At 67.5% G+C, this 57,671-nt stretch carries 41 protein-coding genes and 4 pseudogenes; 24 read left to right on the top strand and 21 right to left on the bottom strand.

Annotated elements, in window-relative coordinates; all coding sequences use genetic code 11:
- Nucleotides 1-132: 132 nt before the first annotated feature.
- From ACFWDI_RS26435 to ACFWDI_RS26400, 8 genes and pseudogenes are all read left to right on the top strand, one after another.
- On the top strand, nucleotides 133-1,251 hold the full coding sequence (locus tag ACFWDI_RS26435; RefSeq protein ID WP_385307409.1) for a helix-turn-helix domain-containing protein: 1,119 nt from the start codon (nucleotides 133-135) through the stop codon (nucleotides 1,249-1,251).
- A gap of 140 nt (nucleotides 1,252-1,391) precedes the next feature.
- A complete protein-coding gene (locus ACFWDI_RS26430; RefSeq protein WP_385307408.1) occupies nucleotides 1,392-1,796 on the top strand; it encodes a hypothetical protein in 405 nt (134 codons plus the stop codon).
- Between the two features lie 291 nt (nucleotides 1,797-2,087).
- Nucleotides 2,088-2,711, top strand: a complete 624-nt coding sequence (locus ACFWDI_RS26425; protein WP_385307407.1) for a hypothetical protein — start codon at nucleotides 2,088-2,090, stop codon at nucleotides 2,709-2,711.
- A 555-nt stretch (nucleotides 2,712-3,266) separates the two neighbouring features.
- The gene (locus tag ACFWDI_RS26420) at nucleotides 3,267-3,635 is read left to right on the top strand and encodes a hypothetical protein (protein WP_385307406.1); all 369 of its coding nucleotides are present in this window, start codon (nucleotides 3,267-3,269) and stop codon (nucleotides 3,633-3,635) included.
- 191 nt (nucleotides 3,636-3,826) lie between these two features.
- The gene (locus ACFWDI_RS26415; RefSeq protein ID WP_385307530.1) at nucleotides 3,827-4,381 is read left to right on the top strand and encodes a DUF4231 domain-containing protein; all 555 of its coding nucleotides are present in this window, start codon (nucleotides 3,827-3,829) and stop codon (nucleotides 4,379-4,381) included.
- Nucleotides 4,382-4,778: 397 nt separating this feature from the next.
- Nucleotides 4,779-7,917: pseudogene (locus ACFWDI_RS26410) on the top strand (Tn3 family transposase).
- A gap of 182 nt (nucleotides 7,918-8,099) precedes the next feature.
- Nucleotides 8,100-9,548 (top strand): sensor histidine kinase, encoded by a 1,449-nt coding sequence (locus ACFWDI_RS26405; RefSeq protein ID WP_385307404.1) that lies wholly within the window; start codon nucleotides 8,100-8,102, stop codon nucleotides 9,546-9,548.
- A gap of 7 nt (nucleotides 9,549-9,555) precedes the next feature.
- Nucleotides 9,556-10,236 (top strand): response regulator, encoded by a 681-nt coding sequence (locus ACFWDI_RS26400; protein ID WP_385307402.1) that lies wholly within the window; start codon nucleotides 9,556-9,558, stop codon nucleotides 10,234-10,236.
- A 39-nt stretch (nucleotides 10,237-10,275) separates the two neighbouring features.
- Here the strand turns inward: ACFWDI_RS26400 and ACFWDI_RS26395 are convergent.
- Nucleotides 10,276-10,668 (bottom strand): annotated as a pseudogene (locus tag ACFWDI_RS26395) (phosphatase PAP2 family protein); the annotation flags it as partial.
- 507 nt (nucleotides 10,669-11,175) lie between these two features.
- Here ACFWDI_RS26395 and ACFWDI_RS26390 point away from each other — a divergent pair.
- The gene (locus ACFWDI_RS26390; RefSeq protein WP_385307400.1) at nucleotides 11,176-11,844 is read left to right on the top strand and encodes a recombinase family protein; all 669 of its coding nucleotides are present in this window, start codon (nucleotides 11,176-11,178) and stop codon (nucleotides 11,842-11,844) included.
- A gap of 46 nt (nucleotides 11,845-11,890) precedes the next feature.
- Here ACFWDI_RS26390 and ACFWDI_RS26385 read toward each other — a convergent pair whose 3' ends face one another.
- Nucleotides 11,891-12,904, bottom strand: a complete 1,014-nt coding sequence (locus ACFWDI_RS26385) for a recombinase family protein (protein WP_385307398.1) — start codon at nucleotides 12,902-12,904, stop codon at nucleotides 11,891-11,893.
- A 386-nt stretch (nucleotides 12,905-13,290) separates the two neighbouring features.
- Nucleotides 13,291-14,271 carry an ArsR/SmtB family transcription factor gene (locus ACFWDI_RS26380; RefSeq protein ID WP_385307396.1) on the bottom strand — a complete coding sequence of 327 codons (981 nt, stop codon included), beginning with the start codon at nucleotides 14,269-14,271 and terminating at the stop codon, nucleotides 13,291-13,293.
- 89 nt (nucleotides 14,272-14,360) lie between these two features.
- Here ACFWDI_RS26380 and ACFWDI_RS26375 point away from each other — a divergent pair, with 89 nt between their 5' ends.
- Both ACFWDI_RS26375 and ACFWDI_RS26370 read left to right on the top strand, forming a co-directional pair.
- Complete coding sequence (locus tag ACFWDI_RS26375; protein WP_385307394.1) at nucleotides 14,361-15,677, top strand: MFS transporter; 1,317 nt, start codon at nucleotides 14,361-14,363, stop codon at nucleotides 15,675-15,677.
- Between the two features lie 182 nt (nucleotides 15,678-15,859).
- Nucleotides 15,860-16,516, top strand: a complete 657-nt coding sequence (locus ACFWDI_RS26370; protein WP_385307393.1) for a DinB family protein — start codon at nucleotides 15,860-15,862, stop codon at nucleotides 16,514-16,516.
- Nucleotides 16,517-16,543: 27 nt separating this feature from the next.
- Here ACFWDI_RS26370 and ACFWDI_RS26365 read toward each other — a convergent pair.
- Both ACFWDI_RS26365 and ACFWDI_RS26360 read right to left on the bottom strand, forming a co-directional pair.
- Nucleotides 16,544-19,679 (bottom strand): annotated as a pseudogene (locus ACFWDI_RS26365) (Tn3 family transposase).
- 215 nt (nucleotides 19,680-19,894) lie between these two features.
- Nucleotides 19,895-21,145 carry an RICIN domain-containing protein gene (locus ACFWDI_RS26360; RefSeq protein ID WP_385307392.1) on the bottom strand — a complete coding sequence of 417 codons (1,251 nt, stop codon included), beginning with the start codon at nucleotides 21,143-21,145 and terminating at the stop codon, nucleotides 19,895-19,897.
- A gap of 152 nt (nucleotides 21,146-21,297) precedes the next feature.
- Between ACFWDI_RS26360 and ACFWDI_RS26355 the strand changes: the two genes are divergently transcribed.
- Both ACFWDI_RS26355 and ACFWDI_RS26350 read left to right on the top strand, forming a co-directional pair.
- Nucleotides 21,298-23,133, top strand: coding sequence for a hypothetical protein (locus ACFWDI_RS26355; protein WP_385307390.1), 1,836 nt, complete (start codon nucleotides 21,298-21,300; stop codon nucleotides 23,131-23,133).
- A gap of 430 nt (nucleotides 23,134-23,563) precedes the next feature.
- Nucleotides 23,564-25,432 (top strand): protein kinase, encoded by a 1,869-nt coding sequence (locus ACFWDI_RS26350; protein WP_385307389.1) that lies wholly within the window; start codon nucleotides 23,564-23,566, stop codon nucleotides 25,430-25,432.
- A gap of 331 nt (nucleotides 25,433-25,763) precedes the next feature.
- Here the strand turns inward: ACFWDI_RS26350 and ACFWDI_RS26345 are convergent, their stop codons facing one another.
- Together ACFWDI_RS26345 and ACFWDI_RS26340 are read right to left on the bottom strand one after the other, a co-directional pair.
- Nucleotides 25,764-26,153 (bottom strand): DUF2267 domain-containing protein, encoded by a 390-nt coding sequence (locus ACFWDI_RS26345; RefSeq protein WP_385307387.1) that lies wholly within the window; start codon nucleotides 26,151-26,153, stop codon nucleotides 25,764-25,766.
- A gap of 112 nt (nucleotides 26,154-26,265) precedes the next feature.
- Complete coding sequence (locus ACFWDI_RS26340) at nucleotides 26,266-26,700, bottom strand: Hsp20/alpha crystallin family protein (RefSeq protein ID WP_385307386.1); 435 nt, start codon at nucleotides 26,698-26,700, stop codon at nucleotides 26,266-26,268.
- A 128-nt stretch (nucleotides 26,701-26,828) separates the two neighbouring features.
- Here ACFWDI_RS26340 and ACFWDI_RS26335 point away from each other — a divergent pair, with 128 nt between their 5' ends.
- The gene (locus tag ACFWDI_RS26335; RefSeq protein WP_385307384.1) at nucleotides 26,829-27,491 is read left to right on the top strand and encodes a type III effector protein; all 663 of its coding nucleotides are present in this window, start codon (nucleotides 26,829-26,831) and stop codon (nucleotides 27,489-27,491) included.
- Between the two features lie 1,439 nt (nucleotides 27,492-28,930).
- Nucleotides 28,931-29,134, top strand: coding sequence for a hypothetical protein (locus tag ACFWDI_RS26330; RefSeq protein WP_385307382.1), 204 nt, complete (start codon nucleotides 28,931-28,933; stop codon nucleotides 29,132-29,134).
- 27 nt (nucleotides 29,135-29,161) lie between these two features.
- On the opposite strand, the gene ACFWDI_RS26325 is transcribed toward ACFWDI_RS26330, so the two are convergent.
- Nucleotides 29,162-30,124: a helix-turn-helix transcriptional regulator gene (locus ACFWDI_RS26325; protein WP_385307380.1), complete on the bottom strand. Its 963-nt coding sequence runs from the start codon at nucleotides 30,122-30,124 to the stop codon at nucleotides 29,162-29,164.
- A gap of 62 nt (nucleotides 30,125-30,186) precedes the next feature.
- On the opposite strand from ACFWDI_RS26325, the gene ACFWDI_RS26320 reads away from it, so the two are divergent.
- Together ACFWDI_RS26320 and ACFWDI_RS26315 are read left to right on the top strand one after the other, a co-directional pair.
- On the top strand, nucleotides 30,187-31,422 hold the full coding sequence (locus tag ACFWDI_RS26320) for an epoxide hydrolase family protein (RefSeq protein ID WP_385307378.1): 1,236 nt from the start codon (nucleotides 30,187-30,189) through the stop codon (nucleotides 31,420-31,422).
- 158 nt (nucleotides 31,423-31,580) lie between these two features.
- A complete protein-coding gene (locus ACFWDI_RS26315) occupies nucleotides 31,581-32,294 on the top strand; it encodes a transposase family protein (RefSeq protein WP_385307376.1) in 714 nt (237 codons plus the stop codon).
- On the opposite strand, the gene ACFWDI_RS26310 is transcribed toward ACFWDI_RS26315, so the two are convergent.
- Nucleotides 32,181-34,547, bottom strand: a complete 2,367-nt coding sequence (locus ACFWDI_RS26310) for an NACHT domain-containing protein (RefSeq protein WP_385307374.1) — start codon at nucleotides 34,545-34,547, stop codon at nucleotides 32,181-32,183. The genes ACFWDI_RS26315 and ACFWDI_RS26310 overlap by 114 nt on opposite strands.
- Nucleotides 34,548-35,207: 660 nt before the next feature.
- Here ACFWDI_RS26310 and ACFWDI_RS26305 point away from each other — a divergent pair.
- Nucleotides 35,208-35,867, top strand: coding sequence for a hypothetical protein (locus ACFWDI_RS26305; protein WP_385307372.1), 660 nt, complete (start codon nucleotides 35,208-35,210; stop codon nucleotides 35,865-35,867).
- 5 nt (nucleotides 35,868-35,872) lie between these two features.
- Here the strand turns inward: ACFWDI_RS26305 and ACFWDI_RS26300 are convergent, their stop codons facing one another.
- The 3 genes from ACFWDI_RS26300 to ACFWDI_RS26290 form a co-directional block, all read right to left on the bottom strand.
- Nucleotides 35,873-36,550 carry an isochorismatase family protein gene (locus ACFWDI_RS26300; RefSeq protein WP_385307370.1) on the bottom strand — a complete coding sequence of 226 codons (678 nt, stop codon included), beginning with the start codon at nucleotides 36,548-36,550 and terminating at the stop codon, nucleotides 35,873-35,875.
- Nucleotides 36,551-36,562: 12 nt separating this feature from the next.
- On the bottom strand, nucleotides 36,563-37,141 hold the full coding sequence (locus tag ACFWDI_RS26295; RefSeq protein WP_385307368.1) for a restriction endonuclease: 579 nt from the start codon (nucleotides 37,139-37,141) through the stop codon (nucleotides 36,563-36,565).
- A 340-nt stretch (nucleotides 37,142-37,481) separates the two neighbouring features.
- Nucleotides 37,482-37,646: a hypothetical protein gene (locus tag ACFWDI_RS26290; protein WP_385307366.1), complete on the bottom strand. Its 165-nt coding sequence runs from the start codon at nucleotides 37,644-37,646 to the stop codon at nucleotides 37,482-37,484.
- 486 nt (nucleotides 37,647-38,132) lie between these two features.
- Here ACFWDI_RS26290 and ACFWDI_RS26285 point away from each other — a divergent pair, with 486 nt between their 5' ends.
- Nucleotides 38,133-39,170, top strand: a complete 1,038-nt coding sequence (locus ACFWDI_RS26285) for a pentapeptide repeat-containing protein (protein ID WP_385307364.1) — start codon at nucleotides 38,133-38,135, stop codon at nucleotides 39,168-39,170.
- Nucleotides 39,171-39,332: 162 nt separating this feature from the next.
- On the opposite strand, the gene ACFWDI_RS26280 is transcribed toward ACFWDI_RS26285, so the two are convergent.
- Both ACFWDI_RS26280 and ACFWDI_RS26275 read right to left on the bottom strand, forming a co-directional pair.
- Nucleotides 39,333-42,530, bottom strand: a complete 3,198-nt coding sequence (locus tag ACFWDI_RS26280) for a tetratricopeptide repeat protein (RefSeq protein ID WP_385307362.1) — start codon at nucleotides 42,528-42,530, stop codon at nucleotides 39,333-39,335.
- A 44-nt stretch (nucleotides 42,531-42,574) separates the two neighbouring features.
- Nucleotides 42,575-43,048: a hypothetical protein gene (locus ACFWDI_RS26275; RefSeq protein WP_385307360.1), complete on the bottom strand. Its 474-nt coding sequence runs from the start codon at nucleotides 43,046-43,048 to the stop codon at nucleotides 42,575-42,577.
- 957 nt (nucleotides 43,049-44,005) lie between these two features.
- On the opposite strand from ACFWDI_RS26275, the gene ACFWDI_RS26270 reads away from it, so the two are divergent.
- Nucleotides 44,006-44,413, top strand: coding sequence for a nuclear transport factor 2 family protein (locus tag ACFWDI_RS26270; protein ID WP_385307358.1), 408 nt, complete (start codon nucleotides 44,006-44,008; stop codon nucleotides 44,411-44,413).
- 733 nt (nucleotides 44,414-45,146) lie between these two features.
- Here the strand turns inward: ACFWDI_RS26270 and ACFWDI_RS26265 are convergent.
- The 6 genes from ACFWDI_RS26265 to ACFWDI_RS26240 form a co-directional block, all read right to left on the bottom strand.
- Nucleotides 45,147-46,280 carry an alpha/beta hydrolase family protein gene (locus tag ACFWDI_RS26265; RefSeq protein WP_385307528.1) on the bottom strand — a complete coding sequence of 378 codons (1,134 nt, stop codon included), beginning with the start codon at nucleotides 46,278-46,280 and terminating at the stop codon, nucleotides 45,147-45,149.
- Nucleotides 46,281-47,000: 720 nt separating this feature from the next.
- Complete coding sequence (locus ACFWDI_RS26260) at nucleotides 47,001-47,990, bottom strand: hypothetical protein (protein ID WP_385307357.1); 990 nt, start codon at nucleotides 47,988-47,990, stop codon at nucleotides 47,001-47,003.
- Between the two features lie 370 nt (nucleotides 47,991-48,360).
- On the bottom strand, nucleotides 48,361-48,732 hold the full coding sequence (locus ACFWDI_RS26255; RefSeq protein WP_385307355.1) for a TnsA endonuclease N-terminal domain-containing protein: 372 nt from the start codon (nucleotides 48,730-48,732) through the stop codon (nucleotides 48,361-48,363).
- Nucleotides 48,733-48,786: 54 nt separating this feature from the next.
- Complete coding sequence (locus tag ACFWDI_RS26250) at nucleotides 48,787-49,203, bottom strand: transposase family protein (RefSeq protein ID WP_385307353.1); 417 nt, start codon at nucleotides 49,201-49,203, stop codon at nucleotides 48,787-48,789.
- 365 nt (nucleotides 49,204-49,568) lie between these two features.
- Complete coding sequence (locus ACFWDI_RS26245) at nucleotides 49,569-50,777, bottom strand: glycosyltransferase (RefSeq protein ID WP_385307351.1); 1,209 nt, start codon at nucleotides 50,775-50,777, stop codon at nucleotides 49,569-49,571.
- Between the two features lie 343 nt (nucleotides 50,778-51,120).
- Nucleotides 51,121-51,351: a hypothetical protein gene (locus ACFWDI_RS26240; RefSeq protein ID WP_385307349.1), complete on the bottom strand. Its 231-nt coding sequence runs from the start codon at nucleotides 51,349-51,351 to the stop codon at nucleotides 51,121-51,123.
- Between the two features lie 1,188 nt (nucleotides 51,352-52,539).
- Here ACFWDI_RS26240 and ACFWDI_RS26235 point away from each other — a divergent pair.
- Entirely contained in the window at nucleotides 52,540-55,128 is a 2,589-nt protein-coding gene (locus ACFWDI_RS26235; protein WP_385307347.1) for a hypothetical protein, read from the top strand.
- 15 nt (nucleotides 55,129-55,143) lie between these two features.
- On the opposite strand, the pseudogene ACFWDI_RS26230 reads toward ACFWDI_RS26235, so the two are convergent.
- Nucleotides 55,144-55,280 (bottom strand): annotated as a pseudogene (locus ACFWDI_RS26230) (IS5/IS1182 family transposase); the annotation flags it as partial.
- A 436-nt stretch (nucleotides 55,281-55,716) separates the two neighbouring features.
- Between ACFWDI_RS26230 and ACFWDI_RS26225 the strand changes: the two are divergent.
- The 3 genes from ACFWDI_RS26225 (at nucleotide 55,717) to ACFWDI_RS26215 (ending at nucleotide 57,616) form a co-directional block, all read left to right on the top strand.
- Nucleotides 55,717-55,911, top strand: coding sequence for a hypothetical protein (locus ACFWDI_RS26225; RefSeq protein ID WP_385307345.1), 195 nt, complete (start codon nucleotides 55,717-55,719; stop codon nucleotides 55,909-55,911).
- Between the two features lie 440 nt (nucleotides 55,912-56,351).
- Nucleotides 56,352-56,939 (top strand): hypothetical protein, encoded by a 588-nt coding sequence (locus tag ACFWDI_RS26220; RefSeq protein ID WP_385307344.1) that lies wholly within the window; start codon nucleotides 56,352-56,354, stop codon nucleotides 56,937-56,939.
- A gap of 65 nt (nucleotides 56,940-57,004) precedes the next feature.
- Nucleotides 57,005-57,616 carry a hypothetical protein gene (locus ACFWDI_RS26215; RefSeq protein ID WP_385307342.1) on the top strand — a complete coding sequence of 204 codons (612 nt, stop codon included), beginning with the start codon at nucleotides 57,005-57,007 and terminating at the stop codon, nucleotides 57,614-57,616.
- Nucleotides 57,617-57,671: the final 55 nt, after the last annotated feature.

Genomic DNA, 57,671 nt, shown 5'->3' with positions numbered 1-57,671 from the left:
CCCGACTCTCGCTGTGACGCCGCGCGCACAAGATCGCGGCACTGAGCGCCTGCGCACACGGCCCCTGGACCGGAAAGTTGCTGTTTTCCGCGTCAAATTCCCAATAGCAATCCCCGAAAGGGACCGGATCGCATGACCCCGAAGGGCCATGACAGGCTTGAGTGCCTAGCCCCCGGCTGCCGCAACATCATCGAGCAGACCCGGTCCGGCCGACGGCGCAAGTACTGCTCCGACGCGTGCGGAGTGCGGTACCGCAAGTTCCGCAGCGCCCACCCGGAAGCCATCGACAACGACGCCTACGCGATCGCCGTCGCGGAACAGTACGCACAGCACGCCGGGCAGCTGACTCGGACGATCCGTGACGGCCAGCCGGTGGCCGCCCTCCAGTTACTCGTCACATGCGAACAGGACTCGAGGGATCTGCGCGCCGCCGTAGTGCAGCAGGCCCGCGACCGGAAGATCAAGTCAGCAGACATCGCCACCGCACTCCACATCAGCGCGGACACACTCAGCCGCCTGATGACGGCCGAACACATCTCCAGCCGCCGCGAACACCGCACCACACCTACAACTCCCCCACCCGCACCAGCCCCACCGCCCCAGTCCGGGCCGAGCGCGGGCACGAGCGGGCCGCACCAGCGCTATCCCCGGCCGGCCCCCATCTCGCCACCACGCCCGGCCGGCGGCTTCCCGGACACCGACAACGGCCCCCCGGCCGACGGACCGGCCGCCACCTTCGCCCGGGCCCTGTCCCACCTCCAGCGCACCAGCGACAAAACCCTCCGCGCGCTCGGTCAAGAAGCCCGCGTCGACCCGTCATACGTCTCACGGGTCCTCAGCGGCGAACGCCTGCCGTCATGGAAAGTGACCCGGAAGGTCGCCTCCGCCTGCGGAGGCGACCCGGAAGAACAGCGCCCACTGTGGGACGCCGCACGCGGCTACCGCGTCGTCCAGCCCGCCAGCCTCCACGCCGCGCTGCGCGGTCTGCATCTCTCAGCGGCCTGCCCCGACGCCACCCTCATACGCCAACGCACCCACAACACCGTGTCCGTGGAGGACATCACCGGCATGCTCAACGGCACTCGCGTCCCGGACTGGGACCTGGTCGACCACCTCGTGGGCGCCCGGCACGGCCAGGCCGACACCATCCGGCCCCTGTGGGACGCAGCCCGCACCACCGCCGGCCCAAACGCCGCACAACCGGGGCCACCAGCCTTCGAATCCACCCTGCCGGCGGGTGCGTTCGGATGACCGCCCCTGCCGTGACCACGCTGCTCAACCTCCCGACAGGGAGCTGCCCCGTGCCGAAACCCAAACCACCCAGCCACAGCCCCAGACGGCATCACCCCAGCGGACCCGCCCCCCGCGGATCCGATGGGACGATCCTGGACGTGGCACTCCCCCCAGCCTTCGAAGGCTTCTACGCCCTTCACCACGACCACTACCTTGCCTACGCCCTGGCCCACCTGGACCGCCACACCGCCGAAACCACCGTCCGCGAGGCCTTCGGCATCCTGGCCACACACTGGCCGCACGCCGTCAGCCGACACAGCCCCGCCGCATACGGATGGCGCCAACTCGTCGACAGCGTGCACGCCCGCACCCCACCGTTACCCATCCCCGCGGAAACCCCCGAGCAGTACCACGCGATCGTCCTGCACCACATCGCCGGCTACGAACTCCAGGACATCGCCGCCACCACCGGGCACGTACTCAGCAAAATCCAGTACCTCCTGCGCTCATGGAAGCCAGACGCGCCCCCGGCCAGGCCACCCGCAGCGCGTCGGCTGCTGTGATCAGGGGGTGAGGTCCATTACGCGGACCGGCTCCCCCTGCCCACCGTTGCCTGCTTGTACGTACCGACGCGAAGTCCGTGTGCGACGTATCCGCACTGTGCCGCCGCGCGGCAGCAGCCAGTGTCGCTGAGCTGTCGGCCCATCAGGCGGCCCATCGGCGCAGCCCGTTGGTACGGCGGAACCTGCCTTCCTAAGTAGGTGGCCGAGGCAGCTTTGCCGCCACCGGCGAACTAGAGGATAGGCCGCGGTCCAGCGGCTCACCCCGAGATGAAATGCGCCTGGAGGCCATTGGTGACCGAGATCCCTGCCCAGCGAGGAGGGCCGCCGCGCAACGAGATCTTTCTCGAAGCGTTCACGGCCGTCCGTCCGGAGGCGCTCACCAGCTTGGACTTCCAGGGCTTGAAGGAGGACGACAAGAAGTACGTCATACAGGAGGCCGCCGTGTACGTGCTCGACAGCCTGGACGAGGCCAGCGACGTCGCGGAGGTCGCGAAGCTCCTCACCGAACAGATCGAGGTGCAGGCCAAGAACCTGCGCCGAGAGGAGAAGCGACGCCGGCGGAAGGAGTACAGAACGACAGACTTCGACCGCTACCTACAACGTGATGACCGCGGCGATGAGTTGCCGGATGACGGCATTCCCGAATCGGTCCGCAAGTTCGCGCCGGCGGACACGAAGGCGTTGTGGACCGTGCTGCGCAAGCACTTCAAGGGGCGTCAGCTCTCCATCTTGGAGATGCAGTACGCCGGCCCGGACGGGCCGGTCAGCGAGGCGGAGATGGCCAAGACGCTCGGAGTGTCACGGCGAACGATCCGTACTGCTCTGGTGAGAGCGGTGAAGAAGTTCGACCGCCTCAAGGACGACCTCCGCCATCTCGGCGAGAAGGCGGACCACCTCGACGACCAGCAGCAGTAGTCCAGCGGGTGGGGCCGCACGGCTGCCAACCACAGACGGCCCCACCCGCTCCCCGGCCCGAAGACAAGGAAGACAGGAACGATATGAACGAATTCGACTCAAGGGCGGAGAGCGTTGCCGCCTTGTTCGCCCGGTGCCTCCGGGAACTGCGTGCCCGGAGCGTCGCGCACTACCGCGCGACCTCCGCGCGGGAGATCGAGGAGGAGGTGAGCGAGTTGTACGCCGAGCTCTACCGGCGACGCGCCCAGCAGGCAGCCGAGAAGTCCCGCGGCCGCTTTTGGTCGGGTGCTGCCGATCACCGGCCGCCCCAGCGGCGGCGTTCAGACGGATTCCGAGGTCGACGGCTCGTCCCGGCTGGTGAAGCGTGGACGACGGCCCTCTTGCGGTGGCCCCTAGCGGGTGTCGCCGTGCCAGTCGTAGGGCTGGCGATCGCCGCCGCGGCCTTGACCTCGTTCTTGAACCTGTAGCCCGACGAGATGACGAAAGCCCGCTGCTCACTAGGCCTAGGAACCGCGAGCAGCGGGCCGGAGAACACCCCCTGTGAGAGGACATCCCATGAGCAGCATGCCCGATGGGCGCGAGCCGCAACAGCCGAACGCCCCCGCGCTCCTAGGCCAAACGCTGGACGATCTCATCGTCGCTGCCGAGCACGACCTGAACTGTCAGCAGATCAAGGTCGCCCAGAGTAAGACCGAGGTGCGCCGGCTGAAGCGTCGGCGTCGTCGCGCCCGGAACCGCATCATCCGGCGGAAGATGATGCGGATCGCCCGCCCCGCGCTGTGCGTCGCGCTCGGCGTGTGCGGGCTGATCGCGTTCGTCCTCGGGCTGGTCGCTTTTCTCGGTGGCTCCGACACGATGGACGACTGGTTCACGATCGGCGTGACGGCCTGGGGCGCGGCGGCGGTCTTCCGGTCCGGACGCTGATCCCCGAGCAGTACCACGCGATCGTCCTGCACCACATCGCCGGCTGCGAACTCCAGGAGATCGCCGCCACCACCGGGCAGGAACCCAGCAAGATCCGGTACCTCCTGCGCTCATGGAAGCACTCCGCCGTCCAGGCCCCCGCATCCACCAGCCGGCCCTGCTCCGCAGCTGGCCGATCATCTCGCTGACACATCGACGGCCCGCGTGGCAGGGTCGTCGATTCGGCACAGGAGTCTCTGTGGAAGAAGAAGGCAGAAGGCCGCCCGCGGCTGCACGCACGACGCGAGCTCTACCGCGAGGAAGCCGTCGGCGCTATCGAGCAGTACCCGTCCGACAGCCGGAAGTACCGGCGCATCCACAACAGCCTGCAGTCCCTCATCATGATCGGCTCAGCAGCCACGACGACCATCGCCGCCCTGGACACCGGCAAGGAACTGACCTGGCAGAGCGTCCTGCTCACGGCGATCAGCTTCGCCATCACGCTGGCCGCGATGTTCACCGGCTATTACAAGTTCCGCGAGCGCAGCTACTTCCTCCAGCAGACCGCCGACGCCATCGAGGAAGAGGCCAACGCCGTCACGCTCGGCATTGGCCACTACCGCGAGTTCGGGCACGACCGGGAACACGAGGTCTTGAAGCTGTTCACCCAGCGCGTTGAGGACCACCGCAACGAACAGCGGCGCCGCCAGCAGCAACTGGACCAGCCCGCCGACCAGGCCGCCCCCACCGCCGCCCCTCCCGCCTGACCCTGGGGAACGACGACAGCCCCGACGCCGGGCGCGGAGTCGGGGCTGTAATCCACACGAGTCCGCCGTGAGGGAGGACGGACCAAGTACGCGTGTCGAAGAATCAACGCAACCGGACACCGTCTGGTTACGGGCTTGGGGAACATCGGTACAGTGGTTGGCGCTGAGAACGATCACGGTTCCTGGGTGGCGGTCTCCGAGTTCGGGTGAGGTTGGGTCTGGAGTCGCTGGCGGAGATCGGCTTCCTCCGGCGTGAGCGGATCCGGGTGTGAGTAGTTGAGGTACAGGAAATCCCGGCGAGAACGATCATGGTCGTCTAGCACACCTGATCGGTCTGGTGCCGGGGGTTCGGAGGAAGATTCTCGATGGCTGCCAGGGCATGGCTACCGTCCGCCGCATGCCGGTGGAATTTTTAACTGATGAGCAGGCCGAGGCGTACGGAACATTCACCGAGGTGCCCACGCGCCCGGAGCTGGAGCGGTTCTTCTTCCTCGACGATGACGACCGTGACCTGATCGCCCAGCGCCGTACGGACGCGCATCGCCTGGGCATGGCCTTGCAGATCTGCACGGTCCGCTACATCGGCCGGTTCCTGGGTGAGGACCCTCTCGCGGTGCCGTGGGAGGCCGTGGAGTACCTGGGCGGGCAGCTCGGCATCGCCGACGCGTCGTGCGTGAAGCGGTACCCGGAGCGCCGGTCGACGGTGTACGAGCACGCGGCGGAGATCCAGCAGCGGTTCAAGTACCGGGACTTCACCGACCGGAAGTGAGGCCGGGAGTTCCGCGGCTTCCTGTACGGGCGGGCGTGGACGCATGCGGAGGGGCCGGTGGCGCTGTTCAACCACGCGGTGACGTGGCTGCGGAAGAACCGGGTGCTGCTGCCCGGCGTTTCGGTGCTGGCCCGGCAGGTGTCGGAGGCCCGGACGGTTGCCGAGCGGCGCCTGTACGAGGCGGTGGCCCGCGCCGCGTCCCGGGCCGATCCCGCGCTCGCGCCGGCGCTGGCTGAGCTGCTGGTGGTGCCGGAGGGCAAGCGGGTCTCGGAGCTAGAGCGGCTGCGTACTCCGCCGACGAAGTCGACGGAGTACGGCGATGGTGCGGGCCATGGAGCGGGTGGAAGAGATCTCGGCGTTCGCGCTGGGGCGGGTGAACCTGTCCCGGGTGCCGGTGAACCGGCTGTCCACGCTGGCCCGGTACTGGCAGCTGAGCAAGGCGCAGACGATCGAGCGGGCGCCGGAGCCGCGGCGCACCGCGCTGCTGACGGCGGTGGTGCGCCAGCTGGAGGCGCAGGCGGTCGACGACGCGCTTGACCTGTTCGCGGTGCTGATGGCGAACCGGCTGATCAGCCCCGCCCGCAGGGCGTCGGACCGCGACCGACTGGCGATGCTGCCGCAGCTGGAGAAGGCGGCACGCATCCTGGCGAAGGCCTCGAAGATCCTGACCCAGGAGCTGGACCTGGCCGCCGAGGCGGGCACGGATCTGGACGCGGCCGCGCTGTGGGCGGCAGTGGAGGAGGCCGTGCCGCGTACGGCGGTGTCCGGGGCGGTCGCGACCGTGGAGGCCCTGGTGCCGGAGGACGACGGGTCGGCCGAGGCAGCGATGCGCGAGAAGCTGGCCCTGCGCTACAACACGGTGCGCCCCTTCCTGTCGCTGCTGGGCGAGTCGGACGCGCTGAGCGCCGCCCCTGCCGGACGGCGCGTCCTCAAGGCGGTGCGCCGCCTACCCGCGCTGTCGCGCCGACGGGTCAAGGACCGGCCGCTGCTGCCCCGCGAGATCGACGCCGAGCTGGTGCCCGCGATGTGGAAGCGCGCGGTGTTCTCCAACGCCAAGCTGCCGCAGGCCGCGGTCGACCGGGACGCGGACGTGGTGTGCGTGCTGGAGCAGCTGCACCGCGCGCTGAACCGGCGCGACGTGTTCGCCTCGCCGTCGAACCGGTGGGCGGACCCGCGCGCGAGGCTGCTGGACGGTCCGCGGTGGGAGGCGATGCGTGCCGACGTGCTGGCGGGCCTGTCTCTGACCGAGGACGCCGGCGAGCACCTGGCCCGGCTCGCGCGGGGGTTGGATGCGGCCTGGCGGCAGATGGCCGACCGCCTTCAGGAGGCCGGCGACGACGCGAAGGTAGAGATCGTCGTCCCCGAGGGCGGTGGCAGGGCCAAGTTGTCGGTGGACAAGCTCGGAGCGGTGGGCGAGCCGGAGTCGCTGACCTGGCTGAAGAACACCACAGAGGCCATGCTCCCCAGGATCGAGCTGCCGGACCTGCTGTTCGAGGTCCACTCCTGGACTGGGTTCCTCGACGCCTTCGGCCACGTCTCCGAGCGGCGCACCCGCATGGAGGGCCTGCTCGTTTCCCTGGTCGCGCTGCTGGTCTCGCAGAGCTGCAACATCAGCCTGACCCCGGTCATCGACCCGGAGAACAAGGCGCTGACCCGCTCGCGCCTGTCCCACGTCGACCAAAACTATGTGCGCGCCGACACCATCGCCGCGGCGAACGCCGCGCTCATCACCGCCCAGTCCCGCATCGAGCTGGCCCAGATGTGGGGCGGCGGGCTGCTCGCCTCCGTCGACGGGCTGCGGTTCGTCGTCCCCGTCAAGAGCATCAACACCGGCCCCTCGCCCAAGTACTACGGCTACAAACGCGGCGTGACCTGGCTGAACGCCGTCAACGACCAAGTCGCGGGGATCGGCGCGATGGTCGTGCGCGGCACCCCGCGCGACAGCCTGTACACGCTGGACACCCTGCTGAACCTTGACGGCGGGGTGAAGCCGGAGATGGTCGCGACCGACAACGCCTCGTACTCCGACATGGCCTTCGGCCTGTACAAGATGCTCGGCTTCCGCTTCGCCCCACGCTTCCGCGACCTGGACGACCAGCGGTTCTGGCGGGCTGACCTCTGCCCGACGGTGAGGCGCCGGCCGCCGGGTACGGGCCGCTGGAGGCCGTGGCCTGCAACAAGGTGAACCTCAAGAGGATCGCCACGCACTGGCCGGACATGCTCCGGGTGGCCGGATCGCTCATCACCAACCAGGTCCGTGCCTACGACCTGCTGCGGATGTTCGGGCGCGAGGGCCACCCCACCCCGCTGGGGGCGGCGTTCGCCGAGTATGGCCGCATCGACAAGACCATGCACCTGCTTGCCCTGGTCGACCCCGTCGACGACACCTACCGCCGGCTGATGAAACCGGCAGCTGACCGTTCAGGAGTCCCGCCACCGCCTGGCCCGCGCGATCTGCCACGGCGGTCGGGGCCAGATCCGCCAGGCGTATCGCGAGGGCCAGGAGGACCAGCTCGCAGCTCTCGGTCTGGTACTCAACGCCGTGGTCCTGTGGAACACCCGCTACCTGGACGCCGCTGTCGCACGGCTCCGCGCTGAGGGCCACGATCTCAAGGCTGAGGACGTGGCTCGGCTCTCTCCGCTCAAGGACCGGCACATCAACTTCCTGGGCCGCTATCAGTTCAACATCGTGGCCAGCGGGCCGGGCAGTGGCCTGCGCCCATTGCGTGACCCGGGCGCGGCCGATGACGTGGACGACGAGGAGTAAGACCAGCGCGGGAGCACGGTCCCGCGCGTGCACCCGCCACATCCGCGTGCCTGGGCGGTCGTTGAGCTGGTAAGTCCTGCGCGAAGTGGGGACGCTTCGGCGTTCAGTGGTTGCCGGTCACCGGTGCAGATTGGACTTTCGGCAGTGGTCGGACGGCGCCCGATGTCCGTACCGTCATCTCCGTGGACAGCACAATGATCAACGGTGAGACTGGGACCGGAACCGCTGTGTTACGGCGGGCCCTTGATCCTGGGGCCATTCTCACGGCGGCTACCGCGGTGGCTGCTGGTCTGAGCGTGATGAACCTGTGGTGGGCTGTCCCGACTGCCATCGCCGCGTTCCTGGCAGGACGGCGGCCTGGACGGACGGCGGCGACAGTGCTCGCCCTGGTCGCGATTCTCGCGGCCAGTGTGGTGGCGTTGTCCGTCGTTCCTGGTTGGCTCCCTCTGGCTGGCCGGTTTGTGACAGTGGTGGTTGCCGCCATGATGTTGCCCTGGTTCGCGGGCCGGTTCTGGTGCCAGTATCAGCAGCTTGTCCGGGCCGGGTGGGAGCGTGCCGATCAGTTGCAACGCGAGCAGCAACTGATCGCTGATCAAGCCCGGCTGCGCGAGCGGGCGCGTATCGCCCAGGACATGCATGACGTACTCGGCCATGACCTCAGCCTGATCGCCCTGTCGGCCGGCGCACTCAAACTGGCGCCGGACCTTGAAGAACACCACCAAAGGGCCGCGGGGGACATCCGAGCCAGAGCCGCGGCCGCGGTGGAGCGTCTCGGGGAGGTGATCGGTGTTCTGCGTGAGGAGACCGACACAACGCCGATGGGCCCCAACAACTCCAGCCTCGCGAGTCTGATTTCCGAGGCTTCTGCGGCCGGTCTCACGGTGGAGTTGCGCATCGACGGCGAGGCGGACGACCTGCCGCCCGTGGTCAAAGCGGCGGCTCACCGGGTCGTTCAGGAAGCTCTGACCAACGTTGCCAAGCACGCGTCCGGCGCGACCGCGACTGTCCACGTGACGCATACGGCAGCAGAAACAAAGGTCGTGGTAGAGAACGGCCCGCCATCGTCTGCGGCCAATCATCGGCCCCGGCCTCGGAGTGCAAGGCGTGGCCTTATCGGTCTCGAAGAACGTGTGCGGTTGACCGGCGGTTCGTTCGACCACGGCCCGCGCGACGGAGGCTACGCAGTCGTCGCGCGTATCCCGCACACACCCTCGCCGCCACTGCCGCCCGCGCCCTCAGCCTCTCGCGGTGACGAGTTGCCGCAGGAACATCTCAGTGCTCGGCGCCGGGTCGGCCGGGCCCTGGTCGCAGCGGTCATGGTGCCCCTCGTGACGGGAGCTTTGCTGAGCGGAGCTCTCACGGGCTGGGAGATGCTGTCGGCGTCACAGTCGGTCCTGGACCCACGCGACTATGCCCGCCTGCATGTGGGGCAAGATCGTTCCGAGGTGGAGCGTTTCCTGCCGGACCGGCAGACGAACTATCGACCGCTGACTGCCAAGCCGACGGGAGACGGCATAACGTGCGAGTACTACGCGATGACGGCCGACCGGTTCGACGACCGGTCCGGCGACGCCTACCAGCTCTGCTTCCGGAAGGACACCCTGGTGTCCCTGGACACGATCACCCCGTGAGCGCTCGATGATCCGGGTGCTGATCGCCGACGACGAGCCGATTATCCGCGCAGGGGTACGCGCCGTCCTGGCCACGGATCCGGACATCGAAGTCGTCGCCGAGGCCGTCGACGGACACGCCGCCGTTGAATTGGTCCAACGCCATCGTCCCACGGTGGCCGTTCTCGATATCCGCATGCCGGGAATCAATGGCATCGACGCCGCCGCGGAAATCCGCAACACCGTGCCGACCACGAGCATCGTCATGCTGACGACCTTCGGTGAGGACGACTACATCCTCAAGGCGCTCGGCGGTGGTGCAGCAGGCTTCCTGATCAAGTCGGGCGAGCCCGAGGAACTGATCACCGGAGTCCGTGCGGTGGCCGAAGGCGCCGCCTACCTGTCACCGAAAGTCGCGGCCCGGGTCATCGCGCACCTCGCCGCGACGGGCGCGGGCACCCTGGCCGGTCGGCGCTCCGCCGCCCGCCAGCGGGTCGCCGCCCTCACCGCCCGGGAAAGAGAGGTACTGGCCTTCCTCGGAAGCGGCCTGTCCAACGGGCAGATCGCCCGGCGACTCCATGTGGTCGAGGGAACGGTCAAAGCCCACGTGAGTTCCATCCTGGCGAGGCTGGGCGTCGACAACCGGGCCGCTGCCGCGGTCGTGGCCCACGAAGCCGGGATCATTCCGCCTCAGCCTTCCCAGCCGTGATGCCACCGACTGAGCAAGGGGCATGAACGCGAGCAGCACCGCCGCCACGACAGCGCCGCCAAGCGTCGCGCCGGCCAGCACATCGTGCGGGTAATGAACCCCCACCAGCACACGCAGCAGCGCAGCGGCCCCCGCCAGCGGCAGCGTGATCGCGGCGAGGCGGGGCCGCAGCACGGCGAGACCGACGGCCAGGCCGGCGGCCAGGGTGGAGTGGTTGCTCGGAAACGACCAGTCCCCTGCTCCGGGGCATTCCGCGACAGATTCGGCGCCTGCGCGTAACGCACGGCAAGGACGCTCCTCGTCCACCACGAGCTTCACCGCTTCGCTCACTACGTAGGCCACGACGGTGCCGAGACCGGTCAGAACGGATCCGGCAACCCCCCGTGTGTCGTTGCGGCGGATTGCCGTCCACCACGTCCAGACCAGCAACATTCCGAGGATCACAAGAGTGCCCTCGGTGGCCACTTCCAGGAGAGGTCCCAGCCACGACGGCGCATCCGCCACCGCCCAGGTCACCGACCGATACGCGGACGCCGAAGCTCCACCCGTGACCTCGACAGCACCAACCTCACCCAGCCCACCGGGGGACAGCCAAGTGACAACTCCTGCTCCCAAGCCCAGGACGGCCAACGCGCCGAGCAGCCGACCGGCTCGGACTTTCTTTCGCGGTTCTCGTTCCATGAGGCCCGAACGTAGAAGCGGGAACAGCCGGGAACCCGAGCCGAACGGCAACACCGGACCTCGACGATCGTCAGGGTTGACAGCTACGGACGCCTTCGTTCACGTCACCGGACGCACACCCCGGCCTTCAACAAACCTTCGTTTTCTGAAGATCGTTCCACAGGGTTGCCCGGGCCCCCCAGGGCCTTCAAAAACCCCTTCAAAAACCTGAGTCGTTCAACAACTCCAGACCACCGTTTTCTGACATGATCCGGAGCCATGACCGCCCCAGAACCGGCCGACGGGCCGGACCTCCTCGTCGCCGAGCCGCTCGTCCGCACCGAAATCAAGATCGGATACGCCCGGGTCTCGACTGGCGGGCAGAAGCTCGAACGGCAGCTCGATGCCCTCACCGCCGCCGGATGCCGGAAGATCTTCGCGGACAAGAAGTCCGGCAAGAACGCCCTCCGCCCCGAGTTGAAGGCGTGCCACGCCTTTCTCGACGCGGGCGACACCCTCGTCGTCCCCTCGCTCGACCGCTACGGCCGCAGCCTCCAGGACCTCATCAACATGGTCGCCGAACTCCGCGAGCGCGGTATCGGCTTCACTTCGCTGCACGAGAACCTGGACACCACCACCCCCGGCGGACGGCTCATCTTCCACGTCTTCGCCGCCCTGGCGGAGTTCATCCGCGAACTCATCGTCATCGGCACCAACGAGGGCCTGGCCGCCGCCCGCGCCCACGGCAGGGTCGGCGGACGCCCCACCGTCGCCACCGAGGAAGTCATCCGCGCCGCCCGCGACCTGCTGCCCGATCCTGGCCGCTCGATCACCTCGATCGCCAAACTGCTCGGCGTCTCACCCGGCACCCTCTACAACCACATTCCCGACCTGCGCGAACTGCGGGCCGGAGCCGTACCCCGGCAGCTCGAAGCTCCTGCGAAGTAGCCCAGCCTCAACAAGATCAATCTCAGCGGCACTTTCTGTACCGCAACTACTCGCACCCGGGATCGTCCGGGCGCCGGATGCGGACTCGGCGGGGACGTGGGGTGTCGTCGACGTCCTGGAGATCGGCGAAGTCGGCGTGCGCCGCCTCGACGGCCTCGGGGTACGCCTCCTTCTTCTCGTGCTCGGTGAGCGCGCGGTAGATGCTCGCGACGCTGGGGGCCTGGCCCTTGCGTTTGCCGGTGGGGATGATCAAGTCGGGCTGGATCTGCTCGACCGACTCGCCGTTCGCGCGGCGCCGGAGCACGGTGTGCAGCATGTCGTCGGTGATGACGGGCGGTCGGCCGCCGTGCTTGCCCTTGCGGGCCGCCGCGTCGAGTCCTTCGAGGGTCGACTCCCGGATGTTCTCCCGCTCGGTCTCCGCCATCGCCGCGAAGAACGCGAACAGGAGACGGCCCGGCCCGCTGGGGTCGTACATCCCTGGCAGGGGCCCGGCGAGCATCTCCAAGACCAGGCCGTGGGCAGTGAGGTGGTCGGCGAGCGCGGTGAGTCCGGCGGCGTCGCGGCCCAGGCGCTTCATCTCGTACACGGTGAAGATGACCCGGCACTGCGGGGCGTGGGCCTTGATCTGGCGGGCGAGCGCGAGCGCGGCCTCGAACTGGGGCCGGACCCGCACGCGGGTGCTGATCTTCTCGGAGAACACCTTGTCGCGCTCGATGCCGTGCTTGGCGAGGGCGTCGAGCTGGGACTGGAGTTCCTGGGTGAGCGTCGAGCACCTTGCGTACCCGATGCGGATGTCTGCGCTCGGGGTGTCCGGCGCCAGGGCGAGCGGGACCGAAGTGCCGGGGCGCCACGGCTGGCCCGGCCCGCGGTCGGCGGGGGTGGGCACGCGCAGGAGCTTGGCGAGTCGGGGCACCTTGGTGAAGCGGCCGGTGTGGTAGGTGCCGGCGACCGCGCCGGAGCGCGAGCGGCACGGCGAGCCGGGTTCGGCCCGGCAGCGCGGGCAGGGGTGACGCTCGACCTCGTCCGCGTCGCTCGGGGAGGCTTCTTGAGGGACCGTCATGCCCCGGACGTTGTCACAAACAATTCTCAGAAGTGCCCCGAACCCACCTTTGAGTGAGAACGAGTTCGCGAACCGAACCGGCGGTTCGCGATCACCGGGATGCCGCCTTGGATCTTGCTCGGGCAAAGGACCCGTTTGTGAGAATCACTCGGCATCGGGGTCGGTGTCGCTCGGGTGGGTTCCGGTGAGCTCCGGCCTCGGAGAACATCGGTACGGCGGCTATCGGTGAGATTGATCATGGTCCGGGCGGCCTTCGCACTTCTGCGCTGGTTGCGCCGACTGCGTATCCGCTGGGATATCCGCGTCGGCATCCACCAGGCCTTCCTCACCCTCGGCCGCGCAATCGTCTGCTGGCGGCGCCTCAAAAGCAGTGCTGATCTGATCCCTCAGCCCGTACCGCCTACCAGTGCCTCGCCGAGCGGGGTGCGCCGGTAGAGCACCGACCGTCCGGACCGGGCGCGGACGAGCAGTCCCGCGCCTCGCAGGATGGCGAGGTGGTCTCCTACCGCGCCGGGTGCCATGGCAAGGCTTCGGGCGAGGTGGCTGGTACTGGCCGGGGCGTCCAGCGCCAACAGCAGCCGGGCTCGGGACCGGCCGACCAGAGCGGTCAGGGCGTCCGGTCGGGGGACGATCTCCTGTTCGCCCCACAGGGCGGCGGTGCCGCGGGCACGATAGATCAAGGTCCTGGGCCAGGGGTCTTCCAGGTGGGCGGCGATATTCGCGACGAAGACCGAAGGGATCAGCAGGAGCCCGTCGCCGGCGAGGCGGACTGTTCCGACTTGGGGGAAGTGGCCGATCTCGATACCGCCGGCTTGCCAGGCGATGCTCGGGTGCAGGCTCTCGATGGTCGTGACCCATCCGTGTTCGCCGATCACACCCACCCGGTGCACGACGTCGCGCTCACAGATCGCGCGCAGTTGCGGCCAGTCCGTGGCGAGCAGCTCGTGCCACGCCTGGTCCATCGCCTCGGCGATCCTGGAGGCGGCGTCCGTCGAGTCCAGCACTGCGCGTACGCGGGGATCGCGGGCGGGCGGGCCGGTCGCGTTGGTGGCGAATTCGTGGCGGGCCGCTTCCAGCGGTGTGGCCCGGATCATGGCCAGGTCGTCTGCCCAGGTCTGGTTGAGGCCGCGCGGGGGCGGGGCGACGAAGTTCGGTCCGGATTGGGGGCTGTGCAGGGCGAGGACGGCGTTCAGTTCGGTCTCGCGGCGAAGCCGTTCGAAGGCCGGCAGGAGCCGGGTGGCCCAGGCTCGCGGCAGTGGCCGGTCTTGGCCGGCGAGCGAGCGCAGCAGGAAGCAGAGGTCCATCGCGGGGGAGAGTGCGAAGCGGCTGCGCAGCAGGGCCTCGACGGAGACTTCGAAGCGGAGCACCCTGCGACGTTACCGCAGGACATCCGTTCCGATTCGTCGAGCGACGAATCATTGTTGGGTGGGGTGGGCGCACGGCGAGGCTGGGCGTCATGACCCCAACCGCCGAACCCGCGCAGGGCAACCACCGTGCCACCTACCGGGAGGTGCTGGCCGAGCCGCGATTCCGGCTGCTCTTCTCAACCCGCGCCGTCTCGATCACTGCGGATGCGCTGCGGATCACCACATTCTCGGTTCTGGTCTTCTCGGCCACCGGCTCCGCGCTGCTGAGCGCAGTGGCCTTCGGCATCGGCTTCATCCCGCAGCTGTTCGGCTCGCTGTTGCTGGGCTCACTGGCCGACCGACTGCCGCCCCGCGCGCTCATTACCGGCGGCTACGCCTTGACGTGCGCCGCCGCCCTGCTGCTCGCCCTGGTGCGGATGCCGATCGCGGCAAGCCTCGGTGTCGTGGCGCTGGTCTCCCTCGCCACACCGGTGTTTCACGGCGCGTCGAGTCGGCTGGTCGCGCAGTCGCTGGAGGGCGACGCCTATGTACTGGGCCGGTCACTGAACAACATCGCTGGCTCCGGCGCGCAATTGTTCGGTCTGGCGCTGGGAGGTGCGGCCGTCGCGGTACTCGGCCCGCACCGGGCGCTCGCGGTCAGCGCCGTCCTTTACCTCGGCTGCGCGCTTGCTATCCGCATCCGGCTACCCCGGCTGCAGCCGGGAGAGTTCGGCGGCACACCCGGCAGCGCTGGGGGCGATGGCGGGGCCGTCCGGGCAAGCCTGCATGGTGCAGGCCTGCTGCTGCGAGGACGCACGGTGCGACGACTGATGCTGGCCCAGTGGCTACCGACCGCTTTCGTAGCGGGCGCGGAAGGCCTGATCGTCGCCTACGCCGGAGGACGCCACTTCGCGCCCGGCTGGTACGCGGTGCTGATGGGCTGTACGCCGGTTGGCATGCTTGTCGGTGACCTGCTGGTGGGTCGACTGCTACGGCCACGCGCCCGGGAGCGACTGGTAGTCCCGTTGATCGCGCTGATGGGACTGCCGCTGGTCGGCTTTGCTGCCGAGCCCGGAGTGGGCGTCTCGTCCTGTCTGCTGCTGTTCTGCGGCTTCGGATTCGCCTACGGTCTCGGCCTGCAACGGCCGTTCCTGGACGCCCTGCCGCAGGATGGCCAGGGCCAGGCCTTCGGTCTGCTCGGCTCCGGCAGCATGACGCTGCAGGGCGTCGGGCCGGCCTGCTTCGGCGCGGTGGCCGCAGTCATCGGAACAGGCGGCGCAATCGCCCTGGCAGGCGGCGCGGCGGCGCTTACCGCCGGCTGGATTCTCACCTGGCACCCGCCCACCTCCCCGGTCCCCGTCCCGAACTACTCAACGGGATCAGAGAACGGCACCGAACAGCATGCGTGTAGTTCTCCTGCGCAGTAACCGCCGCAGGTCGAGTCGGCTGCGAGCCGTCACGCACCCCACCCCCACCCCACGTCTCTCTGACAGACAGTCATTCCCGGTAGTTCATTGTGTAAGGAGTCCTAAGCCTCGGCTATGCCAGCCGTTGCGGACCACGTACGGGATTTTGAGACCACGAACAGCCCATGGAAGGTTCATGCCGCATGATCGATAAATTCGCGAAGGACAACCTGCACGGGAGACTGCGGCGGGACCGCAAGGCGCTGCTCTGGAAACTCGACGGCTTGTCCGAATACGACGCCCGCCGACCTTTGACAGCGACCGGGACCAACCTCCTCGGCCTGGTCAAACACGTGGCCACCGTCGAGGCCAGGTACTTCGGCGAGGTCTTCGACCGCCCTTCCCCGGAAGCGCTGCCCCGGTGGCAGGACTACAACGGCAGCGATCTGTGGGCGACCGAGGACGAGACCCGCGAACAGATCATCGAGTTCTACCGGCGCACGTGGGAACACTCGGACGCGACGATCAACGAGCTTCCCCTCGACGCCCCCGGCCACGTGCCATGGTGGCCGGAGCCCCATCCCAACACGAACCTGTTCGCCGTCATGGTCCATGTCCTCGGCGAGTCCATCCGGCATGCCGGGCACGCCGATATCCTGCGCGAGGGCCTCGACGGCCGGACCGGGTTGCGCGCCGAACTCGAGAAGCAGATCGACGAGGAAGCCCGTGCCGCCTACTGCGCGAAGATCGAGCAGGCCGCCAGGTCGGACGCATCAATCAAGGCTTGGTCGGATATATCGGGCAGCCTGACATCAGCTCCCCTACCGGCGCTTGCGATTTCCGAGCACCCGGCCACCTGATATGCCCGCGTCACCCGATGTGGGCGTTCAGTCCGCGCCTTCGTCGTCCTCGTCCAGCTCGGGCGCGTCCGGGTCGCGCAGCGGGCGCAGGCCCTGGGGCGGGGTGGAGGGGGTGAAGCTGTAGCGGCCCAGGACGTTGAGGTTCTTGAACTTCAGCGGGGACAGGCGGGCGACATCCTCATCGCTGATCTCGTGGCCCTCGGCACGCAGCTGGGCGACCGCGGCGTCGATGTACTTCGTCGTCCAGAGCACGACAGCGTTCAGCACCAGTCCCAGCGAGCCGAGTTGGTCCTCCATGCCGTCTCGGTATGCCTGGTGGATGGTGCCCCGCTTGCCGTGGCAGATGTCCCGGGCGAGGGTGTGGCGGGACTCCTGGACGCTGAGCTGCTTGCCCATCTGCCGTCGGTAGGTGTCATCGACCGGGTCGACGACCTGGAGCAGGTGCAGGGTCTTGGCAATGCGCCCGTACTCGGCGAACGCCTGCCCCAGCGGCGTCGGTCGTCCATGGTTGCCGAACATCCGCAGCAGGTCATAGGCCCGCACCTGGTTGGTGACCAGCGAGCCGGCCACCTTCAGCATGTCCTCCCACTGGGTGGTCACCTTCTTCAGGTTCACCTTGTTCGTGCGGGCCAGGTCCGTCAGCGGCCCGTAGCCGCCGGTCTCGATCCCGTCCATCTCCGCCCGCCAGAACCTCTGGTCGTCCAGGTCCTTGAACCGCGGGGAGAAGTTGTAGCCCAGGATCTTGAACAGGCCGAACACCATGTCCGAGTACGAGGCGTTGTCGGTGGCGACCATCTCCGGCTTCACCCCGCCGTCGAGGTTCAGCAGGGCGTCCAGGATGTGCAGGGAGTCGCGCGGGGTGCCCGGGGCCACCATCTGCCCGATCCCGAAGACCTGGTCGTTGACGGCGTTCAGCCAGGTGATGCCGCGCTTGAATCCGAAGTACTTCGGATTCGGGGCGGTGCTGATGGACCTCACCGGGACGACGAAGCGCAGTCCGTCGACGGAGGCGAGCAGCCCGTTGCCCCAGTGCGCCACGATCGGGACCTTCGCCTGGGCCTCGATCAGGGCGGCGTTGGCCGCGGCGATGGTGTCGCTACGCAGGTAGTACTGGTCGACATGGACCAGCCGGGAGCGGGTCAGCGCCTCGTGGCCGGGGTTGGTCACCGGGGTCATGCCGATGTTGCACGCCTCGCTCACCAGGAGCGCGACGACCGAGGTGGTGAGGTCCTTCATGCGGGTCTTGCCGTCGCCCAGGTGCACGAAGGCGTCCAGGAACCCGGTCCAGGAGTGCACTTCGAACAGCAGGTCCGGAAGGTCGATCTTCGGGAGCATCTTCTCCACCCGGCGCCGCAGCCAGGCCAGCGACTTGGGCACCCCGAGTGCCCCGAGCGCGTCCACGTTCAGCTTGGCCCGCCCGTTGGGCTGCACCTCGATGCTGACCTTCGCATCCGCGCCGGCCTCTTCGAGGCGTTCGGCCATCTGCTTCCACGCCGCGTCCAGTACCCGCACCAGCTCCGCCAGATGCTCCTCGACGGGCGCCTCCAGGCTCAGGCCCGCCAGTACGTCCATGCGCACCGCCAGCCACGGCTTGCCGTCCAGCAGACGGGCGCGCGGGTTGGAGAAGCGGTGCGAGGGGGAAGCGAAGATGGCGCGGCTGACCAGCGCCCGGGTACAGCTGCTCCAGCACGCACACCACATAGGCGTCGCGGTCCACCGCGCCCTGCGGCAGGTCCTTGTTCGCGGACACCGCCCTGCGCCAGTACGGCGGCACCACCTTGTCGTCGACCTCCCGCTTCAGCAGCGGCTTCTTCGTCACCTGACGCCGGCTGAGCGCGGGCAGGCCCTTGACCGCGGCCAGCACCCGCTCCCCGGCCGGGGCCGCGCCGAGCATCTTGGTGTCGCCGAGCAGCGACAGGAACGGGCGCACCGTGTTGTAGCGGTTGGCCAGCGCCTCGCGGATCGCGATCTCCGCCGAGTCGTCGTCCTCCGGGACCAGGCTCGCCACCGTGGTGGCCGCGCTCCACAGCTGGGCCCTCGGCGCGATCTCCTCCAGGGCCTTCCACATCGCGGCCGCGTCCACCGCCTTGCCGCTCTCCTCGATGTGCTCCAGCTCCTCCATGAACACCTTCGACATGCGGGTGGTGATGCGGGACGCCTTCTCCAGCTGCGGCAGCGTGGAGAGGCGGTCCTTGTTCGTGAGCCGCTTCGCGGTGCTGAGCAGCTTGGTCGACATCAGCACCGTGAACAGCTCCAGCGCGTCGTCGATGGCCTTGGCCTCCAGGTGCCGCATCACCGCGGTCAGCATCGCGGTGCGCTTCGGCTCGCTCGCCCGCTCCAGGCTCGTCGCCTTCGACCCCAGGCCGTAACGGGCCAGCGCGGCGAGCCGGTTCGGCGGGAGCTTGTCCAGCTTCACCCGCCCCAGCCGGTACACGGCGATCTCGTCCACCCGCTCCGGCGCCCGCTTCATCGCCGTACCGGTGGTCTTTGTCGGCGGCCGGCGGAAGGTCTCCAGGTACGAGTACCGCCTGCCCTCCGGCGTCTCCAGCAGCGCCACCAGGTCGGCGGGCAGCGACCGGTCCGCCCGCCAGGCCGCCCTGGCGACCGTGGTGTGCAGGCGCTTGTCCGCGATCTCGCGGACCTCGGACACCTGTCGCGCCAGCACCGACACCCCGGGCAGCAGCACCCGGTGCTTCCGCAGCCAGCCCACCGCATAGTCGAACAGGGCCTTCGGCCCCTCCGAATGCGCGGTCCACGCCCGCCCGTGCAGGAACGTCCGGAACTTCCGCCCCCACTCCGGGTCGTCGTACTCGTGGTACTCGTACGCGTCCCGGATCTCCCACGCGTGCTCGTACGCGGTCTTCGGTCGCTCGGTGTACCGCTTCACGTCCGAGACGTCCTCGATGCCGAGCTGCTCGGCCAGGTGCTCCACCACCGGCCACGGCACGCCCAGCGGATCGTCCGGCAGGAACCTGCCGATGTAGCGCACCGTGCACATCTGCAGAGCGAAGCCCAGTTGGTGGTACCGCGTACGCCGCAGCGCGATCAGGTCGCAGTCCACGTCGTCCAGGAAGAAGAAGCGCTCCAACTCCGGGCGCGTCGGCTCCTCGACGAACTTTCCGTACGCCTCGGCTTGGTCATCCGTCAGAAATTCCACCGGCATGCGGCGGAGCCAACCACCCGCCGCTACAGACCGTGGATCTTTGGCCGAAGGGCCCCAGGAAGCAGACCACCCGTGCTAGAAGTTCACCGCTCACTGCTCAAGATCGTTCTCAGCGCCAACCGCTGTACCGATGTTCCCCAAGCCCGGGTTACGCGGCCGAACGGCGGACCGCCTATGGCACGTGGGCTGGAGCCCCGGTGACCCTCCCCGGACCTCTACAGGGATCCGGGGCGCAGACGGAACATCTGGTGCCGAGTTCCATCTGCGCAGTCCCATTCGCCGATGTCGGCGCGCCTCGCATGGGAGGCCTGGCTGAGGGTGAGGCACTTCTCGTAGCGGGAGTTGATCACGTACCCGGAGATCCATTCCCCGCCATACATGGAGGTGTTGGCGGTCTTGAACCGCCACTGCTGGGCGGGGCCGGCCGTGCAGGGTTGCTGGACCACATCGAGACGCTCGGGCGTCTCGACGATGCCCAGGCACTTTCCGGAGTAGGCGTCCCTGACGTGGTAGATCGAGTCCCGGGTCCGGCCGAGCTGCCACTGCTGGTTCCGAGCGCCTTCTGCACAGTCCCACTGGTAGATCTCGGAGTCGTTGCCGTCGACCCCGCCGTCGACGCACATCCCGCTCTCCACCGAGACCAACGCAGTGGCGGTCCCGAAGGCTGGCAGTGAGGCGGGCCTGGCCTCATGGGGGGCCGCGGTTGAACGGCTGGGCGCGGGGGCTGTCGGGGACACCGCGGGCCGGGCGGGTGACGCGCTGGTGGGCTGGCTGGAGACGGGCGGCGTGGGCCGGCCCGAGGGAGCAGATGACGTCCGGGGGCTGGAGGAGTCCTGGTCGGCTCCGATGCCATTGTCACCAGAAACCGTGGAAGGCCGGTCCGTCTCATCGTGCAGCGAGACCGCGGCGGCCGCGAGGGACAGGACAACGGCTGCCGCACCGGCAGCGATCCACACGGCCTTCCTGCTCTTGAGGCCAACCTTGCGAGACGGCGGGCTCGCACGGGTATCGGCCGAGGTCTTGATGGGGCCGGGTGCCGGCTGCGGTATGTCCTCCATCTGCACGGAGGGGACGACTGGGCCAGGCTCTTCCTGGAGATCTGGCTCGTTGAGCTGTTTGGCGTTTTCCTTGCGTGCAGCAGCGCGCCGGTCGTCGACGCGCCAGAAGGCATGCTCGAAAGCAGTGATCTCTTCCGCGCTGGCACGAAGCTTCTCGAGGACCCTCTTCAGCGGCTCCCAGCTGCGCGGAGCGTTCTCGCCAGTGAACCAGGCACGGACGGTGGGTCCGTTGTTGTGCGCCTCTGTCTTCTCAGGGAAGGCCGCTGTAGCGAGCGTCCCCCACGTTGGTCTGCTCTTCTTCTCCGTCCGGTCAAGCAACTGCATCAGATGACGGGCGAGCGCGGGCTTGTCGTTCACCTCGCGAAGACTGTGCGCGAGGTTGTGGTCCTTGCCGGACGAGAGGGTCACGTCATCTGACGATATCGGTCGTGCCAGGTCACACGTCACCTGAAGATCTGCCAGCGCAGGGGGATTTCATCTGAACCGATGCCTGAGCGCGGGGCGCGCCAGCGTGTACATGCGGGCGGTCGATGGGGCCGTCCGCTCCCCTTGGAGGTTCGATGCGAACCCTTGTTTCCCGGCTTCTGGCGGTGATCGGTGCGATCGCCGTCGGGGCTGGACTGATCTATGCGCTGCATGGCAGCGCCGCGGCCGATGCCCAGCCGCCGACCCGTGCCGAGGTGCTGGAGCGAGCACGTGGCTGGCTCGGCCGCAGCGATATCCCGTACTCCATGAGCACCTGCTACACCGTCGACGGCAGCCGTACAGGATGCGGGCAGCCGGACGTTTTCCGAGCCGACTGCAGCGGGTTCGTGAGTCTCTCCTGGGGTGTCGGCAACCTGACCGTCGGCAGCTCCCGGCCGGCACTTACCCCGCTGGCGGGCAACTCCAGTACGTCGCACGAGATCGACAAGGCTGACCTTCTGCCGGGTGATGCCCTCGCCGTCTATGAGCGGCTCGGTTCTGGCGCGCACATCGCTCTGTTCGTCCGCTGGCAGAACGAAGCCGGAGGCCCGGCTGTGGTCTGGGAACAGGCTGGTGGCTCGGCCGGGCCGCGGAAGAACGTGTGGAGCGCGGACACACACGCCAAGTACCGGGCGTTCCGCTACACCGGGATCCGAGAGGACAACGGCGGCGGCGCAGGCACGGCGACTGAAACCACGGCCCTCCCGCACGGGGCGAAGCGGGTAACCACGTTCAAGGACGCTCCCGGCCGCGCCGAGCCTTCCCGGGATGCTGCACGGGTCGGCACTCTGCGGGCCGGCCGTAACTACGTATGGTGCGCCGCTACAGGCGCAACGGTCACCGGCCCAGAAGGGGTGAACGACCGGTGGTTCTTCGTCGATCTGGACGAGGGGGCCGAGCGGGGCTGGGTGTCGGCGTACTACGCGAAGACCGGTGGCGACAACGAGGCCACGGCAGACGATGGCACAGACGTACCCACCTGCCCGGAGTCGGGGAACGGCAGCAAGTCACAGGCTCCCCCGCCGGCGCCATCGGAGCACGGCCACAACCACTACACGTACCGGGACGCCTCGCCGGGCGGCAAGGCACTGGCCCCCGCGATCTGGCAGGCCTCACATGACGACGGCGCACGCGTGATCTCGTGGAGGTACAGCGACACGGCTTCCAGCACAAACAACTCCCTCTTTTGGTGGGGCAAGCGCCACCCCGGTGAGCACGCGTACAAGCGGCTTCACGTGGAGCACTCCGGACAGTGCATCGGCGTTCGGGGCTACCAGGTGATCCAGTCCCCCTGCGGTGAGGGCAACGACGGCTACTGGGCTGTCGTTGACGAAGAAGGCGGTCTGGGCAAGCTGATGAATCTCGCGACTCGCACCTGCATGCATGTGGGCTGGAGCCCCGGCGACCCGGTCGTCCTCGGCTCCTGCGAAGGCGACCGCTCCAAGCTCGCCATCGCAACCGTCGGCCCGGTCGAGGCGAAGAAGCCCGCTCCCGCAGATGAGGCGGCGTGTGCCCCGAGCGTCAAGAAGTACTACCCCGGCAACGCATCCGTCGATGTCCGCTACGGCGAGGTCGACATCAACATCACCGCCTGCCCCGGCGACGACCCCAGCACCTGGTCCGTCACCACCCAGCAGCACACCAACACCATGGGAAACCAGATCTCACTTGACCTGTCGACCGAGGCGAACAACAAGGGGCGGATCACCACCACCAGTCGCACCTTCGAGGTCACGATCATTGCCAAGAACTGCGCTGACCTCCCCCTGGCCGGCCAGAAGTGCTGGACCGCCTCAGAATGGAACGTCGACATCGCCCTCACGAAGGCGGGCAACGACGTCACGGCAGAGCCGAACATGGACCACCCGATCAACCGGAGCATCAACCCGGTGAGCCCCAGCACGAAGCTGAAGCTGTTCGAAAGCAAGTAGCCTCACGCCGTACGCCCCAGGTGCTGGGACGCCCTGCTCATCCGGCCCACGCGCTCCGAGGGTCATGACGCCACGTCATCACGCAGCGGCCGGTCAGCGAACGGTGCCAGGTGCGAGGAACCGACGAAATGCGCCGACCAGGCATGCGACCAAGCCGTTGAAGATCATTTCCCGGGCACCTCAAGATCGTCTCCCGCCGCCCAGCTAGGCGGATGTGACAGGGGGACGCGCTGGCTCACGGCAGATTCGGGCCGGTCCGGTTCAAGCTGACTCGGCAGGCTCACGGCCGGCGCTGCGGGCAAGCCCCTCAGCGCCGCTGTTCCGGCTGGTGAGGCAGCGTAGTTGGTTTTCGCCCGTTTGAGCTCGGCCTATTTGTCGTTTGCGCCCCGAACTCATACGGTTTTGAAGTCAGGCGTTGTGGAGGGCTGCCATGACGGAGGGCAAGGATGCCGAACGCCTGGTAGCGGGGCGGTACCGACTGCTACGCAGGCTCGGGGGCGGCGGGATGGGGCGAGTATGGCTCGCCCACGACCAGAAGCTCGAGTGCGAGGTGGCCCTCAAGGAGCTCGCTCTTCCGGTGGAGATCCCGGAGGAGGAGTTGGACGCCCGGATCGCCCGCGCTCGAGTCGAGGCTCGTCATGCTGCCCGGCTGCGCAGCCACCCGCACGTGGCCACCGTGCTCGATGTTTTCGAGGAGAGCGGCCTGCCCTGGATCGTGATGGAGTTCGTGCCCGGGGCAAGGGATCTCGCCGAGGTGGTACGTGCGCACGGGCCGCTGCCAGCAGCGGAGACTGCGCGCATTGGTCTGGCCGTGCTCGACGCATTGATGGCAGGCCATCGGGCGGGCATCCTGCATCGGGACGTCAAGCCGGCCAACATCCTGCTCGCTGGGGAACCTGACCCGGAGACTCAGGTCCGGGGGCAAGGCGGGCAGGTGATGCTGGCCGACTACGGCATCTCGCTGCAGCCGGACTCGGGCGAGACGCGGCTGACCGGGACGTCGGGGATTATCGGCACCCCAGGATTCCTGGCACCGGAGCGCGCCCGCGGAATGCCACCGAGCCCGGCCTCTGACCTCTTTTCACTCGGTGCCACCTTGTATTACGCGGTAGAGGGAAGCGGGCCGTTCGACCGCCCCACCCCCTACGGGACGCTGACGGCGGTGCTCTTCGAGGAGCCCCCGCCGCCGACCCGGGCTGGAGACCTGGGGCCTGTCCTGGCCGGACTACTGGCCAAGGACCCCGAACAGCGGATGGGGGGCGACGAGGCGATGCGTAAACTCGCCGAGCTCGCCGACACGCCACGTGCGGCACCTCGGATGCGAGAGCCGGCGGCCCCGACAGCCGAGACAAGGCAGTTGCAGCCGGCCAAGCCCTCCGTCGTGGGGCCGCCGCCTGGCGCACCGCCGACCGAGGAAGGCTCCGCGGCCGAGGGCGGAGCCGCGCCGCAGCCGCGGCATCCCCGGCGGTCCAAGCTCCCTTCAGCCCGGCTTCTGGGCGGCATCGCCGCCGTACTGGTGCTCATTGTCGGTGGCATCTGGGCGGGCGCTGCATTGCTCAACGACTCGAACAACAAGACCGCTGAGACCGGTCAGGCCCTGCCGTATGGGAACGAGGTCGGACTGACCAGCGAGCTGAAACCCGGAGACTGCGTCCACGCCTCCTGGCCCGCGGGAAGGTTCAAAGACCTGCCCAAACTGAAAGTCGTGGACTGCAAAAGCAACCCAGACGGCCAGGTCCTGGACATGAACGCATCCACATCCCTGGACGATGCGAGGACCAACGGACAGGGCGTCTGTACGGGCCTCTTGCGTGACACGACGAGCAAGATGGCCGACGTCCAGTCCTTCGCGCTGGTAGCTGGTGAGGCCGGCTGGGAGAACGGTGTACGGAAAACCGCCTGCCTGCTCTTCGGCAAGACCGTCAGCCTCTACGGCCCGGTGGGCGACCACCGGAAGTACGGCGAACAGATCTTCGTCGAGAACAGCTCAATCGGCGACTGCTACAACACCAGGAAACTAGAAGAACACAACTACGCCCATATCCTGATGGACTGCAAAGAACCACATGAACTGCAGGGCCTGGGCTACGTCAAGGCGCCCCAGGGGCAGTTCGGATCTTGGGACGCGAATTACGACCTGTGTGTCAAGCGGTATGGGTCCTACAAGAGTTCCACCCGCGACCTGTATGCCTGGGTTCACGCCAAACAAACCTGGAACCAAGGCTTCCGGTTCGTGATGTGCCTACTTAAGATGCCTGAACCGGGCCAGAAACTTCCGCCCGGCTCACTCCTCCGCTGAACTCAGAGTGCTGGGTGTAGGTGATCGCGTCACGCCGTGACCAGGGCACGCCACCGTTCGCGGGTTGGCTGTTCTCCGTCGAGCCACCGCACGTGACGCACGCGTGACGTCCTCGGCCCGCTCCCTGGTGGATACGCGCCTTCGTACCGGATTCTTTCCAGCATCTGGTGAAACGTCATGCCGGGCCCGCCAGCAGCCGGTTCACGCAGCGGAAGCATCGGGAAGCGGGTGCCTTTCTCGTGTAAAGGGGTTGTCGCTGGTAAGAGGGTCGGCTGGGATGAGCGCCGGTCGTCCCTGCTGATGTTGGTGAGCGCATCCCGCTTGTCTGGGCTCAGGCGTGCCGGGGGCGGCCGAAGAGGAGGTCGTAGCCCGGGGGAAGCTGGAGCAGGATGCGGCGTGTGAGTTCCTCGCCCGCCGCATCGGCGGTCACACTCAGCACGGCGCTGACGTCCCAGGCCACGGTGTGTTCGGTGGCTCCCTCGATCCACGCCGCAGCAGCCCGCAGGAACCGCTCCGGCGGGAGCGGTTCGGTGGCCTGCAGCGGGCTGAGAAGAACTAGGGCGAAGGTCTCCGGGAGCCGGGCGGCCAGCTCGGCCCGGATCTCACCCACCAGATGCGCGCCCAGCAGTGCCAGAACGGTACGCGCAGCCCGCTCGGCTTCCTGAGGTGTGGCGTACTCCCCGCGTTCCTGCACGTGGTCGAGGAATGCTTCCCATCGCATGACCACCACTGCCCCTTTACGTCGTGTGCGAAGGACGTAGTGCGGAGGACGGGACCAGAGGGGGAGATCGATGCCCGTCCTCCGCCGTCGGCGCGGTCGAGAAACCGGCTCCTCAGCCGCTGATCTGCGTGTGCTCGGACCCCCCGCCGATCGCGATCTTGCGGGGCTTGGCGCGCTCGGCGATCGGGATCCGCAGGGTCAGCACCCCTGCTTCGTAGTCGGCCCTGATGCGCTCGGTGTCCAGGGTGTCGGCCAGCACCAGCTGGCGGGAGAAGACGCCCAGGGGCCGCTCGGAGAGCTCCATCTGCACATCGTCGGCCTTCACGACCGGGCGGCGCTCGGCCTTGACAGTGAGCATGTTCCGCTCGACATCGATGTCGATCGCGTCCTTCGCGACACCGGGCAGGTCGAGGGCGATCACGTACTCCTCGCCCTCCCGGTAGGCATCCATCGGCATCGCCGAGGGCCTGGACCAGGTACCGGTCACACCCGTCAGCTGCTGAGCGAGCCGGTCGAGTTCGCGGAACGGGTCAGTGCGCATCAACATCGCGAAAACACCTCCACAGGTCTGGCAGGAACTGCCAATGCGCTTCCTCTGACACCGTTGTAGCATGTCATCCAAACGATGACAAGCGAACTGTCATCCAAAGGGTGACAATCCCGAGAGGACCCTTCATGAACGCCTCCCCCGAGCCCCGTGACCCCACCTCGTTCTTCGCCGCTGCGGCAGCGCTGAACACGATCAACGAAGCCGTCCGCACCGCCCAGACCCCGCAGACCGGAAGGCACCCGGAGGACGGACAAGCCAGTGCGCCACAGGCCCTGGCCGCACTCCTGCTGTTGCGTGAACTGCGCGACCAACTCGCAGGATGGGAACCGGGACTGATCGAGGCAGCCCGGGCAGCAGGCTCCAGCTGGGCAGACCTCGCCCACCCCCTGGGCGTCGCCAGCCGCCAAGCCGCCGAGCGGCGCTACCTGCGCGTACGCCCCGGAACACCCGGCACCACCGGCGAACAGCGCGTACAAGCCACCCGCAGCCGCCGCGCCGCCGACCGCACTATCACCGCCTGGGCCCGGACCAACGCCGCCGACCTGCGGCAACTCGCCGGCCAGATCACCGCCCTCACCGACCTCCCCATCCAGGCCCACACACCCCTGGCCCGTCTCGCCGAAGCCCTCGCCGACAACGACGCCGCCAACCTCATCGATCCACTCGCCGACACCCACACACACCTCAAAGCCAACCACCCCGACCTAGCAGTCCGCATCGATGCCATCACCCACAACGCCGACCGACTCCGCCAAGCCGGCAGCGACGACCGCGGAGCCACCACCTGACGTCCGGAGTCGACGCGCACGCCCCACGGACAGCGCGAGGATCCCGAAGAGGCCCCGGAACAGGTACCTCTCACTCGGGACCTTTCACTGTCCGGCTGTCGAGCCGCACCGTGGGGGAACTGCTGGGTCCGTGATCATCCGCGCCGTCCGGCTGCCGTCCCGGCAGGCGTCATCAAGGCGTGCCCGGGTCTCGCCAGGCGCCCGCGCTCATGCTTCCCACTCCTCCGCCTCCGCCATTGATCTGTCAGTTCTCGGTGAACCCACCAACCGCCCTCCCACGAATCGGGCATCTGGGAGCGTGACCTCACCAGCGGATGGAAAATGCAAGATCGAACTGCACAGTCCTTCGTCGCCCAGCTAGCCATCGCCTGCACATGCAGGGTCGGGGAAGAAAGGACACCTGGCGGCGGCCCTTGGGCAGCCTCAGGCCCTGGCCGGCTTCGTCCTCGAATGCCGATGCCAGAGACAGCAGCCGGATACGGCGCCTTGCTCCCTTGGTGCGTGTCGTGCGGAAGCCCCGGGCCAGCGACACGACGGCGGTCGCGGCGGCCAGGCCACGGCCCGCAGCGCACGCTGCGGTGACGGCCGCCGCGGCGACGCTCGAGCCGGCTGACCTCAGCCGGCCAGGGGAGCGCCGCCGCGGGAGGGGAGGATGACTGCGCCCGCAGGCGCGAGGAGTAGCCGTCTTGCCACGACGGTACGTCGGGATTGTCGGGACCATCCCCGGAGGCGCGGGGAGCAGATCGACGGCCACCACTCCATCCATTTCGGCCCGGGGACCATCCCCGCACCCGCCGGGATGGTCCCAGCACGGACTTCGGCCCGTAGTTGGAGAAGAGCTGCTCCCCGCACCCGCGGGGATGGTCCCGCGAACAGGAACGCGATGAGCGGGGTCACCCACTGCTCCCCGCATTCGCGGGGATGGTCCCCGTGTGGAGATGGAAGCGCCCTGCCCGGTCACGAGACCAGGTCTTCACTGATGCGACGGGCAGCAAGCGGGGCCAGGCGCTCCATCCAATCGCCCGCCCGGACCGGCTGCGTCGCGGCGGGGGTGGCCGCACCGGTGCGGCCACCCAGCTCGGTGAGCTCGGTACGGCAGGGCTTGCACAGCCCGTCCTCGAGCGCGGGGCCGATCAGGAAGATACGGAGCGGAGTTGAACCGCGGCCGGGCGTAAATTGCCCTGTTGCTGGCGGCCCACCCCCCGCGGGCAGCCTGTACGCAGGTGCGGGAGGGGAGGGACGGCGTGGACTTCCTGTTCACATGCGGGTGGTGCGGCGAAGAGAACGTCCTGTACGGGGAGCGGACCGGATTCTGGGGGACTAGGTTCGAGGTGCCGGAGGAGTTCGACTGCTGGTCGTGCAGCGGCACCTCCACTACCCCGGACGGACCCTGGACTCCCGCTGACTAGGGCTTGTCCCGAGGAAACTGCCGCTCGCGCGTGAACATCGAGAGCGGTGAAGGCGAGCGCGGACGCCGCCGCGACCGGATCCGCGTCCAGCTCGCCCGGCTCCACCAGCTCCAGGAACTCGCGCCGGGCGGTGGCGATTTTGGCCTCCAGCGACGGACGCTGGCCAGCAGTGAAGCGTTGCTCATCCGGATTCGCCCGAGGGTTGTTCGGTACCTGGGCGGACGGGGTTCTTGAACCGGGCTCCGCATGAAACGGGGGGACCTATACCTCTCGTACGGCATTCAGGCAGCGGGTGCCTTGGGTGCGCAGAGCGTCGGCAAGTTCGGGTGGGGCGTGGGTGAGGGTGAAGTCGGCGTCGACCGAGGTGATCATCCACGCGAGGTCGCGGGGGGTGCCGGCGCCCAGGTGCAGCAGACAGCTGTGGTCGTCGACGGGTTCGATGACGCCCATGCCGGGCCAGACGCGGTCGGCGACCGCTGCGGCGCGCTCGTGCAGGGTGATGATGGCCTGGAAGGGCCACGTCTGCGACGACAGCTGGTGGGCCAGATAGGCGGCCACGTCGCCGTCGGGGAGTTCACGGGGGGTGAACTGCGGGCCGGTCGGAGTGCGTGGGGTGAGCCGGTCGACGCGGAAGGTGCGCCAGTCGGTGCGTTCGGTGTCCCAGGCGACCAGGTACCAGTGGCGCCCGAAGCTGACCAGGCTGTGCGGCTCGACCGAGCGGATGCTTGGGCCGTGGCGGGGGCTGGTGTAGTCGAAGCGCAGCCGCTCACGTCGGCGGCACGCCTCGGCGATGGCCATGAGGGTGTCCGTGGAGACCTCGGGGGCCGGGACGGCGCCGGCCCGGACGGTAGTGGTGTGCAGGGTGTGCACCCGGTGCCGCAGCCGGGATGGCAACACCTGCTCCAGCTTGGTGAGTGCGCGCAGGGAGGACTCCTCGATCCCGGTGACCGAGCCGTCGGCCGCGGTGCGCAGGCCGATCGCGACGGCGATGGCCTCATCGTCGTCGAGCAGCAGCGGGGGCAGCTCGGCGCCGGCGCCGAGCCGGTAGCCGGCGGCGCCCTGGGTGGCGTTCACCGGGTAGCCGAGCTCGCGCAGCCGCTCCACATCGCGGCGCAGGGTGCGCCGGCTGACTGCGAGGCGTTCGGCGAGCTCGGCGCCGGACCAGTCGCGGTGGGTCTGCAGCAGGGAGAGCAGCTTCAGCAGCCGCCCGGAGGTCTCGAGCATGCTTCCAGACTGCCCGAAGGTTAGGACCGGAAGTGACCTAAGCGAGCCGTAGCGTCACAGCCATGGCAAACACGACACCCGGCATCCGATCTTTCCGCATCGACATTCCGCAGACCCACCTCGACGAGCTGCACGCCCGTCTGGCCGCCAGCCGTTGGCCGGACGAGCTGCCCGGTGTCGGCTGGAGCCGCGGCGTTCCGTTGGCTTACCTCAAGGATCTCGCCGAACACTGGCGCACCGCCTACGACTGGCGGGTGCACGAGGCGGCGCTCAACAAGCACCCCCAGTACATGACCACCATCGTTGGACAGAACATTCACTTCCTGCACGTGCGCTCCCCCGAGCCCGACGCCACGCCGCTGATGCTGCTGCACGGCTGGCCGGGCTCAGTGGTGGATTTCCTCGATGTCATCGGGCCCTTGTCCGATCCCCGCGCGCACGGCGGCGATCCGGCAGGTGCCTTCCACCTGGTCGTCCCCTCGCTGCCGGGGTTCGCGTTCTCCACACCGCTGGCCGGGCCGGGCATGGGCGCGGCCACGATGGCCGGGGCGCTCACCCAGCTGATGTCCCGCCTCGGCTACACGCGCTACGGAGTCCAGGGCTACGACACCGGCTCGTGGGTCGCCCCGGAGATGGGCAAGCAGGCCCCGGACCACGTCATCGGCATTCACGTCAACGCGATGATCACGTTCCCGGTCGGCGCGGAAGGCGAGATGGACGGCCTCACCGAAGGCGATCAACGACGCTGGCAGGCGATGCAGAACTTCAACGACGGCTACTTGCAGTGCAACTCCAAAAGGCCGCAGACGGTGGCCTACGCCCTCACCGACTCCCCTGTGGGCCAGCTGGCCTGGATCGTGGAGAAATTCAAGGAGCTCACCGACCCGGAAGATGGGCTGCCCGAAGACAGCATCGACCGGGACCGCATCCTGACCGGGGTCTCGCTGTACTGGCTGACCGGCACCGCCGCTTCAGCCGCCCAGGTCTACTACGAGGAGATCTCCGCCAACGCCTGGAGCGAGGCCGCAGCCGACGACTGGAGCACGGACTCCAGCGTCGACACCGCGCAAGACACCAGCTGGGGCAACGGCCAGGACAACTGGGCAGCCGACCGGCGCGGGACGGTGCCCACCGCCGTACTGGTCTCCACCCACGACGTGACCATCCGCCGCTGGGCCGAACGCGACCATAACGTCGTGCGGTGGACCGAACTCGACCGCGGCGGCCACTTCCTCGCGATGGAAGCCCCGGACCTGCTCGTCAGCGACGTCCGCGAGTTCTTCGGCAATGCACGCTGAGGGGGGAGATCCGAACCCTCAACTGGCGGACGAATCAGCCTCATCACTGAGCATGCAACCAAGTGGGGACAGGAGCAGGGGCGGGTATTTTCAGGGCTCTGTCCGCAGTTTCGTGAATTCCCAGGTCAGCGGCGGGAACGGCGGATCGTTTCGGCAAGGTGTTTCCCACCGTGGCGAGCAAGGCGGTCGAGGATGTGCTGTTTCCCGGGATCGATGTGCGGGTGGAGCGGGTGAGCGACTCCTCCGACGTCCTGGTGGTGGAGGCGGTGTCGACGGCTCGTCCGGGCCGGTGCCCGGACTGCCGGAAGCAGGCGAGACGCGTACACAGCACGTACCAACGTGCCTTGGACGAGCGGCCGTTGGGTCCTCGCCGGGTCATAGTCCGGTTGCGGGTGCGCCGGTACTTCTGCGACCGGAAGAGCTGTTCCCGAAAGACGTTCGTCGAGCAGGTGCCGGGCCTGTCCGAGCGGCACCGCCGCTCCAGCACCGGGCTGACGGGCTGGCTGCGGTCGATCGCGATCGAGCTCGGTGGCCGTCCTGCCGCCCGGCTGTGCCGCCGACTGCGGCTGCCCGCGGGCCGGACCCGGCTGCTCAGGCTCCTGACGGCAGGGCCGGGGCTTTCGCGCAGTGGCGGGCGCCGCTCCCCCACCGGATTTCCGCGACTGCGTCCTCCAGCCAAGCGAACGTCGCCGCGATCGCCCGGGCGTGTGCCTCTAAGGGCTTCAAGATCAACGCGTTGCCCCTCTGGCGTATCTCGGTTACACCCCTGGCTGGGGGTCCTCGTTGTCTATGTCCGGGGAGATCTGGCGGGCATCGTGGGCCGGTTCACCGGCCAAGCGCCGCTGGAGGTCGACGTGGCGGAATTGGTATAGGCCAGCGACTTGCCGCAGCACCCCCCGCCGCTCATGGGCGTCGGAGAGAAAGCCCATCAGGTCACGGGGCAATCCGCATCTGAGCGTCAGATACCAGCGCGTCGCCGTGAAGGGCAGCCATGCAGATCGATATGGCATGCCTGCGGCGACGTACATAATGGCCACCACAAGTCCCACTGTTGCCCCACTGATCGACCCCTTCACCGCAGCCTGGGCGAAGTCTCCTGAGAGCCTGTTCCAGACCGCCTGTCCGGCACCTACCGTGATCGTGCCCGCCGCCACGGCTGCGAAGACGCCCTGCAAGAAGGATCGACGATCGCGGGCCAAAAGGCTGGCCGGACCTCCCGTTTTCGTCACGTCGGCTGCAGCCGGTCGCACGCCCCCGAGAATTACGCCCCCGATCGCGATCGGAAAACCGACAGCGATCCCAACTGAGACGCCGACAACGGTGGCAACAGCAATGCCAACGGCGAACCCAACCGCGGCGCCGAGAAGAGCCGTCCTGCTGGCCACGGACCATCCCACGGCGGTCAACGGGGCGGGTTCCCGAGACCAGATCCGGGATGTGCCCGGCAGGAGGCCCCGGGCGGCGATCACGCCAGCAGAGCCAATGGCGAACACCACGGCCAGGGTGAATCCTGCGGATCCCATGGCGACAGCGCCCGCGGCCATGTCTGTCCATGAGCCGCCGGTGGTCAAACTGACCAGTCCGTACACGACGCCGCCGACGCACGCACCAACCACGCTGACCGGGATCAAGACAGTCATGGCAGCGATGGCCCACACGAACAGGGCGGTCGGTCCTCGGGGCACGGTAAGCGGTAATCGCCACCAGGCCAGGTCGGGTGTCCCGCGTAGATCGTGATCTAGATGGCGGGCAAGGAACGTCAGCGCCCGCTTGGCCTGATCGACCGGGAAAGGCAAGGCCGCGCCTGGGACAATCGGCCGATACGCGGCTGGAACGAAGCCGTCGAACAAATGGCGCTCCAGCGCCGCCCGATCGGGAAAGAGGGCGGGATCGCAGAGATCGGCGGGATCGGGCACCACCACGTCGGGATCGGTGCCCGGACGAGGGTTGTAGATAGTCCGGGCCAGAAACAGCATGAGCGGCGTGCGCAGGGTCAGCCCCACCGGCGAATCAGCACCCAACTGTTGGGCAACCGGCTCCCAGCGGCTGAGCGCGGAGGCATCACCGCCGGCATCCCGCACGAGATAGGAGTCGACAGCATCAGCATCAAGAGGCTGCAGTTCGATACCCGCCGCCCCGGCGAGCTTGATTGAAATACGCCCGTCGGCGGCCGCGGCTTCCCGGTACTCGCGCGTGCGGCTCGAGACGATCACGCCCTGCCCGGGCGTCAGCGAACCGTTGATGGCATCGAGCGCGGCCGACCGCGATGCGGAGGACAGCTCGTCAAGCCCGTCAAGAATCGGCAGGATCATGCGCTGATCCAATAGCGCACGAGCACGAGTCACCGAGCCGCGGCGCCCTGGCGCGGATACCGGCTGCTCCAGCCCCGGATAGTCACGGACCAGGCAGGCGGCCATCCACTCGTACAGCCCCTGGCCGAACGGATTCCACGAAGCCAGGGAAAAGATGACCGGCACCGGCCAACCGGCCTGACCGGCGCGCAAGTCGATCAGCCCCTCGGCCAACTGGACCAGCAGCATGGTCTTGCCGGCGCCCGGCTCGCCCAGCACCACCAATCGCCGGGTCGGCACGCGTGTGGTGAAGACCTCAAGGATCTGCGACCAGTCACCACTCAGACCATCCGACCCGTGCGTCCACCCGGCCGAGTCGGCAGCCGGTCCCTCGGGCCACGCCCGCGCGATGGACGCGAGCAGCGGCCAAGCCTCAACCAGGTCATCGGGGGCAGGCCGCCACGAAACAGCGAGCGCATAGGGATCATTGAGCCGCCGCAAGCGCACCTCGTCCTGCCACTGCGCCCTCACCGCGCGGGCGAGGTCATCCGCGATGCGCGCGAGATCCTGTCCGCTGCCCGCATCCAAGTGATCCGCGCGGAACGTGGCCCAGGCCAGATACAGGCCAGGCGCCGCAGTCAGCACGGTCGCAGCAGTCGCGGCCACGCCCAGGTGGAAGTGGTGCGCAAGAAACACGGCCCCGCCAGCGCCGAAGACCGTCAACGCCAAATAGACCAGGCCGACATAGCCGCGCGCGTCCCGACCCCCAGTCGCCATGCCGATCATCATCGCGCGCACCAAAGCCCTGTCGCACCGGAACTGCCGATCGTTCATTAAAACCGTCCACAATCTCCCAGAAGTCCCTCATCACCTCAGACAAGAACAAGGGCAACACCCTTTCGCCGTCACTGCGTACCACGCCCTCGCCGACGTCCCATTCGTGCTCCAGGGCCAACCCGGAGCGCAGGCGGCCGCCATGCTCCAACCACGCGCGGGTTCCGCCCCGTTCGCGTCCAGGAATCCGCCAACCAGCCCGCTTCCCGCCGCCAGGAGCTCGCGGTCGATCGGACCGCATCCGGGTGCTGGCCCTCGCCGAACAGCAGCTCCGCCTGCCACTCCGTCACCACCGCACCCGGCACCAGGGCCAGCGCGGGCAGCCCCCGCCCCAGCCACACCCGGCCTCTTCCTGGGCGACCTCAACCGGCTTCGAGGCGGGCGAAGGCCGTCGCCGGACTGCCGTGAAAATACTGCGCAGCAGCGGCGCCGCTGCTGCTGCGTGTGTCTGATCCCAGCTCCCCGGTGGCCGGGTCCTACGTTGAGTAACAGATTGGCGTCTGGCATTTGAGAGGTCTGCCGTCTTCGTTACGTTGACGCACAAAAGTACTGGCGGGGGCGTGCCCCGATCGCAGCGATCTCTCGGGGAGACACGTGTCCACACCACCGCCACTGACAGATGTGCCGATACCGAGCTACGCACGCCGCTGTGTTGGCCGGGTGCTTGTGCCGCTGGTGTCCCTAGGGATCTCCTCCTGGGCGCCTTTTGCCTGGTCGGCGGTGCGTCAGCGTACATTCGCTGACGTCGTCCTCGCGGCGGTTTCCTTCGTAGCGGTGATCTGCACGATGGCATACAGCTACAACGGAGGAAACGGCGTTGCCATCTGGATGGTGCTGCTGACGTTGATGCTGGGTGGCGGTGCGCTGGCAGGTGTCCGTACTCCGCGCACGGAGAATGTCCGCTCCGGTAGCAAGTCAGCGGCGGTCTGGCTGGTCACCGCATTGACGGTGGTCTACTTCGTCGTGGCCGGGGCTTTCGGGGAGAGCGAGCCCTCGAACCAGGATGAGACCACGCCGCCTGTTGCATCGCCTGCACCTTCGTTGCCATCTGCGTCAGAGCCCTCACCAAGACCCGCCGTAACGGTGACCAGGACCGTGACTCCACCCGACCTGTCAGAGACAGAAGAAGAGGAAGAAGCAGAGGTAGACGCCACAGGCGGAACTGGCGGCCAGGACTTCGACGGGCAGGTGGGCATCCAGTTTGGATACGCCTGCTCCCCCGTCGGCGCGCCCGGCATTGCCGAGGATGGACGTCCAGCCAAGTGCTACATGGGCAAAGACGGCCGGGCTCGGTGGGGCTATGACTCGAACCGTGGTTAACACCGTCATGCACCATCAATCAGAGCGAGCACTTCCACCGTCGGCCGGACGTCGCCGAAGGATCGGTAGACGGTGCGGAGGGTGGCGTTGTGGTCCTGGTCGCGGCCGGTGGCATTGGCATCCGCGACCATGATGACACGGTAGCCGAGGGTGAAGGCGTCGCGAGCCGAGGACTCGCAGCACACGTTGGTGACCGTGCCGGTGATCAGGACTGTGTCGATCGTGCGCTCCTGAAGGAGCTCGGGGAGTGGGCAGCGGCCGGGGAAGAAAGCGCTGGGCGCCGACTTCTCCCCCAGAAGGTCGTCGGTGCCGGGGGTGAAGCCGTGCCACAGCCGCTTGGGGAGCGGTCCGCTGCCGCCGCAGTTGCGGAACATCTCGGCGGCTTCGGGACCGTGGAATTCGTCGCCGACCAGAGTGCGTTCGGTGCGACCAGGCAGGACCCAGGCGACGGTTCCGCCAGCGGTACGCAGCCCGTCGGCGAGGTGCTGGATGTTCGGAGCGATGCCGCGGGCGTAGGGGTTGGCGTCGACGAAGAACGGCACCATGTCGACCACCACCAGCGCCGTGCGGGCGGGCTCAAGGCTCGTGTACGCGAACCGGCGGCCGCGGCGCTCCTCCTGACGCCGGTACTCCCGGTTATCGATGCGCCAGGCGCGGATGAGAGTCTCGGTGTTGTCCTGCACGGCAGACTCCTGTCAGTCGTGGTCGGGGTGGAGCCCGCGATTGGTACCGGATCGGCCGATGTCCAGGTCCAGGAAGGACGTCAGTGGGGTGCCGCTGTTCCAGAAGCCGAGCAGGTTGATGTCGATAAGGCACAGGTTCTGCCGGGCGGCGAAGTCACGGGCTGGTTTGGTGAAGACGCAGGAGGCGACGAAGACGGGAACGTCGGCCCCGTGCTCGGCGCGGGCGGTGCCGTTGAACGTCTGGATGTCGCGGCTGCCGACTGTGCGGTGCTTCGCGTACCGCTTGCACTGGATGACGATCTTCCTGCCGTCGGGCAGGTAGCCGGTCACATCGGCTCCCAGGTCGCCGGCACCACCGACTCGCTTCACGTCGGTACAGCCGTCCCGGCGGCATAACTCCGCGACGTACTCCTCGAACTCACGGTCGTCCATCGCCCAGACCGCGTCCAGCGACCGACGGGCCTGCCGCCTCGCCTCTTCAGCAAGCCGTGCCCTCTCAGCCTGTGCTTCGCGTCGCCCGGCGCGTACCAGGACCGTGACCACGACCGCAGCCACAACGGCGGCTAACGCCGCCAGCAGCACCGTCCCCATGAGTTCCTGCCCCTCCCGTTGTTCGGCTGTGTGCAGCCTTGTTGCTCCCCATCCGGAGTCAGGTCTATCCGGTGTGGTCAAGGCCCGAGCCGGTGTGGTCGCTGCTGTGACAGGCAGCGCAGCCCAGTGTCATTGCTCTGTCTGGGCAGCTCAGCTGGTGCTCAGCATCGCCAGGTCGGGGTAGCGCGGCAGGAGGCGGCGCTCTATTACGACGTAATAATCCGGGCCCCGGCTGCAATCACTGCGGAGCTGGCGTCTTCACTGTGGCGCCCGTTCGGTAACGAAAGCGGCCCCGCTCCTCCACCGGCGAGTGGAAGAGCTCGGCCCGGGTGCTCTGGCGCTACAGGTCCTTCAGGAGAAGTTCGGCGACCTGCTGGCGGTACTCGGGGCTGCTGGCGGCTGCAAGGTCGGCCACGAACGCCTCCGGTCCTCCGAGCAGTTCCAGGTAGCGGCCGATCATCGGGTGCCGTTCGGGTGCGAGCACCTTCGAGAAGATGATGTCCATGCTGGCCACGCCGTCTGCCCATGGCATCTTGATCTGAGGCGGCTTGCTCGCGGGCTCCGCACGGGGATCGGGAACAGCCACCGTCGGTTGACCCTGCAAGTCGGATGCGTGACGGCCGGGTTCATTACGTCGTAGTAGTCATCACCAGTCTCTGATGCACCGCCAGCGGGATATGTCCATTCCGGAATGGCTGCGCCTGGAGGTGCAAGCGGGGTCAAATGCTGCATGCCCTACAGACGCAGGCAGCAGTTACACCGGATGGCTAGTCGAACAGCACGAGCCGGGGCTGTGCCGACGCCCCCTACCGGCCGTGGCACTGTCAGCTCGCCAATACCTGGGCAGCGGGATGCGGAGTCCGTAGCGGTAGCGATCACTCGCGAGCCGCGCGGCGCGTCGTCGCCTCAAGCCGAGGACGCGCCAGAGCGGTCCGCAGGACGTGGTTGGACACGTTGGATCGAGCTCGCCTCGGTTCTGACCGCCTCCGTCGTGACAGTCGCCACCCTGCTGTACTCCAACGCCCAGGTGCGCGACGAGCTGAAAGTCAACCGTGACATGTTGAAAGTCAGCCGCGACGAGTTGCGGGTGAGTCAGGAGGGCCAGATCACGGACCGGTACACCGCGGCCGTGGAGAACCTTGGCAACGAGGCTATGGACGTGCGTTTGGGCGGCGTATACGCCCTGCAGCGCATCATGCAGGACTCCCGCCGTGACCAGCCCACCATCGCCAACGTCCTGGCCTCCTATGTGCGGGCTCATGCGATCAGGCCGCCGAGCGAGAGCAGCAGGGAAGTGCCGGCTGATGCGCTTGCGGCGCTCAAGGTGCTGGTGAACCGTAACCCGCGCCTGGACGGCGACTTCACGCTTGATCTGCGCCAGACCCATCTTGCTGGTGTAGATCTCAACACGAGTCTGCTGGGCAAGCCAGGCCGGTGCGCCAACCTTGAGCTCGTGAACTTCCGCGGAGCAGACCTGACCAGCGCCGACCTCACCGGCGTGTTGATGCATGAGGCGACGCTCCAGGGCACAAACCTGAGCAAGGCAAACATGCGGGGCGCAGACCTGACCGAAGCGACTCTGATCGGTACGAAACTCAAGGACGCCCGCCTATTCGATGCTGACTTGACCGGTGTCTTCATCTCCGGAGCGACGTTGGCGAATGCGGATCTCGGCCTCGCTGCCTTGAGATCCGCCCGGGTCTTCGCCGTAGATCTGACCCACGCACGGCTCCGCGGGGCGGATCTGCGCGGGACAAGCTTCCATTTGTCGGACCTCAGGGGGGCCAATCTCGAGTCAGCGAACCTGATGGGGGCGAACTTGATGACTGCCCGGGTGGCGAAGGCGCAGGTGCTCAGTGCTGTCATCAACTCCAAGACGCTGCTCCCCCAAGTGCTGTTCAGGGACCGCGACGTCCAACGGCGCATCGCCGATGTTGAAGCTCTGATCAGGAAGGACCCGGACCACTTCTCAAAGGAAGCCCCGACGCCCTTCATCTGCTCGTCCCCCGCGGGTGGTTCGGTGAGGTGATGACGTCGCCTTCGCCGGTCGCGAGCTAGGGGCCCAGGCCGTCCCCGCACCCGAAAGGCCGAAGAGGGGAATCGCGGCGGCTGCGGTCAGTTCCAGTCGGGCTTGGGCCGACGGGGCGAGGGCGGCGATCTGGTCTCGCCTTGCTGCTAACTGATCGCGGTCCTATGTGTTCGTCTCTGCAAGTGCGTCCTCCAGCCGTCCGCGCAACGGCTCCAGTCTTTCGGGCGCCACGTTCAGTAACTCCTGCAGTTCTCGCAGGTCGTCCAGCGCTTCCCGAACGAGCCCACGGCCAGGGACGGTGTGCAGGAAGCGATCCAGCTGCCCAGCGGCCTCCTCCCAATCGGGTACCGCACAGTGGAGAATGAATAGGTTCCCCCGAGCCCGCGCTGAACCGACACCCTCGGCAGCCTGGGCCGCAAATATCTCTTCTGCTCGACGCCAATGCTCATGCTCTTCAGGCCTGGCGAGCAGACGTAAGGTCACCGCGATTTGGTAGTGCCACACGCCCTCATCGGGGTCGAGTTCAATCGCACGGGTGAAGTCAGCCAGAGCCTCGTCAAACCGCCCCAGGAGCTGGTAGGTCAGGCCGCGGCCAGCAACGGCCGCGCTGTCATCGGGATCGAGTTCAATCGCACGAGTGAAGTCAGCCTCAGCCTCGTCAAACCGCTCCATGCGCAGGTAGGTTTCGCCGCGGTTGGCGACAGCCCAGGCATACGTGGCGTCGAGCTCAATCGCCCGAGTGAGATCGGCCAGAGCCTCGTCAAACCGCCCCATGCGCAGGTAGGTTTCGCCGCGGTCGGCGACAGCCCAGGCATACGTGGCGTCGAGCTCAATCGCCCGAGTGAAGTCGGCCAGAGCCTCGTCAAACCGCCCCATGCGCAGGCAGGTCAGGCCGCGGCCAGCAACGGCCGCGCTGTCATCAGGGTCGAGTTCAATCGCACGAGTGAAGTCAGCCAGCGCCTCGTCGGTGCGGCCAACCTCCTGGTAGTAGAGGCCCAAAACCATGCGGGCCCCGATCGTGTCGCGGTGGTCAGGGCCCAACAACTGCTCGTAGCTTGCGACAACCCGTTCCATGAGGGTGACCCCCTCGTCGGTACGGCCGGCCTCCCAGTACCAGACGGCCAGGTTTGCTCGAAGCTTCCAGGTGGTGAGGCGGCCAGGGCCCAGCGCTTGCTCGTAGTCGGCGACAACCCGTTCTAGGAGGGGGATCGCTTCGTCGGTGCGGCCGGCCTCCCAGTAGGTGTCAACTAAGCCACCCTGGACGCCCAGGGTGGTGACGTGGTCAGGGCCCAGCAATTGCTCGCAGTCGGCAACCGCCCGCTCCATGAGGGTGACTCCCTCGTCAGTGCGGCCCGCCTGGCAGTAGCAGAGGCCCATAACCATGCGGGCTCCGAGGGTGTCGGGGTTGTCAGGGCCCAGCAATTGCTCGCAGTCGGCAACCACGCGCTCCAGCATGAGGATGAGCGCCTCGTCGGTGCGGCCCGCCTGGCAGTAGTAGAGGGCCATGATCATGCGGGCCCTTAGGGTGTGGGGGTTGTCAGGGCCCAGCGATTGCTCGCAGTCGGCAACCGCTCGTTCCATCAAGGCGAGCGCCTCGTCCGAGCGGCCAGCCGGCTGGTAGCAGAAGGCTAAGAGCATGCGGGCACCCAAGATTCCGGTGGCGTCCAGCAATTGCTCGCTTTCGGTAACTGCCCGTTCCAGCAAGGGGAGCGCCTCGTCCGAGCGGCCAGCTAGCTGGTAGCAGAGGGCCAAGAGCATGCGGGCACCCAAGAGGCGGGAGGCTGCCGGCAATTGCTCGTTTTCGGCAACCGTCCGTTCCAGCAAGGGGAGCGCCTCGTCGGAGCGGCCCGCTAGCACGTATCCCATGCCCAGGCCCACCCGAGCGCTCACGGTGTCGGCGTGGTCATGTCCGAGCAGCCGCTCGGAATCGGTGGCCAGGCGCTGCCAGTGGGTGATCGCAGCCGCATACAGGCGCACAGTGATCAGGCTCACTCCGGCTCGGTAGAGGACCGAATGGCCGTCGGGGCTCCAGAGGACGTCCGCGGCATGTGTCGTCAGGGTGTCCGTGTTCGCCCTCAGTACGGCTGTGAGGTCGGGGTCGGTGTGGTCGGCCTCGGGCCAGATCTCCGCGAGGGCGTCCGCAGCCGCTCTCACTGTGGCGGGGGTGTCGGAGGCAGGCGTGGTTTCGCGGGCTGCGCGGGCGGTCAGGGTGTGGAGCCGCACGGCACGGGGGCCGGCGATGGAGTCGCAGGTGATGAGCCCGTACCGGTGCAGCAGTCGCAGCGCGGCCCGCGCCTGCTCCGTGTCCACGTCGACTGGTTCAGCCCCAGCAAGCGGGGGGCGTTGGGCGGTGAGGTAGTCGATGGCCGCAGAGGTGGCCCACAGATCTGCGGGGTGCCCGGCAGTGTCCAGGTGGGCGGCGAGCCGGATCGCTGGGGTGGCCAGTCCTACGGGTTCGCATTTCTGAGCGGCATCGAGGGCGAGCAGAAGCGCGGTTGTGACGGGCCTCCCGTAGCCTTCGGTGTCCGCCTGCCGCGGCAGGAGCTTACTCAGAGAGGAGCGGCGGTCGGCGAAGCGTTGAAGGTAGTGCGCGCAGGACACGTCCTCGTTGATCACGTATGCGGCAGCGTGGGCCAGCGCCAGCGGTAGGTGCCCCAACTCCTGTGCCAGCTCTTCGGCGGTGTCGTCTAACAGGTGGGTCGCTCGCATGTCGGTGAGCCGTTCGCGGAGATAGGCGACGGCTTGGGCAGGAGTGTAGGCACCGAGATTCACAATCATCCTGCCGCTGCCGGACAACAGGGTGTCTCGGCGTCGGGTAGTGGCTACCACCCGCCGGCCGCCGGGGCGGCCAGCCGGCCACCACTCGCCGATGTCCTCGGGGTCGGTGATGTCATCGAGTACCACCAGCCAGGAGCGCGAGGTGGTGGCCAGCCACTCCATGAAGGCCCGCGCGTCGGCTTCGGCATCCAGTCCCTGCGCGCCCGCGGCCTGCACCTGCTGTGCAGCGCGGGCGTATAGGGCAATGACCCGCTCGGTCTCGGTGGCGTCCACCCACACCACCAATTCGGTTCCCTCCGCCAGGGCTTGGTGGGCGGAAGCGGCGGCCAGCTGGGTCTTACCGACCCCGCCACCGCCGGAGAGCACCTGGGTCAGCGCCCTTGGCGTGTGGGACTCGCCAGTCGCCTCGACCGCGTGGCGCAGTTCGGGCCGGGTTTGGAAGGCAGAGGCCAACAGCGGCACAGTGCCCACCTGCACCGGCCAGACCACCGGAGCCCGCGGCGGTGTGTGAATTGCCGCCTGCGCGATGGTGACCTTGCCAATCCAATTGGCAGCGAGGCCGCCCCGATCGCCGAAGACCACTTGCTCAGCGGCAAAGCTGGGCCCAGGAGCAAAGCCGGGCCCGATCAGCTCGAGAAGGGGCCCGGTTGCGGAGGGTTTACGATCCGGGCGCCTCCTTCGATCACTCCGCTGGCGATCGCCCCCCGGTCTGCGCGGATGTTCACGTCCCTGCCGCCGGTCACTCCACCTGGTCCAGTCGGCGCCCCGGCGTGATCCTGCCGGGCCAGCAAAGCCCGCAGCCCGTCTGCGGCCTGCTCCTGCTCAGTGTCGTTCAGGTCCTCCAGGAAGGCCGCGAAGAGCGCTTCCCAGGCGGCTTCCTGGCGGATTCGCTCCCGCTCCAGTCGCTCTTCCCCAGCTGTCTCCAGCGCAGCCGCACTCCGGTCCAGACGTTCAATCTCGGCCTGTTCCCTTTGGGTGTTCCCACGGCCGAACCAGGCCGCGATCGTCGAACGGAATCCCGCCCAGGCATCCGTTCCTGCAGCCTGCACCACTGCCGCACCGCCGGCTGCAGCCAGCGCCGTCAAGCTCTCCGTCAGCATCCACAGTCCTCTCAAGCTCCAGACTTCTGCCTGGGAACACGGTCCGCACCGACGGATACCGGTCTCGGCGCCTAACAACGCTCCGAACCGGCAGTTCCCCCGCCCTAGCGGTCTAACCGCGTCACGACCGCCCTTAGCGTCAGGGTAGACCCGCTGCAAAGATCAAATTGCGGGTTCTCAGACAGACCTAGAGCTGGTCAGTGGACGGCTTCGTGGGGAGAAGGCTCTTAACCGGGTTAAGTCCCCGCGCAAGCCGAGGTCGCAGAGTGCGGCTGCGCCAGCTCCCGAGTCCGCCCTCGATGGGTCCTCCGTCGACGTGGTCGACCCCTCCGTGCCCGCGCAGTCAGCTCCGGTTCTTAACCCGGTTAAGACGGCCGCAGCTGAAGAATCGTCGGTACTCGATTCCCTTCCCTGGGGGGATCCCAGCTGGTTCGACCGGGAGCTGCGCCGGCGCATGGCAGCCGAGGACCGCGAGAAGTTGGTGTGGCTAGTCCAGGCCAAGGACGACACCTGACCGAGCAGGCGGCACTTAACCGGGTTAAGAGACCCACCCGCCCCAAACGAAAAAAGCGGCCTCCCCCCTGGCTTCCGGGTGGAGGCCGCTTCGCATGTCCCCATTGTCCTGTCTCGGCGAAGTTAGCCGGAGTCGGCTGGCCGACCTGGCCGGACTGTCTTCGCTGAGCCGTGACACGTTAGTTGGAACTTGGCCACGCATCTTGGAACCGGGAGACGTCCGGTCGGGTGTCGATCTGTGCTGGTCAGCGCTGGGTGGCCAAGCGCATCGCTATGTGGCCCGACTGATTCGGATCCTCCTGGGTCGCGTGACGATCGCCCATGCCGGCCGCGACGACTGGAGGTCAGCCGATCCGGCGGAACATGATCGTTCCCGGAATCCGCCTTCCCGGAAGCGTCACTGTGATGATGTGGCCTTCCGTGTCCGAGTCCAGGGAGGCCGCAGTGTCCCGAACGCCGCAGGAGATCTTCGAGGGTTACCTTTACGCCGGTGCCATGACCCGGAATGCCGATGCCCTTGCCGAGAGCTTCACCGCGGACGGCGTCTTCGAGGCGCCGCTCATGCCCGCCGGCGCCACCTTCCCCAGGAGGTTGGTGGGGCGCGAGGAGATCCGTAGCGCGATGGCGGCGTACTACGAGCAACAGGTGAAGGACGACCGCTCGCCGAGCCTTGAGAAGTCCGGATACGTGCTGCACACCACCTCCGATCCAGACGTGTTCATCGCCGAGATCGACGCGGTCTTCGACGGGGACGGAGATGACGTGGCTGTCTCGCTGGTACAGATTTTTCGCATCCGCGACGGGAAGATCGCTCGACTGCGTGACTACTTCGCGCCCGAGGTGATGAGCTGAGGACGTCCGAGCAGTTCCCGCCGCAAGGATGCCTGACCTTTCGGCCGCTCCTTGGCCGGCGGCGACCCGTTCCCGGGCTGCCGCCATCAACGGGCTCAGGGTGGAGCAAGCTCTCCCAGGAGATCAGGTGTGAGCACAACGGAGCGGTCGGACTCGGACCGGCAGGATGAGTCTTGCTGCGTTGACCACCGCTCTCTTCCATGTCCCCAGGAGCGCAGTCGTCTCCGCTACCGCATCGGCATCTTCGGAACTGGTTCCAACAAGAATGACGAGTGACCACTTGGTTCCAAGAATCTTGGCAAATCAGTTCCAACAACCGTGTCACGCACAACGAGAACAGCCAGGCCAACACGTCTCGCCGGTTCCAACTATCGCGTCACGGCTCAAGAGCCTAGAGAAACGGTCGTCGCCCCCGGAGAGGAGTAGACGACAAGCACTGTGCTGACGAAACGACAGTTGTCGTGCCTCTAGAAGACGAGAGTGCAGGTCGCGGCACCGGATGACGACAACTACCCCGCTGAGTCACAGAGGGTGTGACTCGGCACGCCAACTGTCGTGTCGGCGGGATACCTGTCGTGATCCTCTCGGCGACCTTGCCGGAGGTACACCCCGGCCCGCTGAAGCAGCCTCAGCCGTTCGACACGCCTCGTGGTCGGGCGCCCCACACGCGTACGACCGCCCAGGCGTATCCGAACGACCGAGACCGCATTGCCGCCGCGTGACGCAGCCGCGGTCAGGGTCGGGATGGGGTGCCTGAGCTGCCCTTGGCGTCCCGCGCGGAGGCGTGCTGGAAAGTGACCTCGGAGTTGGCCTTGCCCGGGCCGTCGAGCAACGGCTCGTCCTTGCCACGCAGCTGCTCATCGAAGAAGGCACCCACGTAGTCACGGGTGATCTCCGCAGCCCGCTCGCCGGGCAGACCCTTCGGGTCGTCACCGCCCAACTGCCCGGCGAGCGGGGCCAGATCGGTGAAGGCAAAGTGGTCGGCTCCGGCCACCGTGGCCCAGCGCTTCCAGCCCTCGAGCTTCTTCCAAGCCGCGTCCCACGTCTTGTCCTCGCTGCCGGGGCTGTGGTCGGCCTTGGTGCCCAGCATCAGGAAGGGCCGCCCGGAGAGGCCGGACTTGCTGCCGGAGTCGATGAACGGGCCGTCCATGTTCACCCCGGCGCGCACGCGCGGATCCTGGGCCATGGTGGCGGCGGTGCTGGCGCCGCCCAGGGAGTGCCCGGCCATCCCGACCCGGTCCTTGTCAATCATGCCGGCGTGCTTCCAGGGCGACGTGCTCCCGATCAGCTGGTCCAGCGCGAAGGAGAGGTCCTTGGCTCGGCCCTCGGCGGCGGGCTGGAAGCTGGTGGGGCCGACCTTCCCGCAGGCCGTGCACGGCAGGATGCCCTTGCCAGGGAAGTCGACGCCCGCAGCCTCATAGGCGTGGTCCACGACGGCAACGACGTAGCCGCGGCTGGTCAGGTCCTCGGCCAGGCCGGTGAGGGTGGCGCCCGGCGTCTTGAAGCCAGGCGAGAAGACGACCAGCGGGAACTTCCCCGACTCGGGCTTCGCATCGGTGTATGTGTGGGTGCGGGTGCCGCTGAGCACCTTGGCAGGGATCTCCAACTTCATTTGCTTCAGGAAGGCTTGGGCCCCCTCGGTGCTCATGTACGGGGCGGGCTTGCCGGTTCCTTTCTGCGCCGGATAGTACATCGACGCCATCAGCTCCCTGTCGCCCGCCTTCGGTGCCCATGGGTCACGGCGGCCCTTGTCGACAAGGTGCAACGAGTCGCGGCCCACCGCGTACTCACCGGTCGAGGCAGGAAGCGCGAGGCTCCCCTTTCGATCCTCCGAAGCGGCAGCGTGAGAGGGCGAGGAGGAGGACACAGCGGCCGAGTCTTCAGAACTGCAAGCGGTCAGGGTGGTCACGCCTGAGGCAACAGCGCCGGCAAGCAGGACGGCAACGGCTCCACGACTGCGTATGGACATTTTCATCACCTTTTCTCGGTGGCCGCGCGATTCCGTGACGGCCTTGAAGAACCAACGTAGAAAAATCGAGGCCGGAAAGAATCACGCCGGAGAGCCAACCCGAGCAGTAGCTCTTAAGGACTAGAGGCCGCCCCAGGAGCATGGCAGTACGCCTCATGCGTGACCTGAGCTGCACATTTAGCGCAAGAGATGGGTGCGCCACACGCATACACCCTTCGGCCCGAGAAATAAGGGGTTCCTTTATGCACGGGCTGTGGGAGACCGATCTGAAGGGTAAAGCTAACAAGAGACGCGGCCCACTTCTCCCCGGCCTTCACAATCTTTGGGCCCACCAAACGCGACCGGGAAACATAAGAGGGGGCTCTCCAAAAGCTGCCTCTTGTCGGCACCGTCAATGTGCAGCTGTTCCAGGACCGGCTGGACGCCTTACCGCCGGCATGCGCGGAGCGGCACCACAGTACCGCCGTTTCACGCGGCTTGATCCAGCCTGCGGCCGCGGCACCGTCATCCTCGTCGCCGCGGCCGCGTTTGAGACCGGCACAACCCGCGGGACTTCACATCGCAGGGAGAGTTACGAGGCCATTGCCACGAGCAGGTGTGTACACCTCTCCCCGCTTATCACGTCGCACTGGGTGAATTCGCGAATGTGGCCTTCCTGAACCGGAAACGGTTAAGCCTTTTGTGGATTTCCAACACGTGCTTGCGGTGACCGGCGTTGGTAGCCAGGCCCTCGGCGAGAGTGACTGCCTCGTCGAAGGGGTACCGAGCGTTGGGCACGGGCCTCGCATGCTCCAGATTCCAGGCAATCGCGCCGATGGCGTCATAGAGCCCACCTATGACCTCGGCCCGGGTGCTTGCTTGGCCGACGAGGCTGGTCACCCGGTCGAACTGTTCAGCAACCGCGTATAGCGCGGCCAGCGTGCGCAGCGCGCTTTGTGCCGGCGCAGACGGATTGATCGCCGCCGCGACCCGCTCGCACAAACCGTCGGCTTTCTCGGAGTTGAGGCTGAGGCTGTAAGCAATCAGCGCCAAGCCGGCTTCCGCGGCGGGGCCTTCACGGACCAATCCGCGACGACGCTCTGGGGAGCCCAGCTCGCTGATGATGATGTCGAGGATCGGCGTCACATCGGATTGCAGGTGGATGTTCCGGACCAGGCTCATGGCGGCGTGGCGTATGGGGAGTTCTTCTTGTCCGAGATCAGCGAAGAGCACAAGCAGGCACGGCGCTGGGATGGGGAGCCGAGGGTCAATGCGGTAGATCTCGGAGCGGGATACCTGCCGGAGCCGTCGAACGAGGCCTGGGTCGCCGGTGCGACACGCGTGGATCAGAAGCGCCCTAGTGATGTGGAGGCGATTTTTCTCACGCAGATCGGCGGGTTCGGTTGGCTCATTGACGAAGGCCTGCGGGTCACCGAGCACGTCGGTCAGGTTCTCGGCGTCATCGGGAGCGAGCGCCGCCCCCTCGTGCACCGCTTTGAAGACGTAGCGGGCGTGGTCGCGCACATGGAGTGCGTCCGGACCGCCGCATGCCTCAAGTAGCAACTCTTCTGCGAATACGTACTCAACAGGCGAGGATTTCATCACCGTCCAAAAATTACCATAGGACACCTGGGCAGTTTCTTCGTGATGGTCGACGCAGGTATGGCGGGGTGCTCTCGACCTCGGTGACCCCGGCCGGATCAGTGTGACGGAACCGGGGACTGCTGGAGACTGCCCGCGATCGGCTTTTGGCCGCAGGCCCATCTCGTGCGTCGGCCGTCAACAACGGCGGGGTTGTTGCCGAAAGGTGGGGCGGTGCCCGGACAACAGAGGGTCGATGCGGCGGCCGGTGGGGGGAAGTCGGCCAACCGCAGTCACCGGGTGTTCCCGGCGATTCGCGATGTAAAATTCCACTTTCGGCTGCGCGTTGGTCATGAAGCTCCCAGCGGATAGGCACACCTCACGGTCTCACTGCAAGGCCAACCAAAACGAACTGACGTCACAGCTCGTCAAATGGTGGCTCCCAGAGCCAGGCACATGCGGTCTGTCCCGCCACCACCGAGTAGCGCCACCCGCAGGCAAGAGCCACCTCGGCCGCAGCGGCGAACGACTCCCTGGCTTCCGGATCAATGAGCCGAGCGGGCCGGACATCCACCAGCCACGTACCCATCCTGGTCAGCACGAGGAAGTCCGGCGTGTGCTTACGCCATCGACTCCTCGTGCAGAACCTCAGCTTCAGTGGCTGCGACAGCACTTCCCGAACCTCACCGCAGAAGTCCAGAGCAACCAGCAGCCGGTCCGGGACGAGCAGGTCCTCCCAGCGGCATGCGTGCGACCACAGAGGCGCAGGACCACGCCGTCCACCGGTCATACCTGCAGCGCTGACATCCTGAAGACCTTCCACGCCTTCAGGTAAGCGGCCCCCTCACGCCCCGAGGACGATCCTCGATATTGACGACAACTTGCCCGCCAATGCCCACCAGACGACACGAAGCCCGCCAATTTCACGACAGATATCGTGCCGATCGGTCATCGAACTCCCAGGTCGGGGCGATAGAGGACGACAACTGGCGTGACGAGTCACAGCCGCCTCGACCACCCGCTGCATCAGCGGCGTGCGCCGCTGGTAACGCGCGGTCAGCCCCGGCACCTGCTCAGCGAACGTCACCTTCCCGCAAGAGGCGTTCTCGCAGTACAGACGGCGCGCGCTCAGCTCGATCAGCACGGGACGGCCGCCAAGCGACGTATCTCCGAGCCGTCTGACGTAACGACTGTGACACCACCCGCTCGGTGTCCCACAGCCCCTACACCGGTGCGGGAGCAAGCGACCGCGTACGCGCACGGACAACCACCTCAGGTCCGGAGCCGTCGACCGAGGAAACCAACACGCCCGCCAAGTGCGGTAACAGGTACGGCAGTTCAACAGAGCACGCTCAAAGACTGCCCGTTATGCGGACCAGTCGACCACGGCACGAAGATGATCTCCGGCTACGAAAATCTTGCCAGAGCCACGTAAGTGTGTACGCCGACAAGAAGACCTCCGCAAGAGGATGGCCACCCTGGCGGTCGTCTACGACGCCGACCGGCCCCGCGCCGTCCGCACTACATGGGCGGTCTGTTTACGAAGCGTCTTGCCGCCGTTGAATACGGACAGTGATGATAGAGGCGAGAGTGCTGCTGGCCGGAGAAGGCGGGCGCGAGCGGGTGCTACTGCCTCTCGATCATTCGGCGGGCTGCGGTCAGTGCACCGTCGGTGCGCACCCGCCCTGCCAGAGTGTGTGCGGTCTCGACCACCTGGGGGGCGAGGGCTCGGCCCAGCGCTGCGGTGAGGGAGTCGGCCGTCGGGTCGCTGACCGCGTGGGCGCTGCCGATTCCGAGCTGGTCGACGCGGCGGGCGAAGTAGAACTGATCGAACATCTGCGGGACGATCACCTGGGGCGCCCCGGCTGCGGCGGCCGTCGTGGTCGTGCCCGCCCCACCATGGTGCACGACTGCGGCGACCCGCTGGAACAGCGCTTGCTGGTTCACGTCTCCGATTGCCAGGCAGTCGGGTGCGGCTTCGTCGAGAGACAGATCGGCCCAGCCGCGGGCGAGGATCGCGCGGCGGCCGAGTGCGCGGGCGGCTGCGATCATCCTCCGGGCGATGCCTTCGGGGGCGCGTACGCTGCCGAATCCGAAGCAGATCGGTGGCTCGCCAGCGTCGAGGAACTTTTCCAGCTCGGGCGAGAGCGGCCGGTGATCCGTCAGCGTCCACGCCCCGGTCTGGAACACGTTCAGCTCCGATGGCTCGTGCCACGGTGCCAGGGTCGGATCGGCGGCCAGCCACGGGGTGTCGGTGAAGATATGACGGCTTACATCGCTCACCGGGGCGAGCCCGGCAGCCTCTCGCTGTGCGTTGATTGCCGCGCTCCACATGACATTCCAGCGCTGTGCGTCCTGGGCCCACAGGGTCTGGTTGTCGACGGGGCTGTCCGTCGGCTTTTCTCCCAGCAATCCGAACACGGGCGGCGCGTGGTGCGGCGAGGGCAACGTGATCGGCGCGAACGCGGCGTACACGTAGCCGATACCTCGCTGCTCGGCCACCGAGTGGGCGGCGATCGCCAGAGCACCGCCTCCCACGATCATCCCGCATCCCTCGGCGGCCGAACCCACCGCCGCGAACTGATCCGGAACCGTGCCCTCGATCATCTGTCGCCGCTGCTCGGGTGTGGGCACTGCCCCTGCCGGCCGCTTGGCTGTGGCGTGCAATTCCGGGCCGACCGGGACGTAGGTGATCCCCAGCGACTTGGCCCACTCCTGGAAATCAGGAGGTGCGCACACCACGGCCTCCTGTCCCAATTCCTTCAGCTGCACGGCCAGAGCGATCACCGGCTGGACCTCTCCGCGCGATCCGATAGTGGACAACAGCACCCGCATGTTCACTCCCATACTCTTGCCGCGCCTCGTGACGCGGAGGGCCATCTTCGCCCGATATGGGGGGCTTGCGGCAAGATCCCCCATGCGATATACCGTTAAACGGGAGATGGAAGTAGGGCGACTTGCCCGCCTCGGGTCCCGAACGGCGATGCCGAGTGCAGCGAGCGGTCCCATCCGCCCCCGGCGGCATGACAGGCTGCGCTCCGCCCTGCCGCCGCTGGCCGACCAAGCAGCCCTCGACGTTCATCGACAATGGTGGTCTGCCAGCACGCAGCGGGCTCCTTCAGGAGTGCCCTCTCATACATGGATGTGTGAGTTCGGGGTCTCGTACTGGTGAGGTCTCCTACTCCACTGTCGCCAGTTCGTCATGGGTGTCCAGCCGGACTCCGCCCGCTTCCTCGGTGGTGGTGTGGAGAGTCGGGTTGTAGGCAGGCGGGGGTACGTGGAGTTGGTCGGTGGTGTAGTCGCCGAAGCGGAGCACGTTCTCGCGGCGATCAGCGCCCGGGCCGCCTGTCGGCGCGAACCGCAGTAGGGCTCCGAGTTCGGCGGACAACCGCATGGACGCAGCACGCATCTGCGGACCATCAAGCACATCCATCGCGAAGTCCGTCCGCACGCTCACCGACCGGGACACGTGCCCTGCGACGACGGTGCGGCGGTCGACGCCGCGAGCGCGTTCCTGCAGTTCACGTCCGGCCCGCCCCACCGTGCGGCGGTGACCGCGGGCAGCTCGGCAAGCTGTCATGGACGACCGCGGCGATGGCGTCAGCACGTACCGCTGATCCGGGTGTGCGGTATGTGGCACCGAGTGAGGTGGCGAGGTTCCTCGGGCCGCTGCCGGTCTCGGAGCTCTACGGGATTCGGCGCGCGCAGGCCGATGGCCTGAGTCGCCTGAGTGTGGCGACCATCGGTACGGACCTGCCCCGACCACCATCCCCAGTCCGTACAACGCGGCGGTCTGAAGTCTGATCCTCTGCGCCAGATCGACCGCGCCGACTCCGAACAGCCGTAGGGAACCTCCCACCTGGGCAATCGCAGCCGAGGGTGCCAACGGCTGCACCAACGGCGTGAACCGTTTGAGCACCGACGTGAGCTCCGCAAGCCCGCCCCGCTCGCGCAGGCGCACGTGGAAGAAGAGGGCTCGCTCACAACGCACACTCCGTACCCTGGGACGGTCCCCGACCCTTCAACCGGGGCGCGTATCGCGTGAAAACCTGGCATTGCCCCGCGAGTTCGCGGTCCCAGGGGTGCGGGAATCCAGGAACCCGTTGGTTTTGGTTGCCCGCCGATCCGACCGTGGTGCTGATGCCGTGCAGGGCGAGCGCGCGCAGCCGCACAAGCTGGGCGATCTGCTGCGGGTCACGGTCGAAGAACCGCAGCGCACCCGACTTAGGAACAGTTCCGTGTCTCAAAGCGCTGGCATTTCAGTCGGCAGGGCGAATCCGTCAGACCCAGTGGCCTCATGGCCCGCGGCTTCCGCGAGCCGCGCTGCGCCGTCCTAAAGGAGGATGAGGTGGTCCTCATCGCCGCTCTCACTGCATGGCGCGCGGCCGCTGTCTCCACACCAGCTGTCAGCTCCCTCAGCGTCCCCACCACGGCGCACGCCCTTCCGGCGCTGCCTGTCGGCACAGGGCGGCCCGCTGCGACGAGCAAAAGGTCTCCCTATGCGCGAACGTGATCTACACGCAGCAGCCTCTTCAATTCAAGCTTCCCGCAAGGGAGAGTTCGCACTGACGCGATCAACTGCCACCGGCTGGGAGGGATGTTGACCAAGTCTGTCGCCGATGTCGCGGTGATTCTCGCGGCATACGATCTGACCCGCTGTGCATTCTCGGCCGCCAAGCTGGCAGGGTGCGACCCGAAGACCGTGCGAAAGTACGTCGCCCGTCGCGAAGCCGGGGTGGCACGAGGCCCGGCTCGCCGCGCACAGATGATCGACCACTTCCGACCAAAGATCGAGGAGTTGGTCGATCACTCCAAGGGGAGCATCCGGGCCAATGTGGTCCACCAGCGGCTGGTGGCCATGGGTTTCACCGGAACCGAACGCACCACCCGCAGGGCGGTCGCCGAGGTGAAGGCGGCATGGATGGACGGCCACGCGCGCCGCGACCAACCCTGGGTGCCCGAGCCGGGCATGTGGCTGCAGGTCGACTGGGGCGAGGGGCCGACGGTCGCCGGTCGCCGCACCCAGCTGTTCTGCGCCTGGCTGTCTTGGTCGAAGTTCCGGGTGCTTCTCCCGGCATGGGACCGGACGTCGGTCACCATGGTGACCTGCCTGGACGCAACTTTTCGGCGGATCGGTGGAGTCCCGTCGTACGTCCTGACCAAAACCCTGGGGACCGAAGCGATCAACCAAGCCGCAGAGATCGCGGTCGAGCACGCGCAGCTCATGGCCGCGGGCACACACTACGGATGCACTGTCGCGACCTGCGAGCCGTCCGGCCCGCAGGACATGGGCGGCGTCGAGACGACTGTGAAGATCGCGGAAGCCGACCTGGTGCCCACCACCGCCGGCCTGCTCGACGAGTACTGCTCATTCGCCGGGCTCGCCGCGGCATGCGATGCCTGGTGCGAGCAAGTCAACGCCCGCCCGCACCCATCCACACAGACCGCTCCGATGCAGCAACTGGCCACCGAAAGCGATCATCTGCATCCCGTCCCGGCCACCCCGTACTACCTCGTGCTCGGGGACGAGCGGGTTGTGGACGACGACCAGACGGTCGACTTTGCCGCCGCCCGCTACCAGACCCCGCCCGGACTCGCCGGCTCCCGGGTGTGGTGCCGAATCATCGACGACGAGCTCGCCATCACCGCGATGACATCGGAGGGCCTCAAGGAGATCACCCGTCACAGACGGTACGCGCCCGTCGGCTCGCCGGTTGTTGACGGCCGTCGCAGCCACCGCCTCAACGGGGTGGACGGTCACCTGCCCCCGCCCCGGCCCCACACCGCGCAGGACATTACGTTCTTGGGCCCGGACGGGGCCGCCCACCACAAGTCCTCGCATCATCGGGCCTCGCATACCACCACAGGCTGGAGCCACGAGCCGGACGCACCGCTGGAACGATTGCTCTGTGCCCGCCTCTCCGTCTTTGCAGGCGGCTTCGACCTGAGCGCCGCGCAGGCCGTGTGCTCCGGCGGCCCGCTCTCGCCCGAGAAGATCCCAATTCTCCTTGACGGCCTGGTTGCCAAGTCGGTCGTATGGCAACCGGACGGACCGAACCCATTGCGCTACGGGATGCACGACACGGCGCGCGAGCATGGCGCGCAGTGGCTGAAGGACTTCGGCGAGTCACGCTCGACCCGACGTCAGCACGTGGACTGCTACCTCAAACTGGTACACCTGGCTGAGGCCGAGTGGATGGGGCCCAACCAGGTCTACTGGTGCGCGCGCTTGGTCGCCGAGCACGCGAACCTCCGTGCTGCACTGGACTTCTGCCTGGCCGAGGGCGACGGTAATCGTGCGCTGGAGATGGGCGGAGCGTTGTGGTTCTTCTGGTTCGCCTGCGGGTACGCGCGCGAAGGGCGCCACTATCTGGAACGCGCGCTCGACCTCTGGCAGGAGACGGATCCGCGGCGTTCTACGGATCCGCGGCTTGCCAAGGCGCTGTGGGCATGCGGCATCACGGCCCTCCAGCAGGGCGACAGCAGGGCCAGTACCCGGCTCGGGGCCTTGCTCCGCAGGGCCGCCCATGACTGCCGCAGCCAGGAGACGCTTGGCGCTGCGGCCTACCTCCAGGGCAGCAGCCTGAGGCTACGCGGGGCGCCTTCCCGGGCCGCCGAGGTGTTCGCTACAGCATCCGGCTCACCGCGACGCGAGGGTCCCTACGAAGCGGCCTGGCTCCTGGTCCAGCTGGCCCGCGCGCTGGCCCACGCCCACCGCGGGGAGACCGGACACGCCCTGACGATCGGACAGAAGCTGCGTGCGCACTGCGCGGAGCGCGGCGACCAGTGGATGAGCGGCTGGGCCGACTACGCACGGGCGGTGGCTACCCTCAGATCGGGGAGGCCGGACGAAGCGGCTGCCCTGGCCCGCTCAGCCGTCGAGGGCGCAGCGCAGCTGAACGACAGCTTTGGATGCGCCGTGGCCCTCGACCTGAAGGCCCGGGCGATCGCGGCCGTCGGCCGAGGGAAACACGCGGCCCACCTGCTCGGCCTCGGCGAGCAGGTCTGGCGGACCCTCGGCCGGCCCCAGCTGGGCATGCCCGAACTCGTTGCCGCCCGTGTCGCCACGGAGTTACGCATCCGGCAGCACATCGGCGACACCGCCTACGAAACCGAGTACAGAGCCGCTCTGGAAAGGGACACCAACACTGGTATCGCGCTCTGCCTGGCCAACGGAGCCCAATGACAACGAGCGACCGCCTCGGCGGTAGCCGGAGGCGGGGCCGGCCTGGACTGCGGTGCCAAAGACCCATCTGCGGGGCCGAGCCGTTCGCGGGAGGCCGATGCCTTGCGGGCGATGCGGACTTCGACGCGTTTGCCGCGCAACCATTTCCGCAGTCAGGCTTCCGCTACCCGTGCGTCCGGTACTCGTCCGCGACGCGAGGAGACGTCAGCCTGCCCGTCATGAGTACGGTCGGGGATTGGAAACGGAGCAGCAGCCACCGCGCCAGTCCCCGACCCTGCTGAGGCTTTTGCCGTTGAGGATGTGTTCGCGGACGTCGAGTTCTGCTGGCGCGCTGCCGAGGCACTGGACGGCGGTGAGGAGAGCTTGTGTGTCCAGGCGACGGTCTGCCGGGATCTCCCCGGCCTGCTGGAGGGCGTTGGTGCGAGCTCACGGACTTGCTGCGGCGCGGGTAGGTCCTTGGCGGAGTGGAGGGCAAGTCGGGAGGCCAGATAGTCGGTGTTGGTGGGGCGCATGACGCGGCCTTCCTCACGGACGAGCTGAGCCCATTCGACGGCTTCGATCTGCCGCTGTCGGCCGGTGAGCGCGGCGATGTTCTCGTTCGCGAGGGCGCGGCTCCGGCGGGTCTGCCGACGGGTGTTGCCGGTACGCGTCCCGGCCGCGAAGAGTTGGCAGCGCGGTGGCCGGGCGGCCATCGCGACGTTCGACTCGACTCGACTACGCAGGCTGCACAGCAGCCTCGGCTACCGCAGTCCCGCCGACTACGAGACCGCCCTCGCGACCTGACCACCACACCGATGGTGTCCGTTAAAGCGGAACAACGGCGGCCGAACCGGTCGGCCGCTGACCGGTGATCGTCTTTGCTTCTATCGGCACGGTCGCATAAATCCGGTGAAAGCGCGGCAGGCAGGGATTTCCGCCAATGGCCATGCAGTGTCTGTAGGCGGACAGTAAATATCCCTGCTGGCGGACTTCACATTCTCCCTGGGGGCGGCCAGTCAGGTTCCCGCCCGCGAATCGGTTGAGGTCAGTTGGACCAGTGGACTGCGCTGCCGTTTGTTTTAGGGATCGGCGACGAATTTGGCGCGGCTGTCTGAGGGCGGACGACAAAGACCGGAGCCTCCTGATCGTTGCAGGCTTCTCCCGGTCGCCCGCCACCACGGTGGGCTGCTCAGGAAGCGCTTGATGCAACAGCAAGCGCACCCCCCACAGAGGAGAGTCTGCTCATGATCAGAAGACACCCGCGGCATGCCCTGGCCGCCACTGCGGCCGCGGCCGCAGCGCTGGGCGGCTTGGCCGCCGCGCCGCCTGCCTCAGCGGATCAACCAGCCCTCGAACACTGCGTACTGGCACTCGATACGGGCCGCCAGACCTGCTACGAGGGGTTCACGGCCGCGTTCTCTGCGGCATCGGGCGGCCGGATAACCGACGCGCCGGACAACCTGAAGGCGGCTTCCCGGGGCTCGGGGCTCCAGGAGCTCCGTGCGGAAACGTTACGACTGGCGGACTCCGGCGGCGCGAGCGGCGACGTCATCGTAGGCACGGTCTTCAGGGACAAGGATTACGGCGGCGGCGAAAGCCTGACCTTCACCGCCCCCTCGCCGTGCAGGAACAACGATGCCGAGGACTGGTGGAACAACATGCCGGCGGACTGGAACGACACGATCACCTCGGTGCAGCCATGGGCGAACTGCTGGATCGAGCTCTACTCCGATGTGAATCGCGGCGGTGACCGCGATGGCGCGTTCAGGGACAATACGCCCGACATCGGCTCGTACATGAACGACCGCACCAGCTCCATCGCCTTCCGGTGATCCGGTCCGAACCACACCTCAGCGCCCGGATCGGCCCTGATCGACCCAAGAGGAGAACAGGCTTCATGCGTACATCAATCCGCACCGCGATCCTCGCGGCGGCTCTCGTCCCCATGTGCGGCATCCTGCTCGCGCCCTCCGCGCAGGCCGACGACGTCCCGTCCCCGCGTGAGCTGCTGGAGGAGTGCGAGGACGGCAGCGACTGGTGCGGCTTCCACCCTGATGGCCCGCCGAAGGAGGTTGCGGGCGAGAGTCACCAGGTCGGAACGAGTGTCTTCAACTGCACGGACGGTCCGCAGACGATGAATGTCAGCTGGTCGGATACCGACACCGAGACCAACAGCGTCGGTGTCTCCATGGGCATCGACGGCGGTTTCGCCGAGGTCTTCAAGACTTCTCTCCAGGTATCGTATTCGCACAGCTGGGCACAGGCGCACACGGAGTCGCAGACCACCGCCATCAACGTGCCTGCGGGCAGGGTCGGTTGGATCAACCGCCAGCCGACCCTGCTGGAGGTCTCGGGCCGGTACGAGCTCCACTTCGAAGACCGGTACTACGACCACTACTACTGGTACCTGCCCTTCACGGCAACCGAGCCCAAGGGGGACGCCGGCAGCGTGACCCAGCGCACCCGGTCGATGACCTCTGACGAGGCAAAGGCGCACTGCGGAAGCTAGGAGCTGAGGCTGGGCCGGTCTGCACGCGGAAGCGTGCAGACCCTGTCTCTTATAC

The organism is Streptomyces sp. NPDC060064, assembly GCF_042736455.1.
Lineage (GTDB): Bacteria > Actinomycetota > Actinomycetes > Streptomycetales > Streptomycetaceae > Streptomyces.
This window is presented reverse-complemented; position numbering and strand designations above follow the sequence as displayed.

Coding starts and splice junctions, on each gene's coding strand:
- ACFWDI_RS26435 (WP_385307409.1), top strand. CDS start 133: ATGACCCCGAAGGGCCATGACAGGCTTGAGTGCCTAGCCCCCGGCTGC.
- ACFWDI_RS26420 (WP_385307406.1), top strand. CDS start 3,267: ATGAGCAGCATGCCCGATGGGCGCGAGCCGCAACAGCCGAACGCCCCC.
- ACFWDI_RS26400 (WP_385307402.1), top strand. CDS start 9,556: ATGATCCGGGTGCTGATCGCCGACGACGAGCCGATTATCCGCGCAGGG.
- ACFWDI_RS26390 (WP_385307400.1), top strand. CDS start 11,176: ATGACCGCCCCAGAACCGGCCGACGGGCCGGACCTCCTCGTCGCCGAG.
- ACFWDI_RS26385 (WP_385307398.1), bottom strand. CDS start 12,904: ATGACGGTCCCTCAAGAAGCCTCCCCGAGCGACGCGGACGAGGTCGAG.
- ACFWDI_RS26375 (WP_385307394.1), top strand. CDS start 14,361: ATGACCCCAACCGCCGAACCCGCGCAGGGCAACCACCGTGCCACCTAC.
- ACFWDI_RS26370 (WP_385307393.1), top strand. CDS start 15,860: ATGATCGATAAATTCGCGAAGGACAACCTGCACGGGAGACTGCGGCGG.
- ACFWDI_RS26355 (WP_385307390.1), top strand. CDS start 21,298: ATGCGAACCCTTGTTTCCCGGCTTCTGGCGGTGATCGGTGCGATCGCC.
- ACFWDI_RS26350 (WP_385307389.1), top strand. CDS start 23,564: ATGACGGAGGGCAAGGATGCCGAACGCCTGGTAGCGGGGCGGTACCGA.
- ACFWDI_RS26345 (WP_385307387.1), bottom strand. CDS start 26,153: ATGCGATGGGAAGCATTCCTCGACCACGTGCAGGAACGCGGGGAGTAC.
- ACFWDI_RS26340 (WP_385307386.1), bottom strand. CDS start 26,700: ATGTTGATGCGCACTGACCCGTTCCGCGAACTCGACCGGCTCGCTCAG.
- ACFWDI_RS26335 (WP_385307384.1), top strand. CDS start 26,829: ATGAACGCCTCCCCCGAGCCCCGTGACCCCACCTCGTTCTTCGCCGCT.
- ACFWDI_RS26325 (WP_385307380.1), bottom strand. CDS start 30,124: ATGCTCGAGACCTCCGGGCGGCTGCTGAAGCTGCTCTCCCTGCTGCAG.
- ACFWDI_RS26320 (WP_385307378.1), top strand. CDS start 30,187: ATGGCAAACACGACACCCGGCATCCGATCTTTCCGCATCGACATTCCG.
- ACFWDI_RS26310 (WP_385307374.1), bottom strand. CDS start 34,547: ATGAACGATCGGCAGTTCCGGTGCGACAGGGCTTTGGTGCGCGCGATG.
- ACFWDI_RS26295 (WP_385307368.1), bottom strand. CDS start 37,141: ATGGGGACGGTGCTGCTGGCGGCGTTAGCCGCCGTTGTGGCTGCGGTC.
- ACFWDI_RS26290 (WP_385307366.1), bottom strand. CDS start 37,646: ATGGACATCATCTTCTCGAAGGTGCTCGCACCCGAACGGCACCCGATG.
- ACFWDI_RS26275 (WP_385307360.1), bottom strand. CDS start 43,048: ATGCTGACGGAGAGCTTGACGGCGCTGGCTGCAGCCGGCGGTGCGGCA.
- ACFWDI_RS26255 (WP_385307355.1), bottom strand. CDS start 48,732: ATGACCGGTGGACGGCGTGGTCCTGCGCCTCTGTGGTCGCACGCATGC.
- ACFWDI_RS26245 (WP_385307351.1), bottom strand. CDS start 50,777: ATGCGGGTGCTGTTGTCCACTATCGGATCGCGCGGAGAGGTCCAGCCG.
- ACFWDI_RS26240 (WP_385307349.1), bottom strand. CDS start 51,351: ATGCGTGCTGCGTCCATGCGGTTGTCCGCCGAACTCGGAGCCCTACTG.
- ACFWDI_RS26235 (WP_385307347.1), top strand. CDS start 52,540: ATGTTGACCAAGTCTGTCGCCGATGTCGCGGTGATTCTCGCGGCATAC.
- ACFWDI_RS26225 (WP_385307345.1), top strand. CDS start 55,717: ATGTTCTCGTTCGCGAGGGCGCGGCTCCGGCGGGTCTGCCGACGGGTG.
- ACFWDI_RS26220 (WP_385307344.1), top strand. CDS start 56,352: ATGATCAGAAGACACCCGCGGCATGCCCTGGCCGCCACTGCGGCCGCG.
- ACFWDI_RS26215 (WP_385307342.1), top strand. CDS start 57,005: ATGCGTACATCAATCCGCACCGCGATCCTCGCGGCGGCTCTCGTCCCC.